This window comes from Chryseobacterium oncorhynchi (assembly GCF_002899895.1).
Taxonomy (GTDB): Bacteria; Bacteroidota; Bacteroidia; order Flavobacteriales; family Weeksellaceae; genus Chryseobacterium; species Chryseobacterium oncorhynchi.
In genome coordinates, this window is record NZ_PPEI02000004.1 from 1 (window position 1) to 57,671 (window position 57,671).

General features: G+C 36.1%; 53 protein-coding genes and 1 pseudogene (1 of these 54 running past the window's edge). 39 read left to right on the forward strand and 15 right to left on the reverse strand.

Going from position 1 to position 57,671, the window contains the following annotated elements; genetic code table 11:
• The 5 genes and pseudogenes from C1638_RS13575 to C1638_RS13595 form a co-directional block, all read left to right on the forward strand.
• Positions 1–1,247, forward strand: a 1,247-nt coding sequence (locus tag C1638_RS13575; RefSeq protein WP_317047563.1) for an RHS repeat-associated core domain-containing protein, incomplete at its 5' end; no start/stop codon positions are given.
• Position 1,248: 1 nt separating this feature from the next.
• Positions 1,249–2,031: an ankyrin repeat domain-containing protein gene (locus tag C1638_RS13580; RefSeq protein WP_165826537.1), complete on the forward strand. Its 783-nt coding sequence runs from the start codon at positions 1,249–1,251 to the stop codon at positions 2,029–2,031.
• 46 nt (positions 2,032–2,077) lie between these two features.
• Positions 2,078–3,022: pseudogene (locus C1638_RS22690) on the forward strand (RHS repeat-associated core domain-containing protein); the annotation flags it as partial.
• A gap of 13 nt (positions 3,023–3,035) precedes the next feature.
• A complete protein-coding gene (locus tag C1638_RS13590) occupies positions 3,036–3,722 on the forward strand; it encodes a hypothetical protein (RefSeq protein WP_109621806.1) in 687 nt (228 codons plus the stop codon).
• Positions 3,723–3,919: 197 nt separating this feature from the next.
• Positions 3,920–4,294, forward strand: a complete 375-nt coding sequence (locus C1638_RS13595) for a hypothetical protein (protein WP_109621808.1) — start codon at positions 3,920–3,922, stop codon at positions 4,292–4,294.
• 55 nt (positions 4,295–4,349) lie between these two features.
• Here C1638_RS13595 and katG read toward each other — a convergent pair whose 3' ends face one another.
• The gene (katG, locus tag C1638_RS13600; protein WP_109621810.1) at positions 4,350–6,629 is read right to left on the reverse strand and encodes a catalase/peroxidase HPI; all 2,280 of its coding nucleotides are present in this window, start codon (positions 6,627–6,629) and stop codon (positions 4,350–4,352) included.
• A 422-nt stretch (positions 6,630–7,051) separates the two neighbouring features.
• Here katG and C1638_RS13605 point away from each other — a divergent pair, with 422 nt between their 5' ends.
• Both C1638_RS13605 and C1638_RS13610 read left to right on the forward strand, forming a co-directional pair.
• Positions 7,052–7,519, forward strand: a complete 468-nt coding sequence (locus tag C1638_RS13605; RefSeq protein WP_109621812.1) for a heme-binding domain-containing protein — start codon at positions 7,052–7,054, stop codon at positions 7,517–7,519.
• A gap of 4 nt (positions 7,520–7,523) precedes the next feature.
• Positions 7,524–7,934 (forward strand): thiol-disulfide oxidoreductase DCC family protein, encoded by a 411-nt coding sequence (locus tag C1638_RS13610; RefSeq protein ID WP_076354416.1) that lies wholly within the window; start codon positions 7,524–7,526, stop codon positions 7,932–7,934.
• Between the two features lie 122 nt (positions 7,935–8,056).
• Here C1638_RS13610 and C1638_RS13615 read toward each other — a convergent pair whose 3' ends face one another.
• Positions 8,057–9,496: an alpha-amylase gene (locus C1638_RS13615; protein WP_109621814.1), complete on the reverse strand. Its 1,440-nt coding sequence runs from the start codon at positions 9,494–9,496 to the stop codon at positions 8,057–8,059.
• A gap of 187 nt (positions 9,497–9,683) precedes the next feature.
• Here C1638_RS13615 and C1638_RS13620 point away from each other — a divergent pair, with 187 nt between their 5' ends.
• The gene (locus C1638_RS13620) at positions 9,684–10,361 is read left to right on the forward strand and encodes a DUF4290 domain-containing protein (protein ID WP_109621816.1); all 678 of its coding nucleotides are present in this window, start codon (positions 9,684–9,686) and stop codon (positions 10,359–10,361) included.
• A complete protein-coding gene (gene murA, locus C1638_RS13625; RefSeq protein ID WP_076354422.1) occupies positions 10,361–11,668 on the forward strand; it encodes a UDP-N-acetylglucosamine 1-carboxyvinyltransferase in 1,308 nt (435 codons plus the stop codon). Before C1638_RS13620 ends, murA begins: the two co-directional genes overlap by 1 nt.
• Before the next feature lie 142 nt (positions 11,669–11,810).
• Here the strand turns inward: murA and C1638_RS13630 are convergent, their stop codons facing one another.
• Together C1638_RS13630 and C1638_RS13635 are read right to left on the reverse strand one after the other, a co-directional pair.
• Complete coding sequence (locus C1638_RS13630; protein ID WP_076354424.1) at positions 11,811–12,122, reverse strand: NIL domain-containing protein; 312 nt, start codon at positions 12,120–12,122, stop codon at positions 11,811–11,813.
• A gap of 157 nt (positions 12,123–12,279) precedes the next feature.
• Positions 12,280–12,951, reverse strand: coding sequence for a YiiX/YebB-like N1pC/P60 family cysteine hydrolase (locus C1638_RS13635; protein WP_109621818.1), 672 nt, complete (start codon positions 12,949–12,951; stop codon positions 12,280–12,282).
• Between the two features lie 102 nt (positions 12,952–13,053).
• On the opposite strand from C1638_RS13635, the gene C1638_RS13640 reads away from it, so the two are divergent.
• Together C1638_RS13640 and C1638_RS13645 are read left to right on the forward strand one after the other, a co-directional pair.
• Entirely contained in the window at positions 13,054–13,752 is a 699-nt protein-coding gene (locus C1638_RS13640; RefSeq protein ID WP_109621820.1) for a response regulator transcription factor, read from the forward strand.
• A gap of 11 nt (positions 13,753–13,763) precedes the next feature.
• Positions 13,764–15,122: a sensor histidine kinase gene (locus tag C1638_RS13645; RefSeq protein WP_109621822.1), complete on the forward strand. Its 1,359-nt coding sequence runs from the start codon at positions 13,764–13,766 to the stop codon at positions 15,120–15,122.
• Positions 15,123–15,154: 32 nt separating this feature from the next.
• On the opposite strand, the gene C1638_RS13650 is transcribed toward C1638_RS13645, so the two are convergent.
• Entirely contained in the window at positions 15,155–16,000 is an 846-nt protein-coding gene (locus tag C1638_RS13650) for an EamA family transporter (protein ID WP_109621824.1), read from the reverse strand.
• Between the two features lie 439 nt (positions 16,001–16,439).
• Between C1638_RS13650 and C1638_RS13655 the strand changes: the two genes are divergently transcribed.
• From C1638_RS13655 to C1638_RS13670, 4 genes are read left to right on the forward strand one after another with little or no spacing between them, the layout of a single operon-like run.
• Positions 16,440–16,922 carry an MgtC/SapB family protein gene (locus C1638_RS13655; RefSeq protein WP_109621825.1) on the forward strand — a complete coding sequence of 161 codons (483 nt, stop codon included), beginning with the start codon at positions 16,440–16,442 and terminating at the stop codon, positions 16,920–16,922.
• Between the two features lie 4 nt (positions 16,923–16,926).
• Positions 16,927–18,024 (forward strand): efflux RND transporter periplasmic adaptor subunit, encoded by a 1,098-nt coding sequence (locus tag C1638_RS13660; RefSeq protein WP_109621827.1) that lies wholly within the window; start codon positions 16,927–16,929, stop codon positions 18,022–18,024.
• A 42-nt stretch (positions 18,025–18,066) separates the two neighbouring features.
• Complete coding sequence (locus C1638_RS13665) at positions 18,067–21,162, forward strand: efflux RND transporter permease subunit (protein WP_109621829.1); 3,096 nt, start codon at positions 18,067–18,069, stop codon at positions 21,160–21,162.
• Complete coding sequence (locus C1638_RS13670; protein ID WP_109621831.1) at positions 21,152–22,411, forward strand: TolC family protein; 1,260 nt, start codon at positions 21,152–21,154, stop codon at positions 22,409–22,411. Before C1638_RS13665 ends, C1638_RS13670 begins: the two co-directional genes overlap by 11 nt.
• Before the next feature lie 205 nt (positions 22,412–22,616).
• Here the strand turns inward: C1638_RS13670 and C1638_RS13675 are convergent, their stop codons facing one another.
• Positions 22,617–23,072, reverse strand: a complete 456-nt coding sequence (locus C1638_RS13675; RefSeq protein ID WP_109621833.1) for a DUF1801 domain-containing protein — start codon at positions 23,070–23,072, stop codon at positions 22,617–22,619.
• A 104-nt stretch (positions 23,073–23,176) separates the two neighbouring features.
• Entirely contained in the window at positions 23,177–24,973 is a 1,797-nt protein-coding gene (locus C1638_RS13680) for a T9SS type A sorting domain-containing protein (protein WP_109621835.1), read from the reverse strand.
• Between the two features lie 225 nt (positions 24,974–25,198).
• On the opposite strand from C1638_RS13680, the gene C1638_RS13685 reads away from it, so the two are divergent.
• From C1638_RS13685 to proC, 8 genes are all read left to right on the forward strand, one after another.
• Complete coding sequence (locus C1638_RS13685; protein WP_109621837.1) at positions 25,199–26,404, forward strand: pyridoxal phosphate-dependent aminotransferase; 1,206 nt, start codon at positions 25,199–25,201, stop codon at positions 26,402–26,404.
• A 9-nt stretch (positions 26,405–26,413) separates the two neighbouring features.
• On the forward strand, positions 26,414–26,893 hold the full coding sequence (locus C1638_RS13690; protein WP_109621839.1) for a hypothetical protein: 480 nt from the start codon (positions 26,414–26,416) through the stop codon (positions 26,891–26,893).
• Between the two features lie 3 nt (positions 26,894–26,896).
• Positions 26,897–27,910 (forward strand): UDP-N-acetylmuramate dehydrogenase, encoded by a 1,014-nt coding sequence (murB, locus tag C1638_RS13695; RefSeq protein ID WP_109621841.1) that lies wholly within the window; start codon positions 26,897–26,899, stop codon positions 27,908–27,910.
• 138 nt (positions 27,911–28,048) lie between these two features.
• Positions 28,049–30,802 (forward strand): TonB-dependent receptor, encoded by a 2,754-nt coding sequence (locus C1638_RS13700; protein WP_109621843.1) that lies wholly within the window; start codon positions 28,049–28,051, stop codon positions 30,800–30,802.
• Positions 30,803–30,823: 21 nt separating this feature from the next.
• On the forward strand, positions 30,824–32,062 hold the full coding sequence (locus C1638_RS13705; protein ID WP_109621845.1) for a DUF4876 domain-containing protein: 1,239 nt from the start codon (positions 30,824–30,826) through the stop codon (positions 32,060–32,062).
• Between the two features lie 27 nt (positions 32,063–32,089).
• Positions 32,090–33,622 (forward strand): DUF6850 family outer membrane beta-barrel protein, encoded by a 1,533-nt coding sequence (locus C1638_RS13710; protein ID WP_109621847.1) that lies wholly within the window; start codon positions 32,090–32,092, stop codon positions 33,620–33,622.
• Between the two features lie 2 nt (positions 33,623–33,624).
• The gene (locus C1638_RS13715; protein WP_109621849.1) at positions 33,625–34,773 is read left to right on the forward strand and encodes a cytochrome-c peroxidase; all 1,149 of its coding nucleotides are present in this window, start codon (positions 33,625–33,627) and stop codon (positions 34,771–34,773) included.
• A 147-nt stretch (positions 34,774–34,920) separates the two neighbouring features.
• The gene (gene proC, locus C1638_RS13720; protein WP_109621851.1) at positions 34,921–35,724 is read left to right on the forward strand and encodes a pyrroline-5-carboxylate reductase; all 804 of its coding nucleotides are present in this window, start codon (positions 34,921–34,923) and stop codon (positions 35,722–35,724) included.
• Here proC and C1638_RS13725 read toward each other — a convergent pair.
• From C1638_RS13725 to C1638_RS13735, 3 genes are all read right to left on the reverse strand, one after another.
• On the reverse strand, positions 35,705–36,127 hold the full coding sequence (locus tag C1638_RS13725; RefSeq protein WP_109621853.1) for a VanZ family protein: 423 nt from the start codon (positions 36,125–36,127) through the stop codon (positions 35,705–35,707). The genes proC and C1638_RS13725 overlap by 20 nt on opposite strands.
• A 110-nt stretch (positions 36,128–36,237) precedes the next feature.
• The gene (locus C1638_RS13730) at positions 36,238–36,804 is read right to left on the reverse strand and encodes a hypothetical protein (protein WP_109621855.1); all 567 of its coding nucleotides are present in this window, start codon (positions 36,802–36,804) and stop codon (positions 36,238–36,240) included.
• A 16-nt stretch (positions 36,805–36,820) separates the two neighbouring features.
• Complete coding sequence (locus tag C1638_RS13735; protein ID WP_109621857.1) at positions 36,821–37,198, reverse strand: nuclear transport factor 2 family protein; 378 nt, start codon at positions 37,196–37,198, stop codon at positions 36,821–36,823.
• Positions 37,199–37,292: 94 nt separating this feature from the next.
• Between C1638_RS13735 and C1638_RS13740 the strand changes: the two genes are divergently transcribed.
• Positions 37,293–37,634 carry a winged helix-turn-helix transcriptional regulator gene (locus tag C1638_RS13740; protein WP_109621859.1) on the forward strand — a complete coding sequence of 114 codons (342 nt, stop codon included), beginning with the start codon at positions 37,293–37,295 and terminating at the stop codon, positions 37,632–37,634.
• A 70-nt stretch (positions 37,635–37,704) separates the two neighbouring features.
• Positions 37,705–39,339, forward strand: a complete 1,635-nt coding sequence (gene lnt, locus C1638_RS13745; RefSeq protein ID WP_109621861.1) for an apolipoprotein N-acyltransferase — start codon at positions 37,705–37,707, stop codon at positions 39,337–39,339.
• Positions 39,340–39,540: 201 nt separating this feature from the next.
• Here lnt and C1638_RS13750 read toward each other — a convergent pair whose 3' ends face one another.
• A complete protein-coding gene (locus C1638_RS13750) occupies positions 39,541–41,259 on the reverse strand; it encodes a T9SS type A sorting domain-containing protein (RefSeq protein WP_228428158.1) in 1,719 nt (572 codons plus the stop codon).
• Between the two features lie 242 nt (positions 41,260–41,501).
• Between C1638_RS13750 and rpmB the strand changes: the two genes are divergently transcribed.
• The 6 genes from rpmB to C1638_RS13780 all read left to right on the forward strand — a co-directional run bounded on the left by rpmB (position 41,502) and on the right by C1638_RS13780 (position 43,960).
• The gene (gene rpmB / locus C1638_RS13755) at positions 41,502–41,744 is read left to right on the forward strand and encodes a 50S ribosomal protein L28 (protein WP_002976757.1); all 243 of its coding nucleotides are present in this window, start codon (positions 41,502–41,504) and stop codon (positions 41,742–41,744) included.
• Positions 41,745–41,750: 6 nt separating this feature from the next.
• Positions 41,751–41,933 (forward strand): 50S ribosomal protein L33, encoded by a 183-nt coding sequence (rpmG, locus tag C1638_RS13760; RefSeq protein ID WP_027373683.1) that lies wholly within the window; start codon positions 41,751–41,753, stop codon positions 41,931–41,933.
• A gap of 20 nt (positions 41,934–41,953) precedes the next feature.
• Entirely contained in the window at positions 41,954–42,106 is a 153-nt protein-coding gene (locus C1638_RS13765; RefSeq protein ID WP_073175385.1) for a DUF4295 domain-containing protein, read from the forward strand.
• A gap of 89 nt (positions 42,107–42,195) precedes the next feature.
• On the forward strand, positions 42,196–42,666 hold the full coding sequence (locus C1638_RS13770; RefSeq protein ID WP_109621865.1) for a RidA family protein: 471 nt from the start codon (positions 42,196–42,198) through the stop codon (positions 42,664–42,666).
• Positions 42,667–42,681: 15 nt separating this feature from the next.
• Entirely contained in the window at positions 42,682–43,635 is a 954-nt protein-coding gene (ftsY, locus tag C1638_RS13775; protein WP_109621867.1) for a signal recognition particle-docking protein FtsY, read from the forward strand.
• 70 nt (positions 43,636–43,705) lie between these two features.
• Positions 43,706–43,960 (forward strand): GlsB/YeaQ/YmgE family stress response membrane protein, encoded by a 255-nt coding sequence (locus C1638_RS13780; protein WP_109621869.1) that lies wholly within the window; start codon positions 43,706–43,708, stop codon positions 43,958–43,960.
• 71 nt (positions 43,961–44,031) lie between these two features.
• Here C1638_RS13780 and sppA read toward each other — a convergent pair whose 3' ends face one another.
• On the reverse strand, positions 44,032–45,792 hold the full coding sequence (sppA, locus tag C1638_RS13785; RefSeq protein ID WP_109621871.1) for a signal peptide peptidase SppA: 1,761 nt from the start codon (positions 45,790–45,792) through the stop codon (positions 44,032–44,034).
• A gap of 20 nt (positions 45,793–45,812) precedes the next feature.
• Here sppA and folK point away from each other — a divergent pair, with 20 nt between their 5' ends.
• The 6 genes from folK (at position 45,813) to fmt (ending at position 53,640) form a co-directional block, all read left to right on the forward strand.
• Positions 45,813–46,229, forward strand: a complete 417-nt coding sequence (gene folK / locus C1638_RS13790; protein WP_109621873.1) for a 2-amino-4-hydroxy-6-hydroxymethyldihydropteridine diphosphokinase — start codon at positions 45,813–45,815, stop codon at positions 46,227–46,229.
• A gap of 17 nt (positions 46,230–46,246) precedes the next feature.
• On the forward strand, positions 46,247–47,356 hold the full coding sequence (locus tag C1638_RS13795; RefSeq protein WP_109621875.1) for a flagellar motor protein MotB: 1,110 nt from the start codon (positions 46,247–46,249) through the stop codon (positions 47,354–47,356).
• 50 nt (positions 47,357–47,406) lie between these two features.
• A complete protein-coding gene (locus C1638_RS13800; protein WP_109621877.1) occupies positions 47,407–48,930 on the forward strand; it encodes an OmpA family protein in 1,524 nt (507 codons plus the stop codon).
• A 211-nt stretch (positions 48,931–49,141) separates the two neighbouring features.
• Complete coding sequence (locus C1638_RS13805; RefSeq protein ID WP_109621879.1) at positions 49,142–50,581, forward strand: OmpA family protein; 1,440 nt, start codon at positions 49,142–49,144, stop codon at positions 50,579–50,581.
• Between the two features lie 78 nt (positions 50,582–50,659).
• On the forward strand, positions 50,660–52,567 hold the full coding sequence (locus C1638_RS13810; RefSeq protein ID WP_109621881.1) for a RecQ family ATP-dependent DNA helicase: 1,908 nt from the start codon (positions 50,660–50,662) through the stop codon (positions 52,565–52,567).
• Between the two features lie 122 nt (positions 52,568–52,689).
• Positions 52,690–53,640 (forward strand): methionyl-tRNA formyltransferase, encoded by a 951-nt coding sequence (gene fmt, locus C1638_RS13815; protein ID WP_109621883.1) that lies wholly within the window; start codon positions 52,690–52,692, stop codon positions 53,638–53,640.
• Positions 53,641–53,757: 117 nt separating this feature from the next.
• On the opposite strand, the gene C1638_RS13820 is transcribed toward fmt, so the two are convergent.
• The 3 genes from C1638_RS13820 to C1638_RS13830 all read right to left on the reverse strand — a co-directional run bounded on the left by C1638_RS13820 (position 53,758) and on the right by C1638_RS13830 (position 56,635).
• The gene (locus C1638_RS13820; protein WP_109621885.1) at positions 53,758–54,339 is read right to left on the reverse strand and encodes a Crp/Fnr family transcriptional regulator; all 582 of its coding nucleotides are present in this window, start codon (positions 54,337–54,339) and stop codon (positions 53,758–53,760) included.
• Between the two features lie 102 nt (positions 54,340–54,441).
• Positions 54,442–55,563, reverse strand: coding sequence for a 3,4-dihydroxy-2-butanone-4-phosphate synthase (ribB, locus tag C1638_RS13825; protein WP_106914733.1), 1,122 nt, complete (start codon positions 55,561–55,563; stop codon positions 54,442–54,444).
• Between the two features lie 67 nt (positions 55,564–55,630).
• The gene (locus C1638_RS13830) at positions 55,631–56,635 is read right to left on the reverse strand and encodes an LLM class flavin-dependent oxidoreductase (RefSeq protein WP_109621887.1); all 1,005 of its coding nucleotides are present in this window, start codon (positions 56,633–56,635) and stop codon (positions 55,631–55,633) included.
• A gap of 283 nt (positions 56,636–56,918) precedes the next feature.
• On the opposite strand from C1638_RS13830, the gene C1638_RS13835 reads away from it, so the two are divergent.
• The gene (locus tag C1638_RS13835) at positions 56,919–57,398 is read left to right on the forward strand and encodes a hypothetical protein (protein WP_123838379.1); all 480 of its coding nucleotides are present in this window, start codon (positions 56,919–56,921) and stop codon (positions 57,396–57,398) included.
• 44 nt (positions 57,399–57,442) lie between these two features.
• On the forward strand, positions 57,443–57,671 hold the 5' portion of the coding sequence (locus C1638_RS13840; protein ID WP_109621891.1) for a hypothetical protein. It continues 200 nt past the right edge of the window; the window shows 229 of its 429 coding nt (coding positions 1–229); the start codon lies at positions 57,443–57,445; its stop codon lies beyond the right edge, outside the window.

Consider the following 57,671-nt stretch of genomic DNA (forward strand, 5'->3'; position numbering starts at 1 on the left):
ATAGAGGGCTTCCCACCACCCGTATGACAGATTATCTGGATGGATTTCAGTATTCCTATCTAGAAGATGGAAGCACATGTTCTACATGTAGAACAGAATCTGCATATGAAATACAGGCCTACTCGAAAGCTATTGGTCCAATAATTTCAAAACCTAAGTGGAACCTGGATTTTGTACCTACTTCGGAAGGGTTTTACAGTTTCACGGAAAACCGTTATATTTACCAGTATAAGGACCACTTGGGTAATGCAAGGGTGAGCTTTGCCAAAAACAGCGTAGGTGCTCTTGAAGTTACTGACACCAATAATTATTATCCGTTTGGATTAAACCATATTGGAGGATCTTCTTCTTCAAAAATTGGAAGTCATTACAACTATAAGTACAACGGCAAGGAGCTTCAGGAAAGTGGGATGTATGACTATGGGGCAAGGATGTATATGCCCGATATTGGAAGATGGGGTGTGATAGATCCACTGGCGGAAAAGATGACGAGGCATAGCCCATATAATTATACGTTTAATAATCCAATAATGTTTATTGATCCGGATGGTAGAGAAGCATACAAGCCAACTCCTAAGGAAGCCGCAGCATTGGCTGCCCACGTTTATGGGGATAAAAAAGACAACATCCTTACAGGTGGTTGGCAAATTTCTCAAAGAAATTTTGGAGCAAATGTTAATTTAAATGATCAAAGTTCAGGTTTAAAATCGCAAGTTTATGAGAGAGTGGTTGATGGAAAGGTTACTGAATATTCTTATGTTACAGCAGGAACAGAAGATCTTAAAGATGGAATAGCAGATGTTAAACAACCATTGGGAGCGTCAAAACAATATTCTCAGTCTACTGAAAATGCAGAAGCTATATCTAAGCAATTAGGGGGTGCCGAGCTTACTTTTGTAGGTCATTCTTTAGGAGGAGGATTAGCCGCTATGAATGCCTTAGTGACGGATCGAAGCGCTATGACATTTAATGCAGCAGGTGTAGGTGATATGACCAAACTTGTTGATGGAGGGATAAAAACACTTTTTAAATCCGAATCTAAAATAGACTCTTATATTATGACAACAGATCCATTAAATAAAATGCAAAATGGGCATACTAATCTAGGACAATTGTCACCTGATGTTAATGGAAATCGTCATTATCTTAAACAAACTAAAACCCCTGTTACAGCGGTTGGAGGGCATAGTATAGATACGGTATTACATGAATATGGTATAAATGCAGCACAATATAAAAGAAAATAGAATGAGAAAAATAATATTGTATATTTTATTATTTGCTTTGGTATGCTGTAATAAAATTGATAAGGATAAAAAAGTAGATAAGAATAAGCTTTTGGGGGATGATTATAGATTATTTCAAGATACCCCTGCTTGGGTTCTTGCAAAGGCAGTCTGGAATGATGATGTTGATAAAATAGATGAAGAAGTAAAAAAGAACCCTCAAATTCTCAATTATCAGGAAAGTAAATATGGAAATACATTATTGCATTTAAGTATTTTCAATGATAATTACAACAGCTTTAAAGAATTGTTAAAATTGGGAGCGAATCCTAATATTGCAGATTCTTTTCATTGTACAACCCCATTAATTGAAGCTTGTGAAAGTTTTGATAATAGAACTAGGTATGTTGAAGAACTTATTAAATACAAAGCTGATATCAATTATATTGAATGTAATAAAGGAAAGGAAAAACAGAAAACGAATAGAACGGCATTAGTTGCTGCCTCTGGTAGAGGACATTTAAAAATAGTAAAACTCTTGGTTGAAAATGGAGCGGAAATAGACTATAAAAAAGGCACTAACGGTTCTGCATTAAGTTCTGCTGTTTTAGGGGAAGATTATGATGTTGTTTTATACTTGTTAGAACAAGGTGCTGATTGTAGGCAGATTTTATATCAAAAAGGCGGAGCCGATGATTTACACCCTGTGTATATGAGAACATTGGAAAAAGAAGATACAAAATTTAAGTCTTCTTCAGAATATTCCGAAATAAAAGAACTCCTTAAAAAGAAAGGATGTTTATAATAAAAGAGACTGATCTTTTGGGTTAGTCTCTTTAAATTATAAGTACAATGGAAAGGAGCTTCAGGAGACTGGTATGTATTCCTATAAATTCAGGCAGCTAATGATTGATCTTGCACAATGGACAACTTCAGATCCGTTGGCAGAGATATATCCGGGACAGAGTCCCTATGCCTTTGTTGGTAATAATCCAATAAATAGAATAGACCCTTTAGGTTTAACAGATTATAAAGTAAATGGAGAAATTCGAACAATTAATGACGGACATACAAATGTAACAATGAATGTAACAGAGCGTCAATTTAATCGTCTACAGAAAAGGTTCAATAAAGGAGGTTCTAGCTATGAAAGATTAATGAACCGATTATCTGATCGCAACGGTTACACCACTTTCTCTGCAAATGGAAGTGGCGTTGGTGATGGCTTCACAATCACAAAGCATAAACCAGGTGAGGACAGTTATGGCCAATGGTCAATCCAGAATAATCATCAGACTTACGGAACAGTTGAACATATAGCAAGAGTTACGGACTCTAGTTTAGGATCTGTGACAGGTCAATTTGGAAATATTAATGTTGGGAGTAACAATAAGCTTTACTTTAGACAAAACACTGGAAGAATCTTTAATGGTAACCAGTATGTAAGAACTGTTTCTGCTGCATCAAAATATAGCAAATTAGCGAAAGGAGCTAAATGGGGAGGCCTTGCTACAGGTGTTGCATTAGGAGGATATGAAATATATCAAGAAGTTCAGCAAGATGGGGGCACTTATGGATATAATGCACAAGTACAAACAGGTGGCGCAGTTGGTGGTTTGGCAGGAGGATTAGCTGGCGCGGAAGCTGGTGCTGCAGCAGGAGCTGCTATTGGCACTTTTTTCGGAGGTGTAGGAGCTGTCCCCGGAGGAATAATTGGAGGATTGATAGGTGGTGCTGCAGGAGCTTGGGGCGGAGACTATTATGGAGAAAAGGCAGCTAAGGCAATTATTGAATAAACTATAACTTATTATGAAAGATATTCTATTGCTATGGCAAAAAATGCATTATAATATATATAGATTTAATGTGTTTACAAGTATATACGTATTTGGATTGCCTATCATGCTGCTACTAAAAAATAAATATATTCTTGAAGTCTATAAAAAAAGAGGTATTAGTAATCCTGAAAAATTAATTAGACGTACTATATCAAATCCTAAAGTAGGAACAATCAATTGGTTAACTGATGGATTTATGATATTATTTATAGCGTTAGTTTGTTTTTCTATTTTAAATTTCATTACGATAACATCGGGATATGTAATTTGGAAAGACTGGTCCCCTTTAGTTTTTATTTTGTTAATTGGTATTCCAGCAATAGTAATTAATTATTTTGCTCTATGGCAAAATGACAAATACCTAACATATTTTAAAGAATTTGAAAAAGAAACAAGAAAGATGAAACGTAAGTGGGCTTTGATAAGTTTTAGTTTGGTTCTTGGAATTTTTGGATTATCAATTTTCAGTTTTTACTGTATTAATAACACATCTAGAAGTAAAACTTCAACTCCTCAAGCTAAAGAGAAAATAATAAATTCTTTTTTGAATAAAGCTGAAGATAGTTTATACCAAGGTATTGATAAAGACTCGATTGATGCTAATATAGAGACTCGATTAGAAAAAATAGAAGATAGCTTATATAGAAATATAAATTGAGCTAGTCAATAATCTAAATCTCCCGCTGCTGCATGAATCCTTTCATGTGGAAGGTAAATAAAAACCCACCGCAATTGCGGTGGATTTTTATTTAAAAGATATTTACACAAGTAATTCATTATATATTTCGACACTCCTATTTCAATTCCCAATATTTTCATAAGTTTACCTCATAAAATAATACACCATCGGATTTTATGGAAGATAATTTTAATATAGAAATTGATAAATCCAGTAAAAAAACCATTATACTATTTATAGCTTTTTTTTTGTGCATTTTTTTATTTACTCTTATATATCTAATAATTAATTCAAATTCTGAAAGAGAACAAAAATTATTAAATGTAGAAAGACATACCAGAGTTGTTGAAATTTATTTGAACAAAAATCAACACAATTTTAGCTATGTTAAATATTCTAATGGAATTAATGAGTTGTTAGAATATCCATATAAAATAGGAGATTCAATATCAAAGAAAAAAGGAGATTCTATAGAATATATTTTTAGAAAAGACAGTATAATAAAGAATAATTATTTTGAAGAAGCGAGGAAAAATGGAATATTAAAATAAAAAATAAGAGGCTGCGATAACTGCAGCCTCTTTATATTGTTTTAAATCATTTTCATTAAACCAGATCAAATCTATCCAGATTCATCACCTTTGTCCAAGATGTAACAAAATCATTGATAAATTTACCTTGGGCATCGGCACTTCCATAAACTTCTGCAATCGCTCTCAGTTCTGAGTTTGATCCGAAAACCAGATCAGCCCTTGTGGCTGTCCATTTTGGTTGGCCCGTTGAACGGTCTGTTCCCATATACACTTCATTGTCACCCGACATAGCTTTCCATTGCGTTCCCATATCCAGAAGATTTACAAAGAAATCATTGGTAAGAACTCCCGGACGGTTGGTAAATACCCCATTCTTAGAGTCATCGAAGTTAGTATCCAAAGCACGCATTCCGCCAATCAATACCGTTAATTCAGGAGAGGTAAGCGTTAATAACTGAGCTTTATCAATTAACAAAGACTCTGTAGAAACTGTGAATTTTCTTTTCAGATAATTTCGGAATCCGTCAGCTGCAGGCTCCAAATATCCCATAGATTCTATATCAGTCTGTTCTTGAGAAGCATCCATTCTTCCCGGTGAAAAAGGCACTTTAACCTCATGTCCTGCATTTTTTGCAGCAGCTTCTACCCCAGCATTACCTGCTAAAACAATGATATCAGCCAGTGATATTCTCTTGCCTCCACTTTGAGAATCATTGAATTCTTTTTGAATACTTTCCAATGTACCCAATACTTTCTGTAATTGTGCAGGATTATTTACTTCCCAGTTTCTTTGAGGCTCCAGTCTTATTCTGGCACCGTTCGCTCCACCACGTTTATCGCTTCCTCTAAATGTGGATGCAGACGCCCATGCTGTTGAAACCAATTCAGAAATGCTTAATCCCGAAGCTAAAATTTTAGAAGTAAGAGATTGAACATCCGCATCATTGACCAGTTCATGATTGACCTGAGGAATAGGATCCTGCCAGATCAGTTCTTCCTGAGGTACATCCGGTCCCAAATAACGGGCACGAGGTCCCATATCTCTGTGAGTAAGCTTGAACCATGCTCTTGCAAACGCATCTGCAAACGCATCAGGATTTTCATAAAAATGTCTTGAAATTTTTTCGTAAACAGGATCCAGTCTTAAAGAAAGATCCGTTGTAAGCATGGTAGGTTTATGCTTTTTAGAAGAATCAAATGCATCAGGAATGATTTCAGCCCCATCTTTTGCTACCCATTGATGAGCACCTGCAGGGCTTTTCGTTAATTCCCATTCGTTTTCAAACAAGTTTTTAAAGAAATAATTACTCCATTGGGTTGGTGTTTCAGTCCATGTTACTTCCAGTCCACTGGAAATAGCATCTCTCCCACTTCCTGATTTATAGCTGCTTGCCCATCCTAATCCCTGTAATTCAATACCTGCGCCTTCAGGTTCTTTACCAACATGATCTGCCGGACCGGCACCATGGGTTTTTCCAAAAGTGTGTCCACCGGCAATCAAGGCTACAGTTTCTTCATCATCCATCGCCATACGTCCAAAAGTATCTCGGATATCTTTAGCGGCAGCAATCGGATCAGGGTTTCCGTCCGGACCTTCAGGATTTACATAGATTAATCCCATTTGTACAGCAGCCAAAGGATTTTCAAGATTTCTGGAGTGTATATCTCCATCTGCTTTTTCATCGGTAGGAAGAACAGCACCTTTCTCTACGACTCCTTCAGAGCCATGTGCATAACGAACGTCTCCTCCCAGCCATGTTTTTTCTGATCCCCAATATACATCTGCATCTGGTTCCCATACATCCTCACGTCCGCCGGCAAATCCAAAGGTTTTGAATCCCATAGATTCAAGGGCCATATTTCCTGTAAGAATTAAAAGGTCTGCCCATGATATATTTCTTCCGTATTTCTGCTTAATAGGCCATAACAATCTTCTTGCCTTATCTAGGCTAACATTATCCGGCCAGCTGTTCAAAGGGGCAAAACGCTGCTGTCCTGCTCCTGCTCCACCTCTACCGTCACCTACACGATAAGTTCCGGCACTGTGCCAGGCCATACGGATAAACAAAGGTCCATAATGACCAAAATCTGCCGGCCACCAATCTTGTGAATCCGTCATTAATGCATGAAGATCTTTTTTTACAGCTTCAAGATCAAGGTTCTTAAACGCTTCAGCATAGTCAAAGTCTTTATCCATAGGATTGGATAGTGATGAATGCTGACGTAGAAGATCTACTCTAAGCTGGTCAGGCCACCAATCTTGATTTTGAGTACCTCCACCTGCTACATTATTCTTCTTCATGGTTCCGTTGTGAAACGGGCATTTACTGATGTCATTCAAATCGTTTTCCATTGTCGTTTATTTATTTTTTTTATATTGATTAATACAGTTTAAGTAACTTTCTCTGTTGTAAGAACATGACAAACTTACAACGTCTTTTCAATAAATACAATCTATTAATAATTATTTCAACGATAGTTAAAAACTATAAAGAAACATTTCCGACAGCATCTGAACCAAAGACACAATTGTGGTATTAAGTTAGTAAAATTTTAAATTCACCTTAGTAAAAAAAAGCCGTACTCTACCCAATTTAGAATAACTCAATATAACAATCAATAGAAAAAGGAATATATCTATTGGAAGAAAATTGCATATTTCGTTATAAATAAAAACCATCTCATAAAACTGTGTAACAAGCATTTAATCTGCTAATTTCAATTCAGACTAAAAATTATTTAGCTATCTTTATCATTCACCAACATGAATTCGATATGAAAAAAATAGTTGTCATTTTTCTTGTAGCTTTCGTTATCATTCAGTTTTTTCCTATTGATAAAACCAATCCGCGCCCAACACCCGGTATGGATTTTTTGAAAATAAAAAACACCCCTGAAAAAGTAGCCAAGGTCATCAGAACTTCATGCTATGACTGTCATTCCAATGAAACGGTTTATCCATGGTATTCCAGTATCTCACCGGTTTCATGGTTTGTAAAAAATCATATTGATGAAGGCCGAAAGCATCTTAATTTTTCTACCTTTGCAGTATACGAACCTCAAAGACAGCTTCGTAAACTGAAAGAAAGCATGGAGATGGTTGAGAAAAAAGAAATGCCGCTTGAGTCTTATTACGTAGGACATCAAAATGCTAAGTTAACAGATGATCAGCGGGCAGATCTCATAAAATACTTCAAGCAGGTAAAGGAAGACACAGAAAGAAGAATCATGTTTAATAAATAACATCGTGGAAAACTGGGAAAACAAACATATTGTATTTTTTGATGGCGACTGTGGAGTGTGTAACTTCTGGGTCCAATGGATTTTGGAAAGAGACAAAAAGGACAAATTCATGTTTGCCTCACTGCAGTCTGACTTCGGACAGGAATTTTTATCTGAAAGAGGCCTGAAAACCACAGAGTTCAACACCATGTATCTTTGGAAACCCAAACAATATTATCTGATCAAATCAAGAGCAGTACTTCAAATTGCCAGCTTATTAGGCGGAATTTACAAAGTATCAGCCATTGGTAAACTAATGCCCTCATTCCTGAGTGATAAAATGTATGATGTTATATCCAGAAACAGAATGAAACTGGCTAATCAAAAATGCTATCTGCCGGATCAGCATCAAAAGAAAAAATTCATTCAGGTTTAATATGATCTCCTACAGATTTCACAGATTTGCACAACTATTTATACTATAAAAAATCTGCGTTATCAGCAAAATCTGCGAGAGATTCTATATTATTTTTATTTTTCAAGCTCAGACCTCATTACTCATAAATTAAGCGACCATACTGAATAACTATTGGGTGGGCACTGAATTTTCACCCATTTATCACCCTGCGTTGTCGGATACCAGCTTGAACTTCCTGTAAAATCCTTAATCTGCTGATTACTCCAATTGGTTTCAATCCAGCGTTCCTGCCAGCTTGATGATGTATTGATATACACTACCAACCCCGGATTTCCGTTATACCCATTACGTCTTGCAATGTATTCATCATTGTCTGTGTATAAAATGGAAGTTGTTCCCGTAGCCTTGTTATTGTGAATCCAGATTAAATTATTTAGCTTGTCCTTATTCAGCCATTCTTCATAATCTCTGTAGAAAATGGTTGGATATCCCTCATGGGTTAAAATATAGGCATAGGCTGGCATTTTATTATAAATGATGTCTGTATCATGATTCGCTACAAAAGTTACGGCCTTGTACGGGTTTCTTTTCCACATCATATCATCATTTAAAACATTCAGGTTCCCATTATCAAAGGCTTCATCCATTTTATAGTAAGCTGCAAAATCAAATACAGAACTGTTTGCATTATTTGCCCACGACTCCAGAGTATTGACGTTAGAATCCCATAATTCTCCTACAGAAAATCCACCCACCTTTGAATTCCAGTTATTAACGACCCAAGGTCCAAATCCTTTAACATAATCAAATCTCCAACCATCAAACTTCATCACATTTTTGTAATATTTCCCTACAGAATCGTCTCTACCCCACAGCCAGTCCTGCACATGAGGATTAGCATGACAAAGATCCGGAAAACCACCAAAAGAGCCTTCATCATTATTTCCGAATGAATTTTTATAAAAATCATTGTAACTTCTCTGAAACTTTCCAGAAGCTACTCCTGAAAAATTAGTCCAGGTATTCGTTCCGGTATAAGGATTAGCCTCAGATTGCCCACCGCTGTTATGGTTAATGACAATATCAGCATATACCTGCATATTTTCAGTGTGAGCCTTTGTAATCAAGGCCTCCAGTTCAGTTCTTGATCCAAAGCGGGTTTCTACACTTCCATTTTGATTAAAATCTCCAAAATCATAATAATCTGTAGGATCATACCCCATTGAATAGGCTCCGTTTTGTGCTTTTGAAGCTGGAGGAAGCCATACCGCTCCAATTCCTGCATTAGACCATGCGGTTAATTTATCTTTAACCGTGTTCCACCAGTTACCACCTTCCGGAACATCCCAATAAAATCCCTGCATCAAAACGCTGCCTCCCGGACCTGCCACAAATTTACCCTGTACAGATCCAGATCCCTTTCCGGTACTGAAAGGCCTGCCATCATGATGGGTTACATTTACAATTTTATCATGTACTTCATCTTTTTGAGAAGGCTCTTTGATAAATTCATCATTGTTCTGGCATGAGCTGGCTAGTGCCAATGCCAGTAAGGAAAGTAAAAATTGTACTTTTTTCATCGAAATATTTAATTATTAATCTATTAAACAATTTACAATTTTCTTAAAACCAAATTCAATTTAACGTGAAATATTTTTACTTTTCATAATAAATCAATAAGATAGCTTGCATGAAGTTTCATTAAAAAATCATAAATTTTTAAGATTCTCCAAACAATTTTTCTTTTAATCCATATATTTGCATACTATGGAATACAATACCCAAAAAACTCAGCTTCATATGCCAGAATATGGCAGAATTATACAACAGTTGGTTGAGCGCTGCAAAGAACTTCCTACCAAAGAGGAAAGGAATGAAATGGCTATGGCAATCATCGATTTTATGGGTCAAAGAAACCCACAACTTCGCGACGAGGAAAATTATAAACATAAACTTTGGGACCATCTTTTTATTCTTGCTAACCATGATTTGGATGTAGACTCTCCTTATCCGTTTCCTACCATGGAACAATTGGCAGAAAAACCTAAAAGAATGGAATATCCAAAACTTCAAGGTGACTTTAAGTTTTACGGAAAAAGTATTCTTCAATTGATAGAAAAAGCAATAGAACTAGAACAGGGTGATGAAAAAGAAGCCCTTATTGAGGTAATTGCCAACAATATGAAGAAATCTTATAATGTCTATAATAAAGAACATGTGACGGATGATGTTATTTTCCGCCACCTGAAAGAACTGTCTGAAAACAGGTTGGATCTTACTGGAATTGATTCTCTTGAAAAGAGTAAGATTTATTATACCAATAATAACAACCGAAACAACAACGGTAACAACAACCGAAACAATAGTAACAGCAATAATAACAACAATAATAAAAATCAACCTAACAAAAGAAGGCATAATAACAATCATAAAAACAGAAAATAATGAGTGGAACATTTCAAATAAGAGGAGGAAAGAGACTGCAGGGTGAGATCACTCCACAAGGAGCCAAAAATGAGGCTCTACAAATTTTATGTGCGGTTCTGTTAACCGATGAAGAAGTTAGGATCAAAAATATTCCGGACATCCATGATGTCAACAGATTGATTGAAATTCTGGGTGATTTTGGTGTAAAAGTTACTAAAAACGCTCACGGAGATTACACTTTCAAAGCTGATAAAGTTAATTTTGACTATATAAAGTCTAATGAGTTTAAAAAAGATGGAGCTAAACTACGTGGTTCTATCATGCTTATGGGCCCAATGTTAGCACGTTATGGAGAGGCTTATATGCCAACTCCGGGTGGTGACAAAATCGGAAGAAGAAGATTGGATACTCACTTCCAGGGATTAGTAGAACTTGGTGCAGAATTTCATTATGATGAAGAAGAGTATTTCTATTCTTTAAAAGCCAAAGAACTTAATGGTAAATTTATTTTACTGGAAGAAGCTTCTGTAACAGGAACAGCCAATATCGTGATGGCTGCTGTATTGGCAAAAGGAAAAACAAGAATTTACAATGCTGCATGTGAACCTTATCTTCAGCAGCTATGTAAAATGTTGAACAGAATGGGGGCTAACATCTCAGGAATTGGTTCAAACTTATTGACGATTGAAGGAGTAGATTACTTAAGGGGTACTGAACACACAATGCTTCCGGACATGGTAGAAATTGGATCATGGATTGGTCTTGCGGCCATGACAAAATCTGAAATTACTATTAAAAATGTAAACTGGAACCAATTAGGTGTTATTCCAAATACATTCAGAAAACTGGGAATTCAGCTTGAACAAAGCGGTGATGATATTTATATTCCTGCTCAGGAACATTATAAAATTCAGAAATTTATTGACGGATCTATCCTTACTATTTCGGATGCTCCATGGCCGGGATTCACTCCGGATTTATTATCCATTATTTTGGTGGTAGCTACTCAGGCTAAAGGAAGTATCCTTGTTCACCAGAAAATGTTTGAATCCAGATTATTCTTTGTGGATAAATTAATCGACATGGGTGCTCAGATTATTTTATGTGATCCGCACAGAGCTACGGTAATAGGATTAAACCAGGAAGCTCCGTTAAGAGGAACTACAATGGTTTCTCCAGATATCAGAGCCGGAAATGCACTTCTTATTGCAGCATTATCTGCTGAAGGGAAATCTATTATCCACAATATCGAGCAAATCGACAGAGGATACGAAAATATCGATGGAAGGCTAAAAGCAATTGGTGCTGATATCGAAAGAATTTAAAAACTTATTTTTATTACAATAAAGCGTTCAGAGTAATCTGGACGTTTTTTTTGTTGGTTGATGTAAAATAAAAATTTCTATAAAAAAAGTGCCCGATAAAAAAATCGGACACTTTGAGTAATTAAAACTATATGAATCTCCCCTAAGAATATTTTCGGCAGAGATACTCCACCGTTGTATTCAAAAGTTTATTTTTATTCAGATAGACCTCAAGCTGATGATAGTCTTCTGAATTAACATTAATGTATAACTGTACTGAACCAAAACTGTATCCGTTCACATATTCCACATTGGCAGATAACACTCTATGACAAATCCCAAATTGATTATAGATGGTATTCATTAAATGTTCAAATTTCATTTTGCCATTCAATTCTATTTCCAATAACAATTCTTTTTTAGGTAGGTTCAGTTTATTTTGCAGAACCTGTAGGCTAGGATTAGGTGTAATCATCACTAAACATTTTTTGGTTAAACACTTTCAGATCATATTGCTCTTTGCATTTAAATCTGTGACAAAAATATAAAAAAATATTAGTCCACCAAATTAGTAGACTAATATTTTTTAAATTTTAACTAAAAAAGAAGCCTTTACAGCTTCTCTTAATATTTTAAAGTTCCTTTATCCGTTCCAGTTTTTCTGATCCGGCCAGGCCGTTGGGATTACAGCCAGGCTCTCCCTCAGGGACTTTCAGGTTTTTTTTACCATAAAATTCTTCCCAAAATGTATTGATCTTTCCAGTGTTGGGATCAATAAACGTCATGGCCTCTAATTTGAAAATTTGATCATTTCTAAAAGCTCTTTCTATAAAATCTGAACAGTAATATGAATTTTCATCTAAAATATAATTGAAATTATAGGGTTTCCCTAACATTGAATGCGCTTTTTCAATGGCTACCGGAATCGATTTTTGATATTCAGGCTTCAAACGGTACACCACTACATTCTGGCCATCATCTTTCTGATCTTTAATAAAATCTTTTAAATCCTGTTGCTGAGACCCTCCTTTTGGTGCAGCATGGAGAACATACATTTTTCCAGCTACTTTTTCTAAAATACCAATATGATCGAAAGAAGCAACCTTTTGCTTTTGAGTAACATTATTTATAGCACCGGAAAGCCCCGTTTCTTTAGCGGTAACGAAAAGAAGATCTCCATTCTTAAGATCCGTTGTATCCTTATGGGAAGCACATTGCATCAACACGATCATTAAAAAGGGCAAAAATCCTGCAACAGATATTTCTTTAAGCCTTTTATGTAAAAACATTTTAATTCCTGACATTTGATTATTATTTCGGGGTCAAAATTACAAAATAGAATTCATTACATTTGTGGTGAATATTGAGCTAGTTTTAATTCCAATAAAAACACTTTACACATTCTTATGCCTCATATTTTACTAGTAGAAGACGACAAAAGAATTTCACGGCTTATCGGCAGAGGACTTCTGGAGCAGGATATGGACGTAAGCTTTGCCTATGACGGCGAAAAGGCATTGGAATTGGCCTCATCTCAGGATTTCGACCTCATCATTACAGATATTATTGTTCCATTGAAGAATGGTCTGGATTTTTGTAGGGAAATAAAAAGTTCAAAGCCCCATATTCCCGTCATTATGCTTACTGCATTGGGAACTACCGATGATAAATTGGAAGGGTTTGATTCCGGAGCGGATGATTATCTTACCAAACCGTTTGAAATGCGTGAACTCATTGCCAGAGTTAAGGTTCTGATGAAAAGATTTTCTCTGCACTCCCCTACAGAGCAGCTATTAAAGTATGAAAATATTGAAATGGATCTCAAATTGAAGTCTGTAAGCAGAAACGGAATCTCCATAAAACTTACTCCTAAGGAATTTAATCTGATGAAATACATGCTGGAAAACCCGGAAAGGGTTCTCTCTCGTTCTGAAATTGCGGAAAATGTATGGGAAACTCATTTTGATACCGGCACCAATTTTATTGATGTCTACATCAACTACATCCGAAAGAAAATTGACAAGGATTTTGAAAGTAAACTAATCCATACCAAAGCAGGAATGGGATTCATTTTAAAAAAAGGATACGAAGAAAACCACCAATAGTACGTTAAAGCATGAAAGTCAGAACCCGGCTTACTCTACTTTTTACTTTTGTCACAGCAATGCTGATGATATTCTATGGTATTGCCGTCTATTATTCTTCTAGTGAGGCAAGGGAAACCTCATTTTACGCTCAGCTCAGAAATGAAGGAGTTGCCAAAGCTAATCTTTTTTTTCAGAGTACATTGTCTGAAAAGGAAATGCATCGTCTTTATAAAAACAATACAAAAACCATTAATGAAGTTCAGGTAGCCATCTATGATCCGGAATTCAACCTCATCTATCATGATGACTCAAAGGTGGATTATGTAAAAGAAGATCCGAAAATGCTTTCCAGAATTTCAAAAAATAAGGAAATCAGTTTTTTCATCAATGATCTTCAAGCTATTGGAATTGTTTATTCTCATAATGGAAAAGAATATTTAGTAACAGCAGCCGGATATGATCAATATGGTTATAACTCGATCAATAATTTACTGACTATCAGTATCATTTCTTTTATCAGTATTCTTATTCTGATTTATCTGGCAGGAATTTTTCTTTCTAAAAAAGCGTTGAATCCACTTAGTGAAATGGTGGAACAAATCAAAAGGATTACAGCCGGAAAATTACAACTGCGTTTGAAAACCACCAAAGAGAAAGATGAGCTGAATGAGCTTGCCCAAAATTTCAATGGGATGTTGGAAAGACTTGAGAATTCCTTTGACGCTCAAAAGCATTTCGTATCCAATATTTCGCATGAACTTCGTACACCTTTATCAGCCATTATTACAGAGCTGGAACTGGCTTCTGAAAAAGAACACACCAAGGAAGAATATCAGGAGACGATTCGGTTTGCATTGGATGATGCCCGTAATATGGTCAAATTATCCAACAGCTTAATGGATCTCGCCAAGGCCAGCTATGACCCTAATGAGATCAGTTTTTCTGAAGTACGTCTTGACGAAATTCTTCTTGAATCTTATTCTAAAATTATAAAGGAAAATTCGGAATACAAAGTTTCACTGAATATAGACAATGAGGTGGAAGAACCTCAGCTCACCCTGCAAGGAAATGAGTATCTGCTACAGGTAGCATTCAACAATCTTATTGATAATGCCTGCAAATATTCTCCTGAACATACATGTTCCATAGATGTCAAAACCAATGCAAGTTCATTGATCATCAGTTTTACCAATACAGGAGTTATCATTTCACAGGAAGATCTTCAGCATATTTTTGAGCCATTTTACAGAAGTGAAAATTCCAAAGAAGAAAAAGGGTACGGCATTGGGCTTTTCCTGACCGAGAAAATCATCCATCTTCATCATGCTATGATTAAAGTAACATCAGAAAACAATAAAACAGTTTTTATGGTGATCTTTGATTTTTAATATGAATTTAAAATTCTTTTCTTTTTTAGAGTCTACTCATGAGAAATCCTGCTGAAAATTGTAGTACCAATACTGGCTGCTATGACACAGGCAATAGATATCCATTGTAAAAAAGTTAACTCTTCCGCCAAAAACACCAATCCCGAAAGGGCTGCAAAAGCCGGCTCAAGACTCATAAGAATACTGAAAGTCTTTGCCGGAAGTTTTTTAAGCGCCATCATTTCTAATGAAAATGGTAATGCACTTGACAGAATTGCAACTCCTAGCCCTTTCATAAAAATTGTAGGTGTAAGATTGAATACTGCACCATCCCATATGGTAAAAGGAATAATCACAAGACTTGCAAACAACATCCCCGTGGTAACAGCATCTTTACCATCCATTATTTTGGAAACCTTCCCCCCCATCACAATATAAAGAGCCCAAAATATTCCTGCAAGAAAAGCAAGCCCAAGTCCCACTAAATCGATATGATCACTTTTCCAGGGAACAATAAGCAATATCCCTACACAAGCCAACAAGGCCCATATCACATCCAATAATTTACGGGAAAGTGCTAAGGCCAAGAATAAAGGTCCTGCAAACTCAACAGTAACTGCTAACCCTAAGGGAATTCGCTGAATAGCCATATAAAAAATAAGATTCATAGCGGCCAGTCCTATCCCGTACATTGCACAATATTTCCATTTCTGGCTGGTAAACTGCAAAAACTTTGGACGGTTAATTAGTGTCAGTAAAACTGCAGAAAGAACAATCCTTAAAGTAACGGTTCCAATAGCTCCTATCGCTGGAAAAAGCTGCTTGGCAATAGATGCTCCGCCTTGTACACAGACAATAGCTAAAAGCGTAGCGGGAATCGCTAGATTTGATTTTTTCATTTCTACAATTTAATTTATAAAGACAACTTTTGGGTATGAAACCGGGAGATAAAAACAAGCTTTATTCTACAAAATTAATAATAGTATAGTACAAAACTGAATTTTTGCCAAATGTATTGAATTATTATCTTAAACAATGGTTACAGATTAGTACTTTAATTCTAAATCTGTAACCATTAATAAACCTTTGCATAGTATCAAATGATACGATCAATTATATATTTCATCTAAAAAAGTACTATCCATACTTTCTCTAATAAAATTCTAATAGCATTCTAAAGCCTTTCTAACTGTAAAAAAGCAACTTCATTTCTACTTTTGCACAGTAAAAAATAAAGCATATGGACTCAGATCCTTACAGTAATTATCAATCTTAAAAGCTTTAGTTGTACTCACTTTTCCCGTACAGCCTAAAAGCTTTATAAAAACAGGAAAAGTTATGAATACATTTGAATTTACCCTTCGTTTATTGACTGCATTCTGCTTAGGAGCCGGTATAGGTTTCGAAAGACAGTGGCGCAGAAAAAATGCGGGCCTGCGTACCAATACTCTGGTTTGTATAGGCTCTGCAGCATTCGTATTAATTGCCATCAGAATTGGTGGCGATGCAGCCGGAAGAATTACCTCTTATATTGTCAGTGGCATTGGTTTCCTTGGTGGTGGTGTTATCATGAAAGATGGCCTTACCGTAAGAGGATTAAATACTGCCGCTACTTTATGGTGTTCCGCTGCAATAGGAGCATTATGTGCATTAGGCTATCCCAAGGAAGCACTTATCACAGTTCTCTTCATTGTTTCCACAAATATATTTCTACGACCCACTTTGTCTACCCAAAAGGAAGCACGAAGTAAAAATATCGTCATTAAAAAGAAAAAGAACGATACAAAAGCAAAAATCAGCAACAGTACCCAATTTTATTAAGATCATGAAAAGAATAATCTTAAGCATTATTACCCTCTTTGCAATTTCCTGCAAAGACAATGCCCCTCAGCAAAACAAGGAAGAGGAAATTACCCTCAAAAAGGATCAGGTCATTATTCCGGAAAGCAGTCCTGTTTTAAAAAAAATAAAAACCATCACCGTTAGCGATCAGGAATACAACCATGATATTACCTCTGTAGGAACTATAGAAACCATTCCCAATAACTACGCCGAAATAGCAAGTCCATTTTCCGGAAGAATTACAAGAGCTTTTGTTAATATCGGCCAAAAGGTAAGTGCAGGAAGCCCCCTTTTTGAGGTTCTTTCTTCGGGTTATCTGGATGTACAGAAAGAATATTCTGATGCTTTGAATGAAGCCGGCCTTGCTGAAAAGAAGTACAAACGCCAGCAGGACCTTGTAAAACACGGGGTGGGAATACAGAAAGAATTGGAGGAGTCAGAAACCGAATTTAAAAACAAAAAGATCTCTTTAACCAATGCTTCTACAGCACTAAAGATCTACAACAGCCAGAGCAAAGGTTCCGGAGGGCTAATCGTAAGAGCACCCATCGCAGGAGAAGTTATTTCTAACAAAATTGTTACCGGACAATACCTTCGTGAAGATGCCGAACCTGTAATGATTGTTGCTGAACTCTCAAAAGTCTGGATTTCCGGAGAAGTTAAGGAGAAAGACCTTCGATTTATCAAAAATGGAGATCAGGTATCTGTAAAAGTTAATACTTATCCGGACAGAGCCATCACCGGAAAGGTTTATCACATCAATGACTGGGTAGATGAAGCAACACGAAGCATTAAGGTATTAATACAGTGTGAAAATCCCGATAGAACATTGAAACCGGGCATGTTTGCCACCATTACGTATTCTACCGATTCTGAAAACACAATTATTATCCCAAACTCTGCATTGATGCAGAAAGACGACAACCAATATGTATGGATTAAAACAGGGAGAAATCAATTCATGAAAAGAAATGTCACTACCGCAGAAGCCTCTGAAAAAACAGTAAAGATTACCTCAGGACTTAAATCCGGAGATGAAATCATGACTACTGGCGGAATCTATTTGCTGGATGTAAAATAAATGTCGAATGCGGAAGCTGAAGTTTCCCATTAAAGTTAGCATATGAAAAAGTTATTAACAATTTCCATACAGAAAAAATGGCTAATACTGGCCCTATTCATATTATTAGGAGTTTTTGGATATTATTCCTGGACTAAACTTTCCGTTGAAGCCTATCCTGATATTGCCGATACCACTTCACAGGTTGTAACCCAGGTACAAGGCCTGGCTGCCGAAGAAGTAGAACAGCAGATTACGATTCCTTTGGAAAGAGCTCTCAATGGGATTCCCGGAATGCATGTGATGAGAAGCAAGAGTACGTTTGGCCTTTCCATGATTACCATCGTATTTGATGATGGCATTGATGATTATTGGGCAAGACAACGTATTCAGGAAAGACTGGCTGATGTTTCCCTACCCTATGGCGCACAGCCGGGGCTGGATCCTTTAACCTCTCCCGTAGGAGAAATTTACCGCTACGTTATTGAAAGTGATAACCATAGCTTAAGAGAACTTACAGATCTGCAGAACTTCGTTATTATTCCCAGAATAAAACAGGTTTCCGGGATTGCTGATGTCACTAATTTTGGGGGAATTACCACGCAGTTTCAGATAGAGCTTGATCCCAATAAGCTGGAACAATATGGTCTTTCTTTAGCTGAAGTTATTGAAACCATCAGTAAAAACAATGCCAGTGCAGGTGGAAGCATGCTTCCCCGCGGAGACCTTGCGTATGTAGTTCGTGGAATCGGATTAATCAAAAACCTTGATGATCTGGGAAAAACCGTTGTCAAAACAGAAAAAGGAGTTCCTGTTTTCCTGAACGACATCGGAACATTGAAATACGGAAACCTTGAACGTAAGGGAATTCTGGGCTTTACAGACCGTAACCGAAATTACAATGAAAGCGTAGGCGGGATCGTTCTTTTGCTAAAAGGTCAAAATCCGTCACAGGTTTTAACAGGAGTACATGAAGCAGTAGAGGAACTCAACAAAAATATTCTTCCGGCAGGGGTGAAAATCCATACTTATCTGGATAGAACTGATCTGGTAAAAACAACCCTTAATACAGTTTCCCATACCTTAACGGAAGGAATTGTACTGGTGATTATTATATTGATCATATTCCTTGGAAGCTGGCGAGGAGCACTTCTTACCGCGATTACTATTCCTTTTTCACTTCTTATTGCATTCATCTTAATGCATTTCACCAATATTCCTGCCAACCTCCTGTCATTGGGAGCCATAGATTTCGGAATTATTGTAGATGGTTCTATTGTAATGCTGGAAGCTATTTTGAAGAAAAGAGAAGATCATCCCGATGAAGAGCTGGAAGAAAAAACAATCATCCAGAAAGCCACTGAGATTGCAAAACCTATTTTCTTTTCAGGCATTATTATCATTACAGCTTATTTACCTCTATTTGCCTTTGAAAGAGTAGAAAAAAAACTCTTTACCCCAATGGCCTTTACGGTAGGATATGCATTACTGGGAGCATTGGCTGTTGCTTTACTTTTGATTCCCGGGCTGGCTTTTATGATCTATAAAAAACCCAGAAAAATTTATCACAATAAATGGCTTGAAAAAATAAGTAATGCCTACGGAAGAGGAATAGATAAAATAATGGCTGCTCCCAAAAACATATTCATCCCTGCCGGAATTGTACTGGTAGGTGCCGGCATACTTTCATACAATGTAGGTAAAGACTTCTTACCAGAGCTTGATGAAGGTTCCATCTGGCTGCAGGTACAACTTCCTCCGGGCATTTCATTGAAAAAGGCTCAGGAAATGAGTGATTCGCTTCGTCTCAGAACAATGAAGCACTCAGAAGTCACTTACATTATGGTACAAGCGGGACGAAACGATGATGGAACGGATCCATGGACTGCTTCTCACTTTGAAGTATCGGTAGGAATAAAACCTTACAAAGAATGGCCGTCAGGAAAAACAAAAGCCGATCTGATTAAAGAGCTGGCAGAAGATTACAAAGGAATGCCCGGCTTTACCGTAGGGTTTTCACAGCCGATGATTGATGGTGTAATGGATAAAATCTCTGGAGCACATAGCGAATTGGTGGTCAAAATATATGGTGATGATTTCGCAGGAACAAGACAGGTTGCAGACAATGTACTTTCACTTTTAAAGAAAATTCCAGGATCAGCTGACCTTGCCATTGATCAGGAGCCTCCACTTCCTCAATTACAGATCGTCGCCGACAGAAATAAGATTGCTCAATATGGTCTGAATGTTTCCGACGTAACCGACCTCATCGAGACCGCTCTTGGTGGAAAAGCCGTTTCACAAATTTTTATTGGAAACAAAGTATATGATATTTCCTGCCGATATGTGGAAAACAGCCGTAATACTCCAGAAAAAATAGGAAACCTGATGCTAGCCTCTTCATCCGGAGCTAAAATTCCGCTTTCGCAAATTGCAAGTGTAACATTAAGTACCGGAGAAAGTACCATAACACGGGAAATGAATAAGAGACACCTTACCGTAAAGCTGAACCTACGCGGAAGAGATCTTACTTCATTCCTCAACGAAGCTCAGAAAAGCATTGAAAATAACATTCGCTACGATCATGAAAAATACCAGATCAAATGGGGTGGACAGTTTGAAAATAAAAACAGAGCCTATTCAAGACTGGCCGTTATTGTACCTCTGGCATTGGCTCTTATGTTCCTGTTGCTTTATGGTGCATTTGGAACTTTCAGACAAGCACTTATATTGATGAGTATCATTCCACTCGCTTTATTTGGGGGAATGCTTGCCCTGAATATCAGAGGAATGTCCTTGAATGTTTCTTCTGCAGTAGGTTTCATTGCTTTATTCGGGGTAGCCATCCAAAATGGAGTGATTATGGTTTCTCATATCAATACCCTCAGAAAAAATGGAATTAATCTCAGAACATCAGTCATTCAGGGAGCTAAGGATCGTTTCAGACCGGTATTAATGACTGCCTCAGTGGCTATCATTGGATTATTACCTGCTTCACTGGCAACAGGAATTGGTTCCGATGTACAAAGACCGCTGGCAACAGTAATTGTGTATGGACTTATGTTCTCCACATTTCTTACCCTGTTTGTACTTCCTGCCATTTATTATTTAGCTGAACTTCGTTTTGACAAACAAAATGTAACATCCCATGAAATTTAATTTTTTAATCATATTGTGCTGTACCGTTACAGGTATTTTCATCAATGCACAGACAGTAAAAGAGCCTCTTTACTTCAATGAATATCTGGCTTATGTTAAAGATAAAAACCTAGGCCTTGCCGCACAGAAATATAATGTCGGCATGGCAGAAGCATCTATTCTCACAGCAGGCATTTTTCCTGATCCACAAATAGAAATGGAAACCTCAAACAACGGGGTTTCCAAAGATATGGGACATACCATAGAAGGAGCCATCAGCTGGACTCTTGAACTGGGAGGAAAAAGAAAAGCAAGAATTGAAACGGCAAAAAATGAGGCAGAATACTCCAAGTTGCAGCTGCAGGACTATCTAAGAAACCTGCTTGCTGATGCCACTTTGGGATATATTGAAGCTTTAAAATCCAAAGCCTTACTGAATGTTCAGAAAGAATCTTATCAAAGTATGTTGAAACTGGCAAAATCTGACAGTATCCGGTACAAATTGGGTGATATTTCCAAAGTAACTTCTCAGCAAAGCAAACTTGAAGCTTCTTCTTTATTGAATGAGGTATACCATCTGGAGGGAACCCAGCAGCAATCCGTTACTGCGCTTTCTGATTTTATTGGCAGCGACAGTACAGAAAAGGATGTAACCGGAGATTTAAACTCTTTCAACAGAAACTATAATCTGAATGACCTCATCACACAGGCTGTTAACGAAAGGTCTGATCTTTTGGCATCCAAGCAGAACATCAATACTGCTGCAAGTCGTATTAAACTTGAAAAAGCCAATCGTATCATAGATCTTGGACTAAGTGCCGGTGCGGGCCACAACACGGTTGCCAATAATGAAATTGCTCCCTCGCCTGCTGTAAACACTGTAAAATTGGGAATCAGTGTTCCTCTGAAATTTTCCAATCGAAGAAATGCTGATCTGAAAATTGCAGAAATGAGTTATTCACAAGCTGAAACAGAATACAGACAGATTGAAAATAACATCCGAATGGAGGTTACTCAGGCTTATCAACAATATAGTTCTGCTCAAAAACAGTTACAACAGTTTGACAATGGCATGCTGAAAGAAGCAGAAAATATTCTGAAAGGAATTACCTACAGCTATCAACGTGGTGAAAGCTCCATTTTGGAAGTCCTCAATGCACAGAGAACCTATAATGAACTTCGTCAAAATTATTTCCAGCTTCTGGCAGAAAATGCAGCTGCTTTAATTGATCTTGAGCGTAAGGCAGGAATCTGGGATATTGATTTCTAAGAAGAAGTTGATTGTTTTTAACCACAAAAGTCACAAAAACTTTTTTAACACTTAAGTAAGAATAAGTTATTATAGATACGGTTGAAAAGAACACTTAAGTTTCTATGAAAATCTATGATTCTCATCTTATGTGAACTAAAGTATTTTTAAAGAAAACTTTTGTGGTTTAACCTAATCTGCGGTTCAATTTAAAAACAAATTAAAACTACTTCTTGTACTGTGACTCGTAAATAGCAATCCATTCCTCTACCGTCATTTTCTGGCTCAGCTCAGCAATTAATTCAAAAGGGATATCTTCCGGTTTCTTGAAACGGACACAGGATTTACCCATATCCAGTTTTTTCTTTGAATGTTTAGGATATTCTGCAACAAACCAGTCAAGAAGCTCCGGCTTGGAATACAATCCCATATGATAAAGTGCTATAAAATTCTTTTGTGAAGCCAGATTGATAAACGGCAAAGGAGTATTGGCAGTACAATGATAACCTGCAGGATACGTTTCCATAGGGACTACCCAGTCAATCATTCCGTAATTGGAGGTATCTTCAAAACCCTTTGGCAGATTGGAATTGATGGTATCAAAAAGCTTTTTAAAGACCTCCTGTCTTTCTTCCGGGATCTTTGAAATATAGTCTTCTATCGATTGGGATGAGATTTGCATTTTCAGTTAGTTTTAAGCTTTGAAGTTAATAAAAAAATCATTTGATATAAAAAGGCGGCAGCACAAAAATGTACTGCCGCCTAACTTTATTTACGTTAAAAAAATTATTTTTTAATTGCTTTTACGGTGGACTTAGATCCGTCCTTAAAGTAAAGCGTAACAAAATACAACCCAGAGTTCAGTCTGCTAAGATCTAATTCTTTTACAGCTCCCTCAACCGTTTTTACAATTCTTCCCGATACATCTGCAACGCTCGCAGATTTCACTTCCCTCGTGTCTGAGATATACAGAATATCTTTAAACGGATTTGGATGAACTGCTGCTTTTTTGGTCTGGCTGCTTACTTCAGAAGTGCCTAACTGCTCTTTTTCAACTGTGAAATTATCAACATAAAAATTATAATCAAGATCATCATCTACCGGTCCGGTATCTCCATAAAAGGCAAATACCGTATTGGCATTTGTAAAATTTGCCAAACTAAAAGTATACTCAGTTGAGGTATTAGATGGGCTATTATTAGCATTCCATGTTTGCAATATTGTCCACGTACTTCCGCCATCATTAGAAGCTAAGAAGTGAACTACATCATCGCTATCCATTGCTGAAGAAGCTGTTCCGCTATATTCAGTTACTCCATAATCAAACTTCACTTTATATCCTCCTGCTGAAAGATTAAAAGGCAGTGTCTTAAGCCATCCTGTTTTTGAAGTACCATATAAATTCATACTTGCAGATCCGTTAGATGGTCCGTTTAAGAAACTACGCTGATTCCAATAAGGAGTAGTACCTGTAGGCCCGGTATCCGGAGTTCCGCCAGAAAGTGAATTAGACCAGCAATTCCCGGGATAACTTGTAAAATTATTGGTATATGATGGAACTACTGCTCCACACAATGTTGTAAATGATTTTGAGAATGACCAAGCACTTTTACTTGCTGCACCACTACAATTTGTTCTTACCCAATAATAGTAGTTTGTACTTGGCGACAAGCTTCCCAAGGTATAAGATGTTCCGGTAACAGCTGAATGAATTGGAACCGTACTCGCTGTAGGGGTTGTAGAACTTGTACTATAATAAATATCATGACTGACGGCCTGATTACTTGCTGGAACCGTCCATGAAATCTGAGCAGAATTTGAAGTTACTGCCGACGCAGCTTCTGTTGTTGGCGCAAGACAGTCTGTATAGGCATCTGCTGAAAAAGCAAAGACATTCACTACACCTGTACTGTTTGTTTTTGTTACAGTAACGCTTTGAATGGGTTTTGCCTGATTAGCAGCATCAATAGTTAAAACATTTTGATATAATCTTGGATTGGTAGAATTAGGTTCCAACGAATTTGAGGTCCTTAGAATTCTTCCAATTCCCTGAATGGCAAAATTACTTCCGCTATACCAGTCTGAAATACTTTGCCCTGTAAAAACCTGAGTAGTACTATCTGTAAAGTTAACCGTTATGGTAACTGTAGAACTTCCACTTCCACTGGTAGAAAGCATGTATAATTTAAAAGCGGCCACCGGATTACTAAATACAAGTGTTCCGGAGTTACTTCCTGCAGTATTCGTATTGATTCTTAAGGAATTATTACTGGACAAATCTCCAAGCTGGAAACTTAAACCCGGTGTTGAAGCCACTACCGAATTAATAGTCCCATTAGTAGGAATACCATAAGTGATAGGTGTGCTTGTTGAAGTCAGCTGAAAATCCCTTGCTACAAAATTATAGGAAACTCCATCTACATCGGTTGTAGTAGAAATCAAAGAAGAACCTATTCCATTAGCAATAACATCAGCGGTATACCCTGAACTAACAGGCATTGTTTGAAAATTTTGCCCCATCATAGCAGATGCAGAGAGAAGAGCAATAGCCGGAAAAGCTTTAAAAAATAAATTTATTGTCATTTTATTCACATTTGAGTGGAAAATTAAGAAAAATATTAATATAAAGATTATATTTTTAACAAATATTTAATAATTTATTTAAATCTATCTAATATCAGTATTAGAATAATTTGAGTTATTTATTATGAAAAAGGATTTAGAGGAATAATGGGCCCTTATCTTCTTACTTTGAATTTTATTATTGAGAAATTAAATCCTATTTTTGTCATACAAATTTTTTGAACAATGCCAAATATTTCAAACAGAGCACTGCATATGCCGGCATCACCGGTAAGAAAACTGGTTCCCTTTGCATTACAAGCAAAACAGAAAGGAATAAAAGTATATCACCTTAATATCGGACAGCCTGATATTGAAACTCCGGAAACAGCTTTAAATGCTTTAAAAAACATCGATTTAAAAGTATTGGAATATGCACTTTCTGAGGGTAATATTGAGTACAGAAAAGCCCTTACTGAATATTATCATTCATTAGGTTTTTCAGATCTTACTCCGGATAACTTTATTGTTACCAATGGTGGTTCTGAAGCCCTAAACTTTGCTATTTCAACTTTATGCGATAATGGAGATGAGGTGATCATCCCTGAACCTTATTATGCAAACTACAACGGTTTCACCAGCACATTTAATGTGAATGTAGTGGCTGTTCCATCTACCATTGATACTGGTTTTGCTTTACCTCCGGTTGAGGAATTTGAGAAAAAAATTACAGAAAAAACAAGAGCAATCATCATCTGTAACCCAGGAAACCCTACAGGATACCTATATACACGTGAAGAGCTACAAAAGCTTGCTGAAATTGCTTTAAAATATGATATCGTCATCATTTCAGACGAAGTATACAGAGAATATGTATATGACGGAAAACAGCAGATTTCAATGCTTGATTTCCCGGAATTGAGTGAAAACTGTATTATTATTGATTCAGAATCCAAGCGTTATTCTATGTGTGGAGTAAGAATCGGATGTATGGTTACCCGTTCTCAAAAAATTCGTAATGCGGCGATACTTTTTGCACAAGCAAGATTAAGCCCTGTTCTATTGGGACAGATTGCAGCAACAGCGGCACACCAGAATGACGGTGCTTACATCAGAGCGGTAAGAGAAGAATATACCCACAGAAGAAACATTTTAGTAGACCTTCTAAATGCTATTCCGGGAGTAATCTGCCCTAAACCAAGAGGAGCATTCTACTGTGTTGCAGAACTTCCGGTAGATGATACTGAAAAATTTGCACAATGGTTATTGGAGAAATACTCTTATAACAACGAAACCATTATGGTAGCTCCTGCAGGTGGATTCTACAGCAACCCTGAACTAGGAAAAAAACAGGTAAGAATTGCCTACGTTTTAAAAGAAGAGGATTTAAAGAAAAGTGCTGAAATTCTTAAGGAAGCCTTAAAGAAGTACAGAGAAGAATTTAGCCTATAAAATTATATCATGCCGACAACAAGAAATATCCATTTGAAAATACTCTTTTCGATTCTTTTGCTGTCGGCATTTTTTTCCTGTGACAAACAGAAGTCATCTGTTGCTTCTAAAAATACCAATGAAATAACTTCTATCAGATTATCTCATATTGGAGGAACAATGGGTGAATACAGGATCATCAAAGTCACAAAAGATTCTGTCTTTGCAGAAAAAGGTGCTACAGCCAATAAAACTCATCAAGAATGGTCTTCGCCCATCAACATTGATACATGGAAGCGACTTAGATCCTCAATCAACGTTAAGGATCTTGATAATATAAAAAGTTCTCCAAGCCAACAGTCGGTAGATGGAATTGATGAAACTTTTCAGATACGGACTTCTAAAAAGATTCATATCTATGTCAATTCTTTTGCAGATACTGAGCATTATAAACAACTCCAACAGTTTAAAGAACAATTAGACCTAATTCTCCCACAAGAATACAAGTAAAACATGCAAGAAAATTTTTCATTAAAGCCTTACAACACATTTGGCGTTGATGCCAAGTCAAAATATTTCATTGAAATTAACAGCATTGAAGAATTAAAAGATGCCCTGAGTTTTTCAAAGGCACAAGCTCTTCCTCTTTTATTGTTGGGAGGTGGTAGTAATATTCTGCTTACAAAGGACTTTGACGGACTTGCCATTAAGCTTAATTTAAAAGGTATTTCTGAAGAAAAATTTAATGAAAATGAAGTTCTTGTAACAGCAAAAGCAGGTGAAAACTGGCATGAATTTGTTCTAGATTGTCTTGGAAAGAATTATGGCGGACTGGAAAATCTTTCTTTAATTCCGGGAAATGTAGGAACTTCTCCAATGCAGAATATCGGTGCCTATGGAACGGAAATCAAGGATGTATTTGTAAGCTGTAAAGTACTGGATCTGGAAAACCTTGAACTGAAGACTTTCAACCTTGAAGAATGCAGATTTGGTTACAGAGATTCTATTTTCAAACAGGAAGGGAAAGGCAGATATATCATTCTGGAAGTTACCTTTAAGCTTACCCAAAAAGATCACCATATCAAGACAGAATACGGAGCTATTACTGCTGAACTGAAAAACATGGGAATTGAACAACCTACGATTCAGGATGTTTCTAAGGCCGTGATCAGCATCAGACAAAGTAAATTACCGAATCCTAAGGAGATTGGAAATGCCGGAAGCTTTTTTAAGAACCCCACTATTCCTTTGGCACAATTTGAAGCTCTTCAACAAAAGTTTGAAAACATTCAAGGGTATCCTAATGGAGATAAAGTAAAGGTTCCTGCAGGATGGCTCATTGAACAATGTGGATGGAAAGGTAAGCAGATTGGAAATGTAGCCTCACACAAGCTTCAGTCATTAGTTATCATCAACGCAACCGGAATTGCAACCGGAAAAGAGATCTTTGATTTCTCTACTGAAATCATCAATTCTGTAAAGGAAAAATTCGGGATAGAGCTTGAGCGAGAAGTGAATATTATATAAATTCCGCATTATATTATATAACATTCTCAGGATTATTTTCCTGACATTTGTCTATTATTTTAATTTATTCTAAATAACTATTGGTCTGCATTATTATATTTTATAATTTTGCCGTCTGCTTATTTAGAATAAATAAAAATGACTAGATCTTTATTTCTTGTTTTCTTTTTCATTTTCAGTATACAGCGTATATATGCTCAGGATGAAAAATCACAATTGAACATCACCGTTTTTGACGAAAACAATAAAGAATTAGGAGGTGCTTCTGTTACTATCAATCAGACCTCTTTAACTACTGATAAGAATGGAAATACCGGTATTTCCATATCTAATGGTAAATATCTTTTAAAAGTTCTTCATCCTAGTTATCAGGAAAAGGAACTGAGCATCAGTCATTCTTCTCCACAAAATATCACGATCAAGCTTCAGCCGATCAATAAACTGGAGGAAATTGTTGTATTTTCTAAGGAAAGTAAAGGCTTAACAACCAAGTCTGTTATTGACAGACAAGCCATGCAACATCTACAGCCCTCAAGTTTTACCGACTTAATGGAGCTACTTCCCGGGGGGCTTTCCAAGGTACCGATATTAAACTCAGTGAACAAAGCTACCCTTCGAGAAAATACAGGAATATATACAGGTAATCAATATAACACCTCATCACTGGGTATACAGTTTATGATTGATGACAATATCATCAATTCTAATGCAGACATGCAGGTTTCGTTGGACGAAAGACAGTTTTTAGAAGCTCCGAAATACAGGGAAACCTCATCTTCAGGAGTTGATATGCGAACTATTTCCACCAATGATATTGAAAAGGTAGAGATCATTCGTGGTATTCCGTCTGCAGCCTATGGAGACTTAACTTCCGGATTAATTAAGATTGAAAGAAAGATAAAGGCTTCTCCTTTACAGGCAAGATTCAAGGCGGATGGATTCAGTAAGCAATATTACGTAAGTAAAGGTTTTAAATTAACTGATAAATGGCAATTGAGTGCCAGTGCAGATTTCCTGGATTCAAAATCAAATCCTACTGATGATTTTGAAAACTACCAGCGTATTACGGCTTCTATCCGTTCAAAAAAGATTTCTACCCTGTGGTCAAGACCATTGGAATGGAGATCAAACATTGATTTCTCTACGAATATTGACAATAAAAAATATGACCCAGACAATGGATACCCGTCTATTGATAAGTATACATCCAACAATAAAAGAATCAGCTTCACGAATAACTTCATCTACCAACTTGATAAAAACTCATTTTTTAATAAACTGGTTTTAAATACCGCCATCCGCCAGGGATTTGAAAAGATTGAACAAGTGAAATTGATACAATTATCAGGTCCCCGCTCTTTTTCACTGGCAACTGAACAGGGAGAAAATGTAGGATACTTTCCGGATCTTCGTTATGTTGCTGAATTTTCTACAGAAGGAAAGCCATTGGATATTACTACTTTCCTACAAGCAACCGGTACAAAAAAAACAATGGGAATTACGCATCAGTATGAAGCGGGTCTCGACTGGAGGTACTCTAAAAACAATGGAAGAGGACTTCAATATGACATGAAAACTCCGCCATCTGCTAGTACAGGTATTACAAGACCTAGAGCTTACAATGCCATTCCTGCTTCCAGTTTGTTCGCTGCTTTTGTAGGAGATCAAATGAGTTATGCTATCGACCAGCATAAATTCACATTATATGCAGGTTTAAGATTTTCTAAAAATCTGGGGATAGATAATTCTTACGCCATCAGTAAAAAGGTATTCACAGAACCTAGATTGAATTTCCAATACAGCCTGCCTCATATCATGATCAATAATTATCCTTTAAAAACGGATGTAACATTAGGATATGGTCTTTTCTACAAGCAGCCTACTCTATTGATGCTTTACCCAAATAATGAATACTGGGATTATACGCAGCTGAATTACTACCATAATGATGCACAATATAGATATGTGAACTTCATGACGTATGTACAGCAAAGAGAAAATAAGGATCTTCAGGCAGCAAAAAGTATAAAAAAGGAAATCCGTTTGGATCTTTCCTACAGAAATCATGAGTTCTTTATGACTTATTTCAAAGAAAATATGAACAATGGCTTCCGTACTATGGATCAGACAGCCGTGCATAATTATAAGCAATATGATGCTACAAAGGTAGATATAACTCAATGGACTCCTAACGGACCAAACTTAACGAATGTCCCTTACGAAGTAAAAAATATTTTTGGAGTCTATTCTACTACAGAAAATGGAAGTGAGACTTTAAAACAAGGTATCGAATTTGGTTATACTTCTCCTAGAATCAAGGCTATCAATACAAGATTTACCTTCACAGGAGCATGGTTCAAGTCACAATATAGGAATTCTGCACCTATTATTTCTAAACCCACGGCAACTATTGGTTCAGAGATCTTCCCTTATTATGGGATCTACAAAAGCGATAATGGATACATTAATTCAAATTTAAATTACAACTTTCTTGTAGATACTTATATCCCAAGCCTGGATCTGATTGTTTCAACATCATTTCAGGGTAGTTTATATGATCACTCGAGAAATGACAGAAGAATTGCCGAGCCTATTTCTTATTATGGAATGGATGGTGTAATACATCCTTACACAGAAGCCGACAAAACAGATACCTATAAGCAATGGCTGGTAAGAAATGTTTCCGTTTCTGATAACCTGGACAGGCTTACCACTTTTACAATCACAGGAAATATAAAGATCACAAAAAGCATTTATAAGGCATTGCGTACTTCATTATTTGTTAACAGACTTTTCAATTATAGTGCGCCTTACACATTCAACAATGTAACGGTGTACAGAAAAAGGATGAATACCCCTTACTTCGGAATGGAATTAAACTACAATTTTTAAAATATACTAAAAGGAAATAGCATGAAAAAAACAGTTTTACTATTAAGCTTTGTAGCCATGATGGGAGCTGCATTTACAGTAACCTCATGTACAGATGATGAATTCGGAGTACAGGCCGCACAAATTGGTGTCTTAACTTTATCTTTTACCGGCGAGAATATTAATTCTTACGAAAATCTGGATATTGAACTTCGAGAAGTGAATACCGGAGCGATTATCACCAAAAAAACTCAAAAAGTAACTGCAACCTCCATTGAAGTTCCTTATGGTTCTTATAAAATTATTGTGAATGGTAAAGTAGTTACCACTCAGTTGACAACTACTGATGCCGCTGGTACCGCAGTTGCTGATATTACCACAATGGCGACCAATATTACGGTTCCTTTATATTTTAAAACATTCCATGAAGATTTTATCATTGAAGAAGTATTCTTTACAGGGGTTAAAACTCCGGATGGTAAAAACTATAATTCTAGCCGTTATTTTAAAATCGTAAATAATACGGACAAAGTTTTATATGCAGATAACCTGATCATTGGCCAGTCTCAATTTATGACGACTGAAGATGATAACCCTACTCCTTATGATGTAAACCAATATTTTCCGGTAAAAGGAGTCTTGATTTTACCTACAAACGAAGTAGATCCTACCGTAAAAAAATACCCTGTGCAACCAGGTGACTTCATCGTTGTAGCAGATAATGCAATTAACCACAAAGCGCAGACAAGTACCGCTTTTGATCTTCATAATGCAGACTTTGAATTCCCATCAACAGCTCCGGCTCTGGGACAGGTTGACAATCCGGCTGTACCTAATGTAGATGTTGCCTTTACTACAGCAAAGAATATGTTTATCATGCACAACAGAGGGTTTGAAAGCTACGTTATAGCACGTTTCCCGGCTGGAGAATCAAAAGACACATTCCTTCAAAACCATAAATACGATTTTAGCTACATTAATTCTGCCGGAACCGTTACCAAAAGAAATGTTTATTCAATTCCGAATACATGGATCATAGATGGAGTTAATAATAGTGTCCCTACTAAGTTTTTCCACACATTAACATCTCCTAGCATTGATGCAGGATGGACTTCTGCAGGATCAGTAGACAGTGACCCTACCCGTTTCGGAAAATCTGTAAGACGTAAGATTACAGGAAAGATGATGGGGAATAAAAATCTTTACATGGACACCAACAATTCTTCGAATGACTTCGTTAAGGATTCCGAAGCTAGTTTAAAAGACGGTATTGTTCATTAAAATATCGATTTACACTTTCAATACATTATGCTTAATACAAAAACATCTTTCTTCCTGTTATTGGTCAGTATGTGTTTTCTCTCCGTGAAAGCACAGGACAGTATCAGTCTTTTTAAGACGATCAACAATCAATACGATACAGAAAGAAATTTTAAAGATAATTTTTTCAATAACCCGGCTTCTATGTCGGGTTATAGTCCTTCTTCATTTTCGGAGTTCAGTGTTGGCTATCATAACAATGATAAGAAAATTTATCGTCAGCAACTTGGAAACGGAGATAAAGGATTAACCGTGGAAGCAAAATCATTTCAAAAATTAAAACCTAACCGTTATGTTTGGGGAAATGCAAGCTATCAGAACCTTAAAACAGGACTGCTCCAATGGAACGAATCATTAGATTATGACCGTGTAGCACCTTACATCACTGCAGATTCTGCCGGAGGAAAGTTAAACCTCGAACGTTATCAGTTTGCCGGAGGATATTTACAGAAATTTAACCGATGGACTATTGCAGGGCAAGTAAGCTATCTTGCGCAAATGGGATTCCGTGCCAAGGATCCACGACTAAAAAGTACTACTTCTGATCTGCGTATAAAAGCTGGTTTGAACTATAATTTTTTCAGAGAATATGAAGTAGGAGTATTTGGTGAATTCAGCAAGTACACCCAAAATAGTTCCATTACATTCCAGAGTTTATTGGGTAGACCTTTTACGTACCAGATGTCAGGTTTTGGATTTTCAAATTACTTGTTCAACGGAAGTGCCAATCCCAATGTTTCTTTTGAAGAATTCGCCTATAAAGGAGGGTTGCAGATCGCCAATAAACAGGGTAAAGATTTTTATCTTCAGGCAGCTTGGGGAAAATCCAACAACATTAAAAGTTATGTGAACAGCCCATCTTCCAACTTATTTTATGATCTTTCCGATTTGGAAAATAAAACCATTGAAGTGGAAGGAGCAAAATTCTTCAGCATCAACGAAAAAAATCGAATCGGACTTCTAGCCAATTTTATGTCTTCTGTAAAAACAGGCTATGAGTATGGGTACTCACTGAATACAGCAAGCTTACAACAAATTTATAAAAGAAAATCATATCGTAAGGAAGATTACATCACTGTAGTAAAAGGGTTTTACCAATATAATCAGGAAAACTTCTCTATTACAGCAACTCCGTTTTTTGCATATGAAGAAATCAAAGAAAGAAGACTTTATCCTACTGCAGGGCAAAAATTTACGTATAGCTATTTCGGAATTAATATAGATTATAAGCAGCAGATTAAAGAAAATCAGGTATTGACAGTACAGCCTTATTTCTCGCAAAGAATGGTTGGCAAAAATTTCAATGCATTAACTACTACAGGAAATGCAGCTGTAAACGAATGGATTCTTCAGGATTATATGTATCAGGCAAGTGATATGACCAATTTGGGAGCCTCAGTAAGATATGACTTTAAACTGCAAAAACTTCCTGCTTTCTTTGTAGGCGCACAGTATCAATCCCAGAAAATTCAGAAAAAAAATAATAATTTTGTAGGTGCTAGTATCGGGATAACGTTTTAGACATGAAAAAAATAATCTATTGGGGATTAGGCGGAGCTGTAATGATTTTACTAAGCTTTACTCCTAAGGTAAATGAGGACCTTCTGAATTTTCAGGATCCTACCATTGAAGACATTGTTAAAAGTTATAAGAAAGCAATATCCGAATGGCCAAAACCAACTATTGACTATGGTGTAAAATGGAATGAGTTCTCATCCATTAAATCTGACTCCGCATTTTTTGCAGAGCAGGACAAGCCCAATGTTATCCTTGGGAAAACGCTATTTTTTGATCCAAAATTATCCCAATCCAACCAGATCTCATGCAGCTCATGTCATGATCCTGAAATGGGATGGTCAGACCGAAGACATGTAGCCTTAGGAAACGATCACCTCCAAGGAAACAGAAATACAATATCGCTTTATAATATTGCGGAAAGGCAGTTGTTTTTCTGGGATGGAAGAGCAAAAACCCTTGAAGAGCAGGCAGCAGGTCCTTTGGGTGCTCATCATGAAATGGCCATGGATGTAAAAACATTACCTGCAAAAATCCAGGCACTAAAAGGATATAAGCCACTTTTCAAAAATGCCTATGGGGATGAAAAGGTAACCTATGAGAGAATTGTAAGAGCCATTGCAGACTTCCAGAAAACCATCAAAAGCCAGCCAAGCCGTTTTGATAAGTTTTTAGAAGGAAAATATACCGCGCTATCTGACGAAGAGATCTATGGGATGCATATTTTCCGAACCAAGGCAAGATGTATGAACTGCCACAGCGGCCAGTACCTTACAGACGAATCTTTTCATAATATCGGGTTAACCTATTATAAAAGAAAATACGAGGATCTTGGATTGTATAATATTACCAAGAATGCTGAAGACGTAGGCAAGTTCAAAACTCCTCAACTAAGAGATCTGATGCTTACCCAGCCATGGATGCACAACGGGCTCTTCAATGAACTTGAAGGCGTTGTGAATATGTACAACAGTGGAATGCATATGATAGATCCGTCTCCTGAAGCGAAGCAAAAAGACCCGCTTTATCCTGTGACTGATCCTTTATTGAAGCCTTTAAAGCTGACAAAAGAAGAACGAAAAGCCCTGGTTTCTTTCCTTGAAGCTCTTTCGGGAACAAAGTATAAAATGAGAAGACCGGAATTCCCCGTGGAATAAGAAATGGTTTAAATCAAAAAAAAATAAAGTCTGGTATAATACCGGACTTTTTTGTTGAATAATAGGACGATAACTTCAGGCTTTATCCTGAACAGCCTTTTCTGTCACAATAAAAAACATTATTTTCGTTAAAAAATAACGCACAATATGAAAATAGCTATTTTAGGAGCCGGAAATATGGGGTTATCCTTTTCAAAATCATTTCTGAAGTATGAACTGATTAAGCCCGAAAATCTTCATCTTATCATTCGAAGTTCATCAAAAATTTCCAAAATAGCGGAAGAGTTTCCCAAGTCAAAAATTTCTACTTTTGATGAGGTGAAAGATCTGGATGCAGACCTTATCATTATTGCTGTAAAGCCACAGGATTTCCAAACTGTTGCTCAGAATATTCAATTTACCTTAAAAGAAAACCAGATGGTTCTGTCCATCATGGCCGGAATTAATATTGAGAAAATTCAAAAGTCATTGAACCATCCATTGGTGGTAAGAGCGATGCCCAACTCTCCTACTCTTTTAGGAATGGGAATTACAGGTTATACCGCTGCAGACGGCATCTCATTCAGCCAGCTTATCAATATCGAAAGACTATTGAATAGTACGGGAAGATCTGTTTATCTGGAGAATGAAGACCTTTTGGATGGTGTTACCGCACTTTCAGGAAGTGGGCCGGCCTACTTTTATTATATTATTGATGCCATGATCAAAGCAGGAGTGGAAATGGGAATTGAAGAAAACCTTTCCAAACTTTTTGTAAAGCAAACCATGCTGGGCGCTTATCATTTAATCAATAACTCTGAAAAAAACCTTGAAGAACTTATTAAGGATGTTGCCTCCAAGGGTGGAACTACGGAAGCAGCCCTAAAGACATTTGAAGAAAACAATTTTAAAGGAATTTTAAAACAAGGAATTTTAAATGCTGAAAAGCGGGCTAAAGAACTAAATAACTAAATCTTTTTTCAATAAACCGACAAAGCCGCCAGCCTAAATACACTCCAAAAGTATTCAGGATAATATCGTCTACCTCAAATATTCCCATTCTTGTAAAGTATTGGAGTGCTTCCACAATCACAATGGCTGAAACAAAAGTGAAAATCAATGTTTTCAGTTTCCTTAACTCGGGAAAGCTCCATCCCAGAAAACCAAAAGGAATAAACATTACAATATTTCCGACAACAATCACTACAATATCTTTCCAGGACATTGCCCCTTGGATAAACTTGATGGTAGAAAACACGGGCTCCACTGTGATCAGGTTATCATCATACTGAAACCTGCCCATTCCCAGAAACATCAGGTAGAGTAAAAACAGCGAATAAGGAATAATAATGATTTTATAAATTTTCTTTAACATGCGATGCTAATATATTCATTTCAAAAACATTATCAATATCCTTTAGTACAGATTTTAAAAATTTGTATACAAAAGAAAGAGAGCAGTATTAGCTCTCTTTTTAAATTATATTATGACTTCCTTTTCATCGGGATTTGTAGGTTTGTAGGTCGGTTTAATTCTGTATCAAAACCTCTACCATCAATGTTTCTTGCTCCCCAGAACATCATATCATTGAAAATATATATTAAGTCGTACTCCTTAAAAATTTGCCCCTCGCTCAAACCAAATGGTAAAAACCTTTTTCTTAATATGTTTTGAGTTTTCCCTGTCTCCCAGATTTCAAAATTCTCTTTTGCTGAAGCATTTAAAACATCTGTAAAATTTTGAATTAAAGGAATTACTTCATAAGCATGATCAGCTATAAAATCTACTTTTTGTGCGCCTTTTGCAATGGGATGATCTCCCTGCCATTCCACATGCCCCTTAAGAATAATTTTAGCCAAAGGTATTTCTCCATAAGCATCAGCATAATTAATAATTTCCAGTTTAAATTGATCTTCAGGAAGAAATGAAAATGATCTTTTCAAATAAAAGGGCTTCAGACTTCCATCTTCATTTTTTAATGAACTTGGCCTTATTTCTATTGAAATACTTTCCCATTCTCCCAATGCTTTTTTTCTTGTTTCTTCAATCATACTGCTGTTATTTTTCTTAATCTAATGATATAGGAAACATTGCATTTCCATTAGCTGAATTCTCTACTGTCACCTCCTCCTGCATTACATCCCAGTGTTCCGCTATTTTTCCTTTATCTATCCTAAAAATATCTACAGCAATCATATTTTTCCCTTGCCAGTTTTTATATCGTCCGTGGATCATTACAATATTTCCATTTTCAGTAATAACTCCAGGCTCGTATCCAAAATCTTCCGGCAAAGTGGGTACAAATTGCTTCAACACCTCAGTGCCGTTAGGGATTCCGGGATTATGCTGAATGTAATGATCTCCAAAATATTTATCAAATGCTGTAATATCTCTATCAATAAAAACAGCTGTAATTGCATTTAACACTAATTCTTTATTGTTCATACTTTGTAATTTTTTATAGATACGAAGGTATTATCTTTGTATTAATTATTAATACTAGTCTTGATTATTATCTATAGTAAACTTTTTTAGACCAATGGAAAATAAAAGAAAAAATAAAGATTTCAATCCTAACAATTGTCCAGTGACTCATTTTTACAATAAAGTAGGTGGTAAATGGAAAACCGTAATTATGTATGGGATAAGTATGAATGTCAACCGTTTCAGCATGCTTCAAAAAGCAATCCCTATGATCAGTAAGCAAATGCTTGTGAACCAACTCAGAGAAATGGAAGAAGATCATATTATTGAAAGAACAATCTATGCCGAAATCCCTCCCAGAGTAGAATATAAGCTTACGGAATATGGTAAAACCTTTATGCCTATACTTATGACCATTCAGGATTGGGGAGTTAAAGATATGGCTTTAAAAAATTAATTTTTTAATAGTCTCTTTTAACTTTGAGTTTCTTTTTACAAGTCTTACTTTTGCATTATATTTTATCTCAATGAAATACGTTCTACTTACCCTTATTTCAGCAATGCTGCTGTCGGTCTCATGGCCAACTTATGGAGTTCCGTTTTTTATATTTTTTGCTCTTGTTCCTCTTTTGATGATGGAACATGGAATTTCAAAATTCTCAGACTATAAAAGAAAAGGCTGGATGATCTTCGGACTGTCCTATCTTTGCTTTATCATCTGGAATGTTGTGACCACAGGATGGTTATACGGTTCTAAAAACCCGGATGGAAGCCACTCTATGATGGCTGTGGTATTTCCGGTTCTTGTTAATTCTCTTTTATACTCCTTGGTTTTCCAGTGTTATCATTGGTACAAGAATGCACAGGGAACATATTGGGGACTTGGATTCTTTATTGCCATCTGGATGAGTTTTGAAAAATTCCACCTAGGATGGGAACTTACCTGGCCTTGGCTGAACTTAGGCAATGTATTTTCAGATTATCCAAAACTAATTCAATGGTATGACACCTTAGGAGCAACCGGCGGAAGCTTCTGGATTCTTCTCATCAATGTCTTAATTTTCTATACTATAAGAACATGGGAAGCAGGAAGAAAAACAAAGGATTTAATTAGAAATACATCCATTGTAGCAGGCTTAATTGCTATTCCGATGATTATTTCAATCATTAAGTACAATAACTTTAACGAAAAGCCATCCGGACAGGTCAATGTCCTGATGCTGCAGCCTGATCTTGATCCTTATGCTGAAAAATACTCTAAGGACAGTTTAACAATTGAACAGGATCTTCTTAATCTTGCGGAAAAAAACTCGACCACAAAAATTGATTACTATATAGCTCCGGAAACAGCGCTTCCGGGCAGAGGTTCTATTTCTGAAACTGCTTTTGAAAAGAGTTTACTTTTAAATAATATCAAAGACTTTTTAACAAAACATCCGGGATCTGTTTTTGCAACAGGGATTTCTTCACATCGTTTTTATTTTGATCCTGCCAAAATACCTAATGAGGCTTATCAAATAAATCCAGGGGTATGGGTGGCGAGCTACAATACATCTATTCAGCTTGCTCCTCAGCAAAAAGTACAGGTATACCACAAAGGTAAGCTTGTTCCGGGGGTTGAAATTTTTCCTTATATGAGTGTTCTTAAACCTATTCTGGGCGATGCAATGCTCAATCTTGGTGGAACTGTAGCTTCTTTGGGAACAGATAAAGAAAGAGTTGCTTTTGCCAATCCTTACAACAAAGGGAAAATTGCTCCTATTATCTGCTATGAAAGCATTTACGGTGAATTTGTAACTGACTATGTAAAAAAGGGGGCCAACTTTTTAGGAATTATGACCAATGACTCATGGTGGGGAGTCACCGAAGGACACAAGCAGCTTTTATCTTATGCTAAATTGAGAGCCATCGAAACCCGAAGAGAAATTGCTCGTGCTGCGAACAGCGGAATTTCAGCGCATATCAATGCAAAAGGTGAAATAGTGGCTGATACATTCTATGGTGACCAAACCACTCTGTTTGCTAAGGTAAACCTTTATGATACCATGACGTTCTATTCGAGGGCAGGAGATCTTCTTTCAAGATTTTCAATATTTGCCTTAGGATTTCTTTTGTTTTATTTTCTGATTAAATGGTTTCAGGCTAAAATGAAGAAAGCATAGGATTTAAATATTAATTACACTTGCTTTAAAACTTACAATACAAGAATCTGCGTTATCCGCAAGACCTGCAATAGAAACATAAATTCTTGCAGACTTTGCAGATAACGCAGATTTTTTTCATTTAAATATCAAAAGATTCACCCTATAAAAAAAAGAAAAGCCAGCTGGACGTCTGGCTTTTCTCATGATAGAATGATTCAGTTATTTAATTGTAAGTTTTTTCGTGGTTATTTCGTTTTTTATTTTCAGTTTTAATAGATATACTCCTTTTGGTAAATGAGAAACATTAATAGATTGGTCCCCATTTAAAATAACATTCAGCTTTCGTCCCTCCATTGAATAAACTTCAGCTTCTGAAACTTTTTCTCCTTTAATATAAATCTTATCAGAGGTAGGGTTTGGATAGATTACAAGTTGTTTTTCTTTATTGATATTATTTTCTTTAGTTCCCAGTGTACCTACTGTAGAAACATCTGAATATGCCTTTGAAGCATCAATGGTTCTTACGCTCCAGTATACATTTTGAACAGACGGATCTAAATCCAGAAACCAAGAAGGGGTTGTTACAATATATTTAGCAATATCCTGCGCTCCCTGAGTTGATCCTACCTTAATTTCATAACGTAAGGCATTAACAGGAGTCTTATCATCAGTTGCACCACTCCACGTAAAATTAAACCTGTTTCCGCTTCTTGTCAAATTAAGATGGGTAGGAGCTGTTGGTTTTGCATTCATAGCTGTGGAATTATTTTTAAAAACTTTCGTTAGCGATGGCAATTCTGAATCCGACCAATCAAATCCACCTAATACAACATCTAAGTGGTTATCATTATTAAAATCAAACAATTGCACCATTCCCGGGCCACCCAAGTTATATATACCGTTTGTTGTTCCTTCAGTAAATGTCTGACTGGATGCATTGTATAAATAAGTCTTTACAACAGCATTGTAGTTTATATTACCAGAAATGATAAAATCATAATATCCATCATTATTCAGGTCTCCTACGCTTAATGACGCGTCTTCAATTTCAGCAGGGCTGATCTGTTGGGTAACCAATGTACCTGTTCCATCATTCATTAAAACTGCAAAATAAGGATCATCATTAGCATCCTTACCAGCAACTACAACATCCTGAAAACCATCCGCATTAAAATCTGCAATCTCAAGTTTACCGGATGTCAAAGAATCAAGAGATTGCGAATCAACCAATGTTCCTCCCTGATTTATATATACCTTGGATACAGGATCTCCGTTGATATCAGATCCAATAACAATGAGATCCAAAAGATGATCATTGTTTAAATCCACTACCTTAAAACTCCCGTTTTGAGTTCCATTAACCCAATTTTCAGTCATTTCAAAACCAGATCCTGTATTTCGGTAAAAATCTAATGTATTATTAAACTCCCCACTACCATGGGCAAATTGAGTTCCGTTGATTGCATAATCTTGCTTTCCGTCATGGTTAAAATCAAAAATTTCCATGGAGCCATAAATTTTCCCGGCAAGTTCTTCCTGTCTTACAAAACCTACTCCTGTATTTTTAAACCGATAATGTTTATAGTTCACAATATCCATATAGCTAAGCCCAGTGGAAATCATATCCATCAACCCGTCATTATCAAAGTCAATGAATTTTACATCTCCCAAATGCGTCACATCTCCGCCAAGATCTGTATAAGGCTGGAATGTTGTCCCATTATTCTGATAAACTTCATTATAAGTAGCATCAGGCTGCCCGTCTCCATCGGAATCTATTGCTCCAGTAACTACAATATCCAAGGTGCCATTATTGTCGATATCAGCAATATCAGAAGCTGAAAAATAAAAATTATTCATCCCGGTCTGTATCTCACTAAAGCTTTGCGCTGCCAAGCCTACAGGAAACATAGACAATAGAAAGTAAATTCTCTTCATGTTATTCTTATTTAGATTAATTAAAAACAAAGATAGAATATTAAATTTCCTCTTTAGAAAAAAGCCTGTATGAAATATATCAGCAGCGATTTTCGGCTATATCCCAGAAATTCGGCTATTTTAAAAAATCAATATTATTAATCAGCCACTTATTTATAAATATTTTCCAAAAGATTTGTCTATCTAAAAAATTCTTCGTTATTTTGCACTCTCAAATATTATACAAATAAGAACATCGAGATATGTCAAGAATTTGCCAAATAACAGGAAAGCGTGCAATGGTTGGTAACAACGTTTCTCACGCTAATAACAAAACGAAGCGTCGTTTTGAAATTAACTTATTAGAGAAGAAGTTTTACCTTCCGGAGCAAGATAAGCACGTTACACTGAAAGTATCAGCTCATGGATTGAGAGTGATTAACAAGATTGGAATCGAAGAAGCTATTGAAAGAGCTACTAGAAACGGATTGATTAAAAAGAATTAATAAATCATGGCAAAAAAAGGAAATAGAGTTCAAGTAATCCTTGAATGTACAGAGCACAAAGAAAGTGGTATGCCAGGAATGTCTAGATACATTTCTACAAAAAACAAAAAGAACACTACAGAGAGATTGGAATTGAAAAAATACAATCCTGTTCTTAAGAGATCTACCCTTCACAAAGAAATCAAGTAATTTATAAATAATAATTTACCATGGCAAAGAAAGTAGTAGCAACCCTACAAAGCGGTCAATCTAAAAAGATGACTAAAGTGGTGAAAATGATTAAGTCTTCTAAATCAGGAGCTTACGTTTTCGAAGAAAAAGTAATGAACGCTGATGAAGTAGATGGTTATTTGAAAAAATAATTAATACTTTATTTACAATATAAAAAACTACTCATATTTTGGGTAGTTTTTTTGTTATCTTTGTTCACCAGATTATTAATCAATGAAATATGAAAAAAATTCTAATTCTGGCTTGTACAGTAATTTTTCTATTTTCATATAGTCAGGAAACAATGAATACTATAGAATATAAAAGTTCGTCAAAAGTTTTCAACATCCCGGGATTATCACAATCAGTAAGTATTGATTGTGGAAGTTCTAAAATGATTTTATTATCTGGACAGGTCCCCTTAGATTCAGCGGGTAACCTGGTGGGGAATAATGTAGAAGAGCAGACACAACAGATTTTCAATAACATTGAAAATATTCTGAAAGAATACGGAGGAACAGGAAAAGATATTGTAAAACTGGGAATTTTCATCACAGACATATCAAAAACCCCTGATTTTAGAAAAACAAGGGACAAACATGTTAATCTTCAAAACCCTCCTGTAAGCAGCCTTGTAGAGGTAAGCAAGCTTTTCAGAGATGATGTATTGATAGAGGTAGAAGCCACAGCAGTGATTAAAAACAAAAAATAAGAATAAACTAAAACTATGAGTTGGTTTAAAAATATTTTCAAAAAAGAAGAAAAAGAAACCTTAGATAAAGGATTGGAAAAATCCAGCCAGGGATTCTTTGAAAAAATGACGAAGGCCGTTGTCGGTAAAAGCAAGGTAGATGACGAGGTACTTGATAACCTTGAAGAAATCCTGATTGCATCCGATGTAGGCGCCTCTACCACCATCAAGATCATAGAAAGAATTGAAGAACGTGTTTCCCGTGACAAATATGTAGGGGTAAGCGAACTGGATACAATTCTTCGCGATGAAATTGCAGGTCTTTTGCTTGAAAATCCTCATGCAGGAACAGGAAATATAGACACTTCCAAGAAGCCATATGTGATTATGGTAGTAGGTGTAAACGGAGTTGGAAAAACAACAACCATTGGAAAACTGGCTCACCAGTTTAAATCCGAAGGTAAAAAAGTAGTTTTAGGAGCGGCTGATACCTTTAGAGCTGCTGCCGTTGATCAGCTTACCATCTGGAGTGAAAGAGTGGGTGTTCCTATCGTAAAACAAGGAATGGGCTCTGACCCTGCTTCTGTAGCTTTTGATACAGTACAAAGTGCGGTTTCACAAAATGCTGATGTGGTGATCATCGATACTGCGGGAAGACTTCATAATAAGGTTAACCTGATGAACGAACTTTCCAAAATCAAAAGAGTAATGCAGAAAGTAATTCCTGATGCACCTCATGAGATCCTATTGGTTCTTGATGGTTCTACAGGACAAAATGCATTTGAACAAGCAAAGCAGTTTACAGCCGCTACTGAAGTAAACGCATTGGCAGTAACAAAATTGGACGGAACAGCAAAAGGAGGTGTTGTTATTGGTATTTCAGACCAATTCCAAATTCCGGTAAAATATATAGGTGTAGGCGAAAAAATGCAGGATCTACAGCTTTTTAATGGTACGGAATTTGTAGACTCATTCTTCAAGAAAAGATGATTTATATCATGTTTTCCCTTATATTAGCAACAAATCATTTTTAAATATTAACAATTAAAATCTTAAGACTATGGGAATTTTAACTTGGATCATATTTGGTCTTATTGCGGGAGCCATTGCTAAATTAATAATGCCTGGTACTCAAGGAGGCGGATGGCTAATAACAATTATCCTGGGAATTATAGGAGCTTTTGTTGGGGGATTTATAGGAAATTTTCTTGGCTGGGGAACAGTTGACAGTTTTGATTTCAGAAGTATGCTACTTGCCATAGGAGGATCTCTGATTGTCCTCTGGATTTACGGAATGGCTACAAAGAAAAGCTAATCGATATTAATAAAAAATAAAATCCCGGATCTGAAATTCAGATCCGGGATTTTCTGTAAAATATAATTTAGTTAGTTGTTGATTCTAATCTGGTAAGGCATTTCCATTTTCACTTCAGACTGCAGCTTCTTGTCTGTAATCTGCTGTAAAATCTCATAGTTGGATTTTCCTATTTTACTCTTGATGATTCTCGCCGAAACATCCTCTTCATTAAGGTCCTTAAAGATCTGCTCAAAAGGAGACATTTTTTTAGGGAAAGTCTCAACATGGTAAGTGGACTTTAATCCTGCTTTCTGCGCTGCAAACTTTACCGCATCATTCAGCGTTCCCAATTCATCCACTAATCCAATTTGCTTGGCACGAACACCACTCCATACTCTACCGCCACCTACATTATCGATCTCCTCAAAAGTTTTCTTTCTGTTTTGAGTAACAAAATGTACAAATCTCTTGTAAGTACCTTCTACACTCTTTGTCATCATATTTACACCATAAGGTGTTACTCCATTCAATCCTGAATAATACATAGAGTTTGCATTAGTAGAAACAACATCTGCACGAATTCCGTTCTTGCTGGCAATATCCTTATAATAAGGTAGCACTCCGAAAACCCCGATAGAACCAGTAAGCGTATTAGGCTCAGAATAAATTTTATCAGCAGCCATTGCTACATAATATCCTCCTGAAGCAGCGTAATCACCAAATGAAACTACCAGTGGCTTTTTCTTTTTCAGCTGTTGTAGTTCAAACAAGATTTCATCTGAAGCATTAGCACTTCCTCCCGGAGAATTAATTCTAAGAACAACAGCTTTCACCTTATCATCTTCCTGAAGTTTCTGAATATATTTCACATATTTATCAGAATGGATGTCGTTATACTGATCTCCATTATTGATAGATCCTGAAGCATATAGTACAGCTACCTTTTCACCAGATTTATCCTCATCAGCATAAGAGCTAATATAATTAGCCAAAGAAACTTTGTTCAGCTTTTCCTTATCTGTTAAGCTTAATTTAGATTTAAGCAAATTTTCATATTCTGTCTTTTGAATAAGTTTATCCGCAAGCTTATATTTCAAACTTTGTTCAGGAATCATTCCATATAAACTATCAACAATCGTTCTGAACTGAACTGTATCAATCTTTCTGGATGTTGCCATTTTATAGGAAGTATTTTTCCATAGGTCATTCAAGAGAGTACTTAGCTGTTCTTTATTTTCAGGGGAAATATCATTTCTTAAAAATGGTTCCACTGCAGATTTAAATTTACCGTGACGAATCACTTCAATCCCGATTCCATATTTATCAGCGAAATCCTTAAAGAATGTAACTTCAGTAGCTAGACCTTTTAATTCTATTCCTCCTGCCGGATGAAGATAATATTTCTCAGCTACCGATCCTAAATAATAAGCCGATTGAGAAACTCCGTTACCATAAGCATATACAAATTTTCCACTTTTCTTAAAATCCTCAATGGCATTTCTAAGATCATCAATCTGTGTTAACCCTGCATTCAGCTCATCAGCTTCAATACTGATTCCTTTGATATTATCATCGGTTTTAGCCTTATTAATAGCTTCCAGTGCGTCATATAAAAGAACACTCTTGTTCTGATTACTGATACCAAATAGTCCCATTTCTTCTTCAGTAGGGCTATCTATTATGTTTGTCTTTAAATTAATCGTAAGAACCGAGTTCTTTTTCACCGCAACAGCCTTATCACTTCCCATAGAACTGAACACAATCAACATAATGAAAAAGATGAAAAATACAGCGCAAAGTATAACTATTGCTACTATATTTGCCAAAACATTTTTAAAGAAACTTCTCATAAATCAATAAATTTTCCAATATGTCGCAGCAAAAGGTAGTTTTGTTACTAGGAAGTAACCTTGGAGAGCAAAAAAAAAATATAGAGCTGGCTTTACAGAAAATAAGTGATGCAGGAAATAACATTTCACAAACCAGCGAATTTTTAATGTCTGATCCTGTAGAATTTGTTAGTTCCAATATTTTTTGTAATATTGCAGCAGTAATATTCACGCATCTTTCACCAATTCAACTGCTTGATTGTATTAAGGAAATTGAAATTGAAATGGGAAGAATTAATGATTCAAAAATATCAGGAGGCTACACAGATAGAGTTATAGATATTGATATCATTAAGTATAATGAATTAAATTTTAAGTCAGAAAGATTAGAAATCCCTCATAAAAAACATCTTTTTGAAAGGGATTTTTCCAGAATATTATTAAAAGATTTTATTTAAAACATAAAACATATTGTATGAAATTAGGTTTATTATTATTGGCTACCACATTGCCAATTGCAGCTTTCGCACAGAATAGCAGTACTACAGTAAACTCTTCTACTGAGTATCCTAATACTTTTTCCTCAGGTTCCGCTAATGTAAAACCTTTCGATAACAAAGCCAGACGTTTCAGAGACTGGTCTATTTCAGTTGGTGGAGGTCCGGCATTTATGGTTCACTCTGATCTTAAATCTCTTCGCAAGGATAAGACCAACTGGGGTTATAATGCTTACGTAAGTATTGACAAGCAAATTTCACATACTTTTGGTCTAAGCTTAATGTATACAAGAGGAGAAACAAAACAAACAGGTCAACTTCCTGGTACAGCCGGTCAACTTGCCGGAGTAGCTACTGCAACAACTCAATTTGACCAGATTGCTCTAATGGGAGATATTAATTTCTCTAATCTATTAAGAAGGGTTGACAATCACTCTCCTTATAGATGGGCTTTCCATGGATATATGGGAGTCGGTGTTCAAGGGTTCAGAACGTCATTACATGACAATAATGAAAACAGATGGAGCACTAATCCAAAAAGAATTCCTTTATTTATTAAACAAGATATAGACATCAACTCCATATTCTATCAAGGAGGTTTGGGTGTAAAGTATAATGTTTCAAAACTTATTGACGTTGAAGCAAGAACCATGTACATTATCAGTGGTGATGATGAATTCGATGGTGGTGGATGGGCTGGTCCTGGTGAATATGACCCAGCTTCAGTAAGTTATAATAAGCTTAATCCAAGAAGATCTGACAATGCATGGACTGTAAGTTTAGGAGTATCTTTCAAATTAGGAAAACACCTATCTCACTTAGCATGGCATGATCCGCTTCAGGAAGCATACTACAGAACCAGCGTTCTAGAAAATGCAACGACAGATCTTGTAGTTTGTGAAAAAGGAGATGCAGATAATGACGGAGTATGTGATGATTGGGACAGACAATTGGACACTCCTGCTGGAGCAAGAGTAGATGGTGCTGGTGTTGCCCTTGATATGGACCTGGATGGAGTTATTGACCTTTATGACAAGTGTGTAACTGTTCCTGGACCTGTTGAAAACAACGGATGCCCAATTAAATAATAAAAAGAAGCTAAAAACTGCTTTTCAAAAATCAAAATAAATAATACACGATGAAATTAAGTTTAGCAATTGCTGCACTGGCTTTGGCGATGCCTGCTATCAGCTATGCACAAGACTCTGCAGCAACTACAAACGAAAAGTATCCAAATACTTTTTCTTCTGGTTCTGCGAATGTTTCCCCTTTCACCCAACAATCAAAAAGGTTTAATGACTGGTCTATTTCAGTTGGAGCAGGTGTTCCATTGATGCAATCAGCAGATTTAACTTCCATAAAGAATGGTAACGGTAAAAACCTTTTTGGATACTCTGCTTATGTAAGTATCGACAAGGCGATTACCCACGCTTTTGGAATTAACTTACAATATGACAGAGGTGAAACCAGACAAGGATGGTTCAATACCAAGGATGCTGCCCCTGATGCAACTGCTGTAGGTGCAAGAACACAATATGATGCAATTTCAATCTTGGGAGATGTTAACTTTTCTAACCTTTTGAGAAGAGTTGATAATCATTCACCTTACAGATGGGCTCTTCACGGATATGCAGGTATCGGTACGATTGCCTACAGAGCTTACCAAAAAGACAGTAAGGGACAAAATCTAGTGACTGAAATCAAACCTTTCCAACTTGGATCTATGTTTATGCAAACGGGTGCTGGTTTGAAGTTTAAGGTAAATAGAAGAATTGACATTGAAGGTAGATTAATGTATGTGATTACTGGTGATGATGAGTTCGATGGTGGTGGTGATAAATACAGTGCTGTCAATAGACGTGAAGAACAGGTTTCTGATAACTTCTTCAATGCAACACTAGGTCTTTCTTTCAAATTAGGAAAACATGAATCTCACCTAATGTGGCATGATCCACTTCAGGAAATTTATTACAAACTTGATGTACTGGCGAATAAAAATCAAGACGTTGAAGTATGCAAGAAAGGAGATGGTGATAATGATGGGGTATGTGATGATTGGGACAGACAGCTTGACACTCCTGCTGGAGCAAGAGTAGATGGTGCCGGTGTTGCCCTTGATACTGACCTTGATGGTGTAATCGACCTTTACGACAAGTGTGTAACAGTTCCTGGACCTGTTGAAAACAATGGATGCCCAGTAAAAAAAGACAATAAAGAGACTGCAGTAGAAGTAGAAAAAACACTTAAGGATATCTACTTTAACTTTAATAAAGCAACAATAAGACCTGAATCTAATCCTAAACTTGATTTAGCTGCTTCAATTATTAAAGAAAACGGAGGTAATTATCTGTTAACAGGACATACCGATATTAAAGGTAATGCTGCATACAACCTAAGATTATCTAAAGAAAGAGCTGCTGCTGTAGTTGGAGCTTTAGAAACTAGAGGAATAAACGATAATGTATTAAAATCTAGAGGTGTGGGTTCTGCAGAAGCAACAATACCCGCCTCAGCTTCAGACGCTGAAAGATTAGCTGACAGAAAAGTTACAGTAAGATTTATAGAAAGTTCTGAATGGAATTCTATTCAAAAGAAAGATTATGAAGATGCTCCTGTAAAAAAAGCTACTAAAAAAGCTCCTGTTAAAAAAAAGAAAAAGTAATTTCTTATTAAATACATAAACCGAAAAGAATTGTTCTTTTCGGTTTATTTTTTTCTACTACGAAATATTTTACATACCTTTATATCATTTTCAAGGCAATAGGTGCCAAATAAACAGGGTATCAGTATAGTTGTATTGAAAAAAAATAACACAAAATCACTTTTTTACGTAAAAAATCATTTAATATAACTTAACTTAAAAAAATAACACTATGAAATTAAGTTTAGCAATTGTTACCTTAGCATTGGCCATTCCTACCGCCAGCTATGCGCAACAAGACTCAACGGCAGTTTCAAATGGAAAGTACCCAAATACTTTTTCTTCTGGGTCTGCTAATGTTTCCCCTTTCACCCAACAATCAAAAAGGTTTAATGACTGGTCAATCTCAGCTGGGGTTGGAGTTCCATTGATGCAATCAGCAGATTTAACTTCCATCAAAAATGGTAACGGTAAAAATCTTTTTGGATACTCTGCTTATGTAAGTATTGATAAAGCGATTACTCATGCTTTTGGAATTAACCTACAATATGACAGAGGTGAAACCAGACAAGGATGGTTCAATACCAAAGATGCTGCCCCTGATGCAACTGCTGTAGGTGCAAGAACACAGTATGATGCAATCTCAATCTTGGGAGATGTTAACTTCTCTAATCTTTTGAGAAGAGTTGACAATCATTCTCCTTACAGATGGGCTCTTCACGGATACGCAGGTATCGGTACGATTGCCTACAGAGCTTACCAGAAAGACAGTAAAGGACAAAATTTAATGACTGAGATCAAACCTTTCCAACTTGGATCTATGTTTATGCAAACGGGTGCTGGTTTGAAGTTTAAGGTAAACAGAAGGATTGACATTGAAGGTAGATTAATGTATGTGGTTACTGGTGATGATGAATTTGATGGTGGTGGTGATAAATACAGTGCTGTTAATAGACGTGAAGAACAGGTTTCTGATAACTTCTTCAATGCAACACTAGGTCTTTCCTTAAAACTAGGTAAACATGAGTCTCACCTAATGTGGCATGATCCACTTCAGGAAATTTATTACAAACTTGATGTATTGGCGAATAAAAACCAAGATATTGAAGTATGTAAGAAAGGTGACGCAGATAATGACGGGGTATGTGATGATTGGGACAGACAACTTGACACTCCTGCTGGAGCAAGAGTAGATGGTGCTGGTGTTGCCCTTGATACTGACCTTGATGGTGTAATTGATCTTTACGACAAGTGTGTAACGGTTCCTGGACCTGTTGAAAACAATGGATGTCCTACAACCACTACTGGACCTGTAGTAGAAACAGAAACTAAATTGGAAGGAATTGAGTTTGATTTAAATTCTGACAGAATTTTACCTTCAAATACTCCTATTCTAAACAATGCTGTAAATTATATCAATTCTTCCAATGGTTCTTATAGTGTAATAGGTGCTACTGATACAAGAGGTACTGATGCTTACAACAAAAAACTATCTGAAAGAAGAGCAAACAACGTTAAGAGTTATTTGATCAAAAACGGAGTTCAATCTGGCAAACTAAGCGCAGTAGGTAAAGGTGAAAAAGACCTTAAATACCCTGAGTGTGAACCAGCAACTAAGTGCCCTGAATGGAAAAACAGAGCAAACAGAAGAGTATACTTCGAAGCTAAATAATAAACTTATTAATTTATTATACAAAAGTCACGCATTGCGTGGCTTTTTTTGTCATAATTCTTTGCTTATTTTTACAACATGATTTCTCCGCAGGATTTTCAAAAGCTAAAATATGATACTCTTAAGTATTTCTGGGGTCACAGTGATTTCAGAGATTCTCAGGAAGAGATTATCAATGCTGTTATTAATGAAAAAGATACACTGGTACTTCTTCCCACAGGTGCCGGAAAATCATTATGTTATCAGCTTCCGGCCTTGCTTAAGGAAGGAACCTGTCTGGTAATATCACCTTTGCTTGCATTAATGAAAGATCAGGTGAATCAACTTAAGTTTAGAGGCATAGAAGCTGAATATTTATCCTCAGAACTTGATGAGTATGATGCAGAAACCATTTATAACCGTTGTAAGGAAGGACTTACAAAGCTTCTTTACATTTCTCCTGAAAGATTGACCAATACTCAGTTTCTTCAAAATATTGAGGAAATTGAATTATCATTCATCGCAGTAGATGAAGCTCACTGTATTTCAGAATGGGGGCAGGATTTTCGTCCAAGCTATCAAAACATTAAAGGATTTAGAAGCAATAATCCCGAAATTCCTTGTTTAGCTCTAACAGCCACGGCAACTCCAAAGGTTCTAAAAGAGATTAAAAGTAAACTTGAACTTAGGAACCCGGCTGTCTTTCAAAAAAGTTTTAAAAGAGATAATATCAAAATCTTTACAGAAGAGGTTTCAGATAAGTTTCAACGTGTACTTGATATTTTAAAGTATAATAACGATTCTGGAATTGTATACGTAAGAACGAGAAAAGAGGCAGAGCTTTTAGCAGAATTTCTGAAAAAAAATCACCTGAAGAATGTTGATTATTTTCATGCAGGTTTAACAACAAAGGAAAAAAATACAAAGCAAAACACCTGGAATAATAGCGACAACCAAGTCTTAATTTCAACCAATGCCTTTGGAATGGGTATTGACAAGGACAATGTACGATTTGTTCTTCATTACTCTCCTGCTCCATCCCTGGAAAACTTCTATCAGGAGATTGGGAGATCAGGACGAGACGGAAAGGAAAGTTTTGCTTTCATGCTTTGGAACAAACAAGAACTTCTGAATTTTGATCAGATCTTAAAAAACCAAATTCCCAACAAAGCAGAATTTTTGAAGATCATTAGCTACCTCTACTCTATCTTTCAGGTAGCAGAATTTGAATTACCGGAAAAAACATTTCAGCTGAATACAGTCGGAATACAAAACTTCACAAGATTATCCAAAGCAAAGATCAACAATGTACTCAACTTCCTGCACAATCAGGAAATCATTTATTATAATGCTAACAAGAGTTTATCATCCTTAGAACTTTTCATCAAGGCGGATGAAATAGATCAATTACCACAAAAAGATGCTTATTTCTTAGAGCTTCTTTTCCGCACGATGTCCGGAATTACAACTCATAAGGTATTGTTCAGTGAGCAGCAGGTAAGTAATAAGATTGGGGTGAGTGTCCCGTTAATCAAAGAACGTTTGAAAGAGCTTCAGCAAAAAAATTATCTGGAATATATAGATGGAGCATTATCTAGTATAAAGTTTTTAAAACCCCGAGATGAAAGGGTTATTCATAATGCTTATTGGAAACTTTTTGAACATATTCAAAGAAATAAGATCCAGAAATGGGAAGAAATGAAGTTTTATGTGGAGGACAATGATTATTGTAAAATGAAACTCATCCTTGCTTATTTTGGTGAAAAAAACTCAAAGAACTGTGGGCATTGTTCTGTCTGTGAAAAAAATAAACAGTCTATTTTCGGAAAAAATATATCTCAGCAAATCATCAATCTATTGGCCAAAAAATCTTCGACCATAGAAGAGCTTTCTGTACAACTAAGCTATCATTCTAAAGAAAGTATTTTGGAAAGCCTGATCTTTCTACTAGATTCCGGAAAGGTAAGAATGTTGAATTTCAGAACATATGCACTGAATCACGGGTAATAATATTTTAAAAACTAGATTCCTCTTCAACTATGCATTTCGTTCATCGAACTTGTAACTTCGTTTAGTATATCATATACTCTCTCCTACTCAATTTTCAACTAAAAACTTATCTTTGTAGTATGAAATCATTGAAAGTCGTTTTTTTAGGAACTCCTGAGTTTGCAAAAACTTCATTGGAGGCTATTCATCAATCTCATCATAACGTAGTAGGTGTTGTAACTGTAGCTGATAAAGCAAGTGGTCGTGGACAAAAGATTAATCAATCAGCCGTAAAAGTTTACGCTGCAGAAAATAACATTCCTGTTTTTCAACCTGAAAAATTAAGAAATCCTGAATTCTTGGAAGAACTTAGAAAACTCGATGCAGATGTTTTTGTAGTTGTGGCTTTCAGAATGATGCCTAAAGTCCTTTTTGAAATGCCGAAAATGGGAACTTTCAATCTTCATGCATCTTTATTGCCTGATTACCGAGGTGCTGCTCCTATTAACTATGCGGTGATTAACGGTGAGGAAAAAACCGGAGCAACAACTTTCTTTATTAATGAAAAAATTGATGAAGGAAATATCCTTCTTCAGAATGAACTGGAAATCCTTCTTGATGAAAACGCAGGAAGTCTTCACGACAGATTGATGGAAATGGGTTCAGAATTAGTTGTAAAAACTTTGGATGGGTTAGCTGAGAACGCTATTGAGGAAAGACCTCAACCACAAGTAGAACATCCGAAAAACGCTTATAAAATCTTTAAAGAAGACACCAAAATCAATTGGGATGCCCCATCAAAAACAGTTCATCAGTTTATCCTTGGAATGTCACCTTATCCTGCGGCTTTTACCACTTTAAAAATTGGAGAGGAACAAAAAGGGTTAAAAATATTCGACGGTAAATTTGAAATTTCAAACCACGGGAAGCATTCAGGGACCTTAGAGATTTCGAAAAACGAATTTAAAATCTATACCGAAGACGGAATTTATTATCCACAGGAACTTCAATTAGAGGGTAAAAAAAGAATGAATGTGAAAGATTTTCTGAACGGCTTCAGAAACTTTGATGAAATTACTCTACAAGATTAAATATATACTTATTTAGATCTCAAAATCAAGAAAATATTCAACCACTTTAGCTATTGTAAGGAACAAACTTTAGACCTATTAAAGTAAGCTTACGATAACTAAAGTAGTTTTTTTGAATCAATTTTTATTGACTATTTTTCTACGGATTCTGCTGATAAACTCAGGTGTTACTCCCAAATAAGCTGCAATCTGAATATTGGTAAGACGATGGGCCGTTTTTGAGTAATCCTTTAAAAACCCGACATACCGTTCTTCTGAAGATTTGCTTAAGTTATCAATAATTCTGCGTTGCAATGCTATAATTGACATTTGAAACTTAAGTCTCATCAGTCTTTCTATTTCTGGCATTTCCTGATATAATTTTTCTTTATTCTCCTTTGAAATAAGAAGAATTTCGCTATCCTCAAGAGCCTGAATATTCAGCTTAGATGGAATACCGTTGATAAAGCTATCGATGTCTGAAATCCACCAATTTTCAATACCAAAGTATAATATCTGTTCAGAAGCATTTCGATCGGTGTGAGAAACCTTAAAACAGCCATTAACTATAAACCCCTCGAATTCACAGATATCTCCCTCCTTCAAAAGAAAATCTTTCTTTTTAATTTTTCTAAGAATAAAGGCATTACAATATCTTTCCAATTTTTCATCTGAAATGTCAACATATTCTCGAATGTGTGTTTTTAAAGATTCCATCATAATTTAAAAATAAAAAAAGGTTTAGAAAAATCCTAAACCTTTTATTCTATATTATAAACAATCAGTTACAGTGAACTCAGTTCACAACTGATCATCTATGTATTATAATTGTACCAACTCAGTAACCTCTACATCATATCCTCCAACCTGAGGCTTAATATTAGGGTTTTGAGTGATTACTTTAAACTTATTAATTCCTAAGTTCTTTAAAATCTGCGTTCCAATACCATAATCTCTATAGTTGTACGCTAAAGTAGGATGCTGCTCCTGCCCGTCCTGATAGTTTAGGAACTGCTGAAGTTTTCTTAGTGTATTTTCAGAATTTGAAACGTTGTTGATGAAAATAATTGCTCCTTTACCAGCTTCGTTTACCATACCGGTTACTTTTTCCAATAAAGGTTTTTCACCGTTATTCAATCTTGTTAATACATCAAAATAAGAATCTGAAGACTGAACTCTTACCAAAACCGGCTCATCTACCGTCCAAGCTCCTTTTGTCAATGCAAAGTGGATTTGGTCATTAGAAGTCTCTCTGAATGCATAAAAGTCAAAATCACCGTAGTGGGTCTTTACTTTTTTCTCTTCAAGTCTTTCAACAAGGTTTCCTTTTTTAAGCTGATAGTGAATCAAATCTTCAATAGAAACAATCTTCATATCGTGCTTTTGAGCAAAAGCATGAAGTTCAGGTAAACGAGACATTGTTCCATCTTCATTCATGATCTCACAGATCACTCCTCCTTCTTTTAATCCTGCTAAATGAGTAAGATCAATGGCAGCCTCTGTATGTCCTGCTCTTTTTAATACTCCTCCTTTTCTTGCACGAAGCGGGAAAATGTGACCAGGTCTCATAAAGTCTGTAGGCTTGGACTTCTCATCCATCAAAGCTAAAATAGTTTTTGCTCTGTCACCTGCAGAAATACCAGTGGAAGTTCCGTTACCTAAAAGGTCAACAGATACTGTAAAAGCAGTTTCCTTAGGATCGCTGCTTCTGCTTACCATCACCTCAAGTCCTAGTTCATCACATCTTTTTTCAGGAAGTGGCATACAGATTAGCCCTCTTCCGTAAAGTGCCATGAAGTTAATAATTTCAGGTGTTGTCAGTTCTGCTGCACAAAGAAAATCTCCTTCATTCTCTCTGTCTTCATCATCTACTACTATGATTATTTTACCATTTTTAAGGTCTTCAATAGCCTCTGGAATAGTATTTAATTTAATATCAGACATTTTTACTTTTTATTTTTGCAAAGATACTCATAAAAATAAGCATCTGCCAATTAATATGAATGGTTTATTACGCTTTGAATAAAGAGTTCACAGCATCTCTGAAAATCTCGTAGGATCTTAATCTTTTCTGATGACCGTAAATATGTGAATTGATCATGAGCTCATCTACATTGAATTTTTCCTGAAAATCCTTAAGCTTTTCCTGAACTTCCACCTGATCCCCTATAAAAGTATATCTCAGCTTCTGTAAAACCATAGATTTTTCCATTGGTGACCAGATTTCATCCATATCATCTACAGGCGGCGCAAAAGGCTTTCTGTCATTTCTTACAATATTGATGAATGCCTGAAATAAAGTAGTCGAAATTAGATGTGCTTCTTCCGTAGTCTCCGCTGCTACTCCGTTTACACAGGCAATGATATAAGGTTGAGCCAGATGTTTTGAAGGTTGAAAATGTTCTCTGTAAATTTTAAAAGCCATTTCCATCTGTTCCGGAGCAAAATGTCCGGCAAAAGCATATGGCAGACCAAACTCAGCCGCCAACCAGGCACTATCCGTACTTGATCCTAAAATATAAATAGGAATATCTAATCCCTCTCCAGGAATAGCACGAACCATTGCATCAGAATTTTCCTTGGAAAAATACCTTTGAAGTTCCAGAATCTGTCTAGGAAACTGTTCATTAATGATTGCTGGATTTCTACCTAATGCCTGAGCTGTTAAACCATCAGTTCCCGGCGCTCTCCCTACCCCAAGATCAATTCTTCCGGGAAAAAGAGACTCCAATGTGCCGAATTGTTCGGCAATAATTAGGGAACTGTGATTTGGAAGCATTATTCCTCCTGAACCTACTCTTATTTTTTTTGTTCCATTGGCAATGAAACCAATTAAAACTGAGGTTGCAGAACTGGCAATGCTTTCCATATTGTGGTGCTCAGCCAGCCAAAATCTTTTATAATCTAAGTTTTCAGTGTGATTGGCCAAGGACAAACTGTCCTGAAAAGTATCATGAATGCTCTTATCTTGCTTTACTGGTGCAAGATCTAAAACAGAAATTTCAAAATTTTTCATATTGAAAGGCTAATTTTCTAAAGGTGATATGAAATCTCCTTTGTTGATTTCATAATTCTAAATTGGGTTTTTAAAAACAAACAAATTTAAAACATAAAAACTGCATTAGTTACTTTTTGTAATTGATAGGATTGATCGCTTAGTTCAGGGAAAAACTATTGAAATTCAATTTTTATTTAATCGATTTTACTTATACATTTTTGAGCCTATCGTTTTTAATTCATTTTGTATATTTGGAGCCTATAGGAAAAATTAAAAACTGTCAAATCAATTGAAGAAAACCATGACAAATTCAGAATCCAGAATTGATTTTATCATGAAAGAGTTGGAGGCTTCAATGGATGGCAGAAAAGCAATTCACAATAAGAATACAAGAAAGAATAAAATCAAGCTAACAAAATCTCAATATGAAGAAACCTTTATATTGTGGAGATTATCGCGATTTCTGAAAATGGAAGAATATAACGGGATTGATTTTCAGCATAAATCTTCAAGCTTTCAATTGTCTAATGGATTATCGTATGAGCCCATCCTATCCTTACTCAATTCAAAAGCTGTATTTGAAAATTATCAACCTAAAGAAAATGATTCTTTATTGATATGGATAGAGTATAAACATGCTGAGATTAATAAAAAAACCAGGCCTTATATTGGGAGTTATATATCTTTTATCTATTCCCATGAATGGGCATTGAATAATGGGCATGATTCTATGTATTGTGATTACGAAACCTTGTGCGAGGGAGAAATAAAAATTTTCTAACCATTATCTTTATTATATTTGAAAAACTAATAGTATATAAACTTATGAAAGGAGAAGTAAAATTCAAAAGAAGAATATTCAACATCGACAATCAACCTTTTGAATTATGGATCAATAAAAGTATAATCGACGATACCCAAAAAAGTGACTTTAGCTGGTGCTGGCGAATTGATTTGAAAAAATTTGATGATATTGAAAATGATGAAGAGAATCTACAACAATTGATGGTCATCATCATCCAAAGAATTATGAAAGTGGCTACCATTAAGATCA

Excerpts from the sequence above, each read along its gene's own strand:
- C1638_RS13800 (WP_109621877.1), top strand. The coding sequence starts at position 47,407 with ATGAAATTAAGTTTAGCAATTGCTGCACTGGCTTTGGCGATGCCTGCT.
- C1638_RS13780 (WP_109621869.1), top strand. The coding sequence starts at position 43,706 with ATGGGAATTTTAACTTGGATCATATTTGGTCTTATTGCGGGAGCCATT.
- C1638_RS13820 (WP_109621885.1), bottom strand. The coding sequence starts at position 54,339 with ATGATGGAATCTTTAAAAACACACATTCGAGAATATGTTGACATTTCA.
- C1638_RS13810 (WP_109621881.1), top strand. The coding sequence starts at position 50,660 with ATGATTTCTCCGCAGGATTTTCAAAAGCTAAAATATGATACTCTTAAG.
- C1638_RS13650 (WP_109621824.1), bottom strand. The coding sequence starts at position 16,000 with ATGAAAAAATCAAATCTAGCGATTCCCGCTACGCTTTTAGCTATTGTC.
- murB (WP_109621841.1), top strand. The coding sequence starts at position 26,897 with ATGCAAGAAAATTTTTCATTAAAGCCTTACAACACATTTGGCGTTGAT.
- C1638_RS13730 (WP_109621855.1), bottom strand. The coding sequence starts at position 36,804 with ATGATTGAAGAAACAAGAAAAAAAGCATTGGGAGAATGGGAAAGTATT.
- C1638_RS13830 (WP_109621887.1), bottom strand. The coding sequence starts at position 56,635 with ATGAAAAATTTTGAAATTTCTGTTTTAGATCTTGCACCAGTAAAGCAA.
- ribB (WP_106914733.1), bottom strand. The coding sequence starts at position 55,563 with ATGTCTGATATTAAATTAAATACTATTCCAGAGGCTATTGAAGACCTT.
- C1638_RS13740 (WP_109621859.1), top strand. The coding sequence starts at position 37,293 with ATGGAAAATAAAAGAAAAAATAAAGATTTCAATCCTAACAATTGTCCA.
- C1638_RS13710 (WP_109621847.1), top strand. The coding sequence starts at position 32,090 with ATGCTTAATACAAAAACATCTTTCTTCCTGTTATTGGTCAGTATGTGT.
- C1638_RS13590 (WP_109621806.1), top strand. The coding sequence starts at position 3,036 with ATGAAAGATATTCTATTGCTATGGCAAAAAATGCATTATAATATATAT.
- C1638_RS13675 (WP_109621833.1), bottom strand. The coding sequence starts at position 23,072 with ATGCAAATCTCATCCCAATCGATAGAAGACTATATTTCAAAGATCCCG.
- C1638_RS13715 (WP_109621849.1), top strand. The coding sequence starts at position 33,625 with ATGAAAAAAATAATCTATTGGGGATTAGGCGGAGCTGTAATGATTTTA.
- murA (WP_076354422.1), top strand. The coding sequence starts at position 10,361 with ATGAGTGGAACATTTCAAATAAGAGGAGGAAAGAGACTGCAGGGTGAG.
- rpmG (WP_027373683.1), top strand. The coding sequence starts at position 41,751 with ATGGCAAAAAAAGGAAATAGAGTTCAAGTAATCCTTGAATGTACAGAG.
- C1638_RS13700 (WP_109621843.1), top strand. The coding sequence starts at position 28,049 with ATGACTAGATCTTTATTTCTTGTTTTCTTTTTCATTTTCAGTATACAG.
- C1638_RS13655 (WP_109621825.1), top strand. The coding sequence starts at position 16,440 with ATGAATACATTTGAATTTACCCTTCGTTTATTGACTGCATTCTGCTTA.
- C1638_RS13640 (WP_109621820.1), top strand. The coding sequence starts at position 13,054 with ATGCCTCATATTTTACTAGTAGAAGACGACAAAAGAATTTCACGGCTT.
- C1638_RS13685 (WP_109621837.1), top strand. The coding sequence starts at position 25,199 with ATGCCAAATATTTCAAACAGAGCACTGCATATGCCGGCATCACCGGTA.
- C1638_RS13690 (WP_109621839.1), top strand. The coding sequence starts at position 26,414 with ATGCCGACAACAAGAAATATCCATTTGAAAATACTCTTTTCGATTCTT.
- C1638_RS13765 (WP_073175385.1), top strand. The coding sequence starts at position 41,954 with ATGGCAAAGAAAGTAGTAGCAACCCTACAAAGCGGTCAATCTAAAAAG.
- C1638_RS13795 (WP_109621875.1), top strand. The coding sequence starts at position 46,247 with ATGAAATTAGGTTTATTATTATTGGCTACCACATTGCCAATTGCAGCT.
- C1638_RS13665 (WP_109621829.1), top strand. The coding sequence starts at position 18,067 with ATGAAAAAGTTATTAACAATTTCCATACAGAAAAAATGGCTAATACTG.
- ftsY (WP_109621867.1), top strand. The coding sequence starts at position 42,682 with ATGAGTTGGTTTAAAAATATTTTCAAAAAAGAAGAAAAAGAAACCTTA.
- C1638_RS13750 (WP_228428158.1), bottom strand. The coding sequence starts at position 41,259 with ATGAAGAGAATTTACTTTCTATTGTCTATGTTTCCTGTAGGCTTGGCA.
- C1638_RS13620 (WP_109621816.1), top strand. The coding sequence starts at position 9,684 with ATGGAATACAATACCCAAAAAACTCAGCTTCATATGCCAGAATATGGC.
- C1638_RS13605 (WP_109621812.1), top strand. The coding sequence starts at position 7,052 with ATGAAAAAAATAGTTGTCATTTTTCTTGTAGCTTTCGTTATCATTCAG.
- C1638_RS13735 (WP_109621857.1), bottom strand. The coding sequence starts at position 37,198 with ATGAACAATAAAGAATTAGTGTTAAATGCAATTACAGCTGTTTTTATT.
- C1638_RS13580 (WP_165826537.1), top strand. The coding sequence starts at position 1,249 with ATGAGAAAAATAATATTGTATATTTTATTATTTGCTTTGGTATGCTGT.
- C1638_RS13705 (WP_109621845.1), top strand. The coding sequence starts at position 30,824 with ATGAAAAAAACAGTTTTACTATTAAGCTTTGTAGCCATGATGGGAGCT.
- C1638_RS13645 (WP_109621822.1), top strand. The coding sequence starts at position 13,764 with ATGAAAGTCAGAACCCGGCTTACTCTACTTTTTACTTTTGTCACAGCA.
- sppA (WP_109621871.1), bottom strand. The coding sequence starts at position 45,792 with ATGAGAAGTTTCTTTAAAAATGTTTTGGCAAATATAGTAGCAATAGTT.
- C1638_RS13660 (WP_109621827.1), top strand. The coding sequence starts at position 16,927 with ATGAAAAGAATAATCTTAAGCATTATTACCCTCTTTGCAATTTCCTGC.
- C1638_RS13680 (WP_109621835.1), bottom strand. The coding sequence starts at position 24,973 with ATGACAATAAATTTATTTTTTAAAGCTTTTCCGGCTATTGCTCTTCTC.
- proC (WP_109621851.1), top strand. The coding sequence starts at position 34,921 with ATGAAAATAGCTATTTTAGGAGCCGGAAATATGGGGTTATCCTTTTCA.
- C1638_RS13630 (WP_076354424.1), bottom strand. The coding sequence starts at position 12,122 with ATGATTACACCTAATCCTAGCCTACAGGTTCTGCAAAATAAACTGAAC.
- C1638_RS13835 (WP_123838379.1), top strand. The coding sequence starts at position 56,919 with ATGACAAATTCAGAATCCAGAATTGATTTTATCATGAAAGAGTTGGAG.
- C1638_RS13725 (WP_109621853.1), bottom strand. The coding sequence starts at position 36,127 with ATGTTAAAGAAAATTTATAAAATCATTATTATTCCTTATTCGCTGTTT.
- folK (WP_109621873.1), top strand. The coding sequence starts at position 45,813 with ATGTCGCAGCAAAAGGTAGTTTTGTTACTAGGAAGTAACCTTGGAGAG.
- C1638_RS13635 (WP_109621818.1), bottom strand. The coding sequence starts at position 12,951 with ATGTCAGGAATTAAAATGTTTTTACATAAAAGGCTTAAAGAAATATCT.
- C1638_RS13595 (WP_109621808.1), top strand. The coding sequence starts at position 3,920 with ATGGAAGATAATTTTAATATAGAAATTGATAAATCCAGTAAAAAAACC.
- C1638_RS13670 (WP_109621831.1), top strand. The coding sequence starts at position 21,152 with ATGAAATTTAATTTTTTAATCATATTGTGCTGTACCGTTACAGGTATT.
- C1638_RS13770 (WP_109621865.1), top strand. The coding sequence starts at position 42,196 with ATGAAAAAAATTCTAATTCTGGCTTGTACAGTAATTTTTCTATTTTCA.
- lnt (WP_109621861.1), top strand. The coding sequence starts at position 37,705 with ATGAAATACGTTCTACTTACCCTTATTTCAGCAATGCTGCTGTCGGTC.
- C1638_RS13615 (WP_109621814.1), bottom strand. The coding sequence starts at position 9,496 with ATGAAAAAAGTACAATTTTTACTTTCCTTACTGGCATTGGCACTAGCC.
- C1638_RS13805 (WP_109621879.1), top strand. The coding sequence starts at position 49,142 with ATGAAATTAAGTTTAGCAATTGTTACCTTAGCATTGGCCATTCCTACC.
- katG (WP_109621810.1), bottom strand. The coding sequence starts at position 6,629 with ATGGAAAACGATTTGAATGACATCAGTAAATGCCCGTTTCACAACGGA.
- rpmB (WP_002976757.1), top strand. The coding sequence starts at position 41,502 with ATGTCAAGAATTTGCCAAATAACAGGAAAGCGTGCAATGGTTGGTAAC.
- fmt (WP_109621883.1), top strand. The coding sequence starts at position 52,690 with ATGAAATCATTGAAAGTCGTTTTTTTAGGAACTCCTGAGTTTGCAAAA.